Annotated in this window: 58 protein-coding genes, 2 tRNA genes and 1 pseudogene (2 of these 61 only partly in view); 36 read left to right on the forward strand and 25 right to left on the reverse strand. The window is 64.2% G+C overall.

Annotation, left to right across the window (positions count from 1 at the left end; translation table 11 throughout):
* The 5 genes from hisA to ACSMEV_RS01900 form a co-directional block, all read right to left on the reverse strand.
* Positions 1-212 carry the beginning of a 1-(5-phosphoribosyl)-5-[(5-phosphoribosylamino)methylideneamino]imidazole-4-carboxamide isomerase gene (hisA, locus tag ACSMEV_RS01880; RefSeq protein ID WP_459207025.1) on the reverse strand. 526 nt of this gene lie to the left of the window's left edge, so 212 of the gene's 738 nt are visible here — the first part of the coding sequence; it begins with the start codon at positions 210-212; its stop codon lies off the left edge, out of view.
* 95 nt (positions 213-307) lie between these two features.
* Positions 308-568, reverse strand: a complete 261-nt coding sequence (locus tag ACSMEV_RS01885) for a DUF2164 domain-containing protein (RefSeq protein WP_459207026.1) — start codon at positions 566-568, stop codon at positions 308-310.
* The gene (hisH, locus tag ACSMEV_RS01890) at positions 569-1,207 is read right to left on the reverse strand and encodes an imidazole glycerol phosphate synthase subunit HisH (protein WP_459207027.1); all 639 of its coding nucleotides are present in this window, start codon (positions 1,205-1,207) and stop codon (positions 569-571) included. It abuts the gene before it with no gap.
* A complete protein-coding gene (gene hisB, locus ACSMEV_RS01895) occupies positions 1,208-1,801 on the reverse strand; it encodes an imidazoleglycerol-phosphate dehydratase HisB (RefSeq protein ID WP_296266449.1) in 594 nt (197 codons plus the stop codon). It abuts the gene before it with no gap.
* 207 nt (positions 1,802-2,008) lie between these two features.
* Positions 2,009-3,670 carry an OFA family MFS transporter gene (locus ACSMEV_RS01900; RefSeq protein ID WP_459207028.1) on the reverse strand — a complete coding sequence of 554 codons (1,662 nt, stop codon included), beginning with the start codon at positions 3,668-3,670 and terminating at the stop codon, positions 2,009-2,011.
* 362 nt (positions 3,671-4,032) lie between these two features.
* Between ACSMEV_RS01900 and ACSMEV_RS01905 the strand changes: the two genes are divergently transcribed.
* The 6 genes from ACSMEV_RS01905 to ACSMEV_RS01930 all read left to right on the forward strand — a co-directional run bounded on the left by ACSMEV_RS01905 (position 4,033) and on the right by ACSMEV_RS01930 (position 9,401).
* A complete protein-coding gene (locus ACSMEV_RS01905) occupies positions 4,033-6,270 on the forward strand; it encodes an AsmA family protein (RefSeq protein WP_459207029.1) in 2,238 nt (745 codons plus the stop codon).
* Positions 6,267-7,334, forward strand: coding sequence for an A/G-specific adenine glycosylase (gene mutY, locus ACSMEV_RS01910; RefSeq protein ID WP_459207030.1), 1,068 nt, complete (start codon positions 6,267-6,269; stop codon positions 7,332-7,334). Before ACSMEV_RS01905 ends, mutY begins: the two co-directional genes overlap by 4 nt.
* Positions 7,331-7,603, forward strand: coding sequence for an oxidative damage protection protein (locus ACSMEV_RS01915; protein WP_296266455.1), 273 nt, complete (start codon positions 7,331-7,333; stop codon positions 7,601-7,603). Before mutY ends, ACSMEV_RS01915 begins: the two co-directional genes overlap by 4 nt.
* Before the next feature lie 90 nt (positions 7,604-7,693).
* A tRNA-Phe gene (locus tag ACSMEV_RS01920) sits at positions 7,694-7,769 on the forward strand.
* A gap of 158 nt (positions 7,770-7,927) precedes the next feature.
* Positions 7,928-8,896, forward strand: a complete 969-nt coding sequence (gene ppk2, locus ACSMEV_RS01925) for a polyphosphate kinase 2 (RefSeq protein ID WP_459207031.1) — start codon at positions 7,928-7,930, stop codon at positions 8,894-8,896.
* A gap of 61 nt (positions 8,897-8,957) precedes the next feature.
* Positions 8,958-9,401, forward strand: a complete 444-nt coding sequence (locus ACSMEV_RS01930; protein ID WP_296266458.1) for a hypothetical protein — start codon at positions 8,958-8,960, stop codon at positions 9,399-9,401.
* Between the two features lie 84 nt (positions 9,402-9,485).
* Here the strand turns inward: ACSMEV_RS01930 and gabP are convergent, their stop codons facing one another.
* On the reverse strand, positions 9,486-10,874 hold the full coding sequence (gene gabP, locus ACSMEV_RS01935) for a GABA permease (protein WP_459207032.1): 1,389 nt from the start codon (positions 10,872-10,874) through the stop codon (positions 9,486-9,488).
* A 606-nt stretch (positions 10,875-11,480) separates the two neighbouring features.
* Here gabP and ACSMEV_RS01940 point away from each other — a divergent pair.
* The 10 genes from ACSMEV_RS01940 to ACSMEV_RS01985 all read left to right on the forward strand — a co-directional run bounded on the left by ACSMEV_RS01940 (position 11,481) and on the right by ACSMEV_RS01985 (position 19,863).
* On the forward strand, positions 11,481-12,254 hold the full coding sequence (locus tag ACSMEV_RS01940) for an ABC transporter ATP-binding protein (RefSeq protein WP_296266462.1): 774 nt from the start codon (positions 11,481-11,483) through the stop codon (positions 12,252-12,254).
* Positions 12,255-12,265: 11 nt separating this feature from the next.
* Positions 12,266-13,021, forward strand: coding sequence for an ABC transporter substrate-binding protein (locus ACSMEV_RS01945; protein WP_296266464.1), 756 nt, complete (start codon positions 12,266-12,268; stop codon positions 13,019-13,021).
* Between the two features lie 54 nt (positions 13,022-13,075).
* Positions 13,076-13,771, forward strand: a complete 696-nt coding sequence (locus tag ACSMEV_RS01950) for an ABC transporter permease (RefSeq protein ID WP_459207033.1) — start codon at positions 13,076-13,078, stop codon at positions 13,769-13,771.
* Positions 13,768-14,457, forward strand: a complete 690-nt coding sequence (locus ACSMEV_RS01955) for an ABC transporter permease (RefSeq protein WP_296266467.1) — start codon at positions 13,768-13,770, stop codon at positions 14,455-14,457. Before ACSMEV_RS01950 ends, ACSMEV_RS01955 begins: the two co-directional genes overlap by 4 nt.
* Positions 14,458-14,745: 288 nt before the next feature.
* Entirely contained in the window at positions 14,746-15,960 is a 1,215-nt protein-coding gene (locus ACSMEV_RS01960) for a methyltransferase (RefSeq protein ID WP_459207034.1), read from the forward strand.
* A gap of 360 nt (positions 15,961-16,320) precedes the next feature.
* Complete coding sequence (locus ACSMEV_RS01965) at positions 16,321-16,566, forward strand: hypothetical protein (protein WP_459207035.1); 246 nt, start codon at positions 16,321-16,323, stop codon at positions 16,564-16,566.
* A 98-nt stretch (positions 16,567-16,664) separates the two neighbouring features.
* Positions 16,665-16,740, forward strand: a tRNA-Thr gene (locus ACSMEV_RS01970).
* A 109-nt stretch (positions 16,741-16,849) separates the two neighbouring features.
* Positions 16,850-17,461 (forward strand): DUF4145 domain-containing protein, encoded by a 612-nt coding sequence (locus tag ACSMEV_RS01975; RefSeq protein ID WP_459207036.1) that lies wholly within the window; start codon positions 16,850-16,852, stop codon positions 17,459-17,461.
* Between the two features lie 516 nt (positions 17,462-17,977).
* The gene (locus ACSMEV_RS01980; protein WP_459207037.1) at positions 17,978-19,234 is read left to right on the forward strand and encodes an AAA family ATPase; all 1,257 of its coding nucleotides are present in this window, start codon (positions 17,978-17,980) and stop codon (positions 19,232-19,234) included.
* A 2-nt stretch (positions 19,235-19,236) separates the two neighbouring features.
* Positions 19,237-19,863: an RloB family protein gene (locus ACSMEV_RS01985; protein ID WP_459207038.1), complete on the forward strand. Its 627-nt coding sequence runs from the start codon at positions 19,237-19,239 to the stop codon at positions 19,861-19,863.
* Positions 19,864-20,188: 325 nt separating this feature from the next.
* On the opposite strand, the gene ACSMEV_RS01990 is transcribed toward ACSMEV_RS01985, so the two are convergent.
* Positions 20,189-20,491 carry a DUF2442 domain-containing protein gene (locus ACSMEV_RS01990; protein WP_459207039.1) on the reverse strand — a complete coding sequence of 101 codons (303 nt, stop codon included), beginning with the start codon at positions 20,489-20,491 and terminating at the stop codon, positions 20,189-20,191.
* A 662-nt stretch (positions 20,492-21,153) separates the two neighbouring features.
* Between ACSMEV_RS01990 and ACSMEV_RS01995 the strand changes: the two genes are divergently transcribed.
* Positions 21,154-21,405 carry a hypothetical protein gene (locus tag ACSMEV_RS01995; protein WP_459207040.1) on the forward strand — a complete coding sequence of 84 codons (252 nt, stop codon included), beginning with the start codon at positions 21,154-21,156 and terminating at the stop codon, positions 21,403-21,405.
* 14 nt (positions 21,406-21,419) lie between these two features.
* Here ACSMEV_RS01995 and ACSMEV_RS02000 read toward each other — a convergent pair.
* The 7 genes and pseudogenes from ACSMEV_RS02000 to ACSMEV_RS02030 form a co-directional block, all read right to left on the reverse strand.
* A pseudogene (locus ACSMEV_RS02000) lies at positions 21,420-23,840 on the reverse strand (TonB-dependent siderophore receptor).
* A gap of 110 nt (positions 23,841-23,950) precedes the next feature.
* Entirely contained in the window at positions 23,951-24,907 is a 957-nt protein-coding gene (locus ACSMEV_RS02005) for a FecR family protein (RefSeq protein WP_459207041.1), read from the reverse strand.
* Positions 24,908-24,995: 88 nt separating this feature from the next.
* Entirely contained in the window at positions 24,996-25,493 is a 498-nt protein-coding gene (locus ACSMEV_RS02010) for an RNA polymerase sigma factor (RefSeq protein ID WP_296266489.1), read from the reverse strand.
* A 113-nt stretch (positions 25,494-25,606) separates the two neighbouring features.
* On the reverse strand, positions 25,607-26,446 hold the full coding sequence (locus ACSMEV_RS02015) for an alpha/beta hydrolase (RefSeq protein ID WP_459207042.1): 840 nt from the start codon (positions 26,444-26,446) through the stop codon (positions 25,607-25,609).
* A 215-nt stretch (positions 26,447-26,661) separates the two neighbouring features.
* Positions 26,662-26,997: a DUF7716 domain-containing protein gene (locus tag ACSMEV_RS02020; protein ID WP_459207043.1), complete on the reverse strand. Its 336-nt coding sequence runs from the start codon at positions 26,995-26,997 to the stop codon at positions 26,662-26,664.
* Positions 26,998-27,066: 69 nt separating this feature from the next.
* Complete coding sequence (locus ACSMEV_RS02025) at positions 27,067-27,471, reverse strand: hypothetical protein (RefSeq protein ID WP_459207044.1); 405 nt, start codon at positions 27,469-27,471, stop codon at positions 27,067-27,069.
* Positions 27,472-27,524: 53 nt separating this feature from the next.
* The gene (locus tag ACSMEV_RS02030; RefSeq protein WP_459207045.1) at positions 27,525-28,514 is read right to left on the reverse strand and encodes a type IV pilus twitching motility protein PilT; all 990 of its coding nucleotides are present in this window, start codon (positions 28,512-28,514) and stop codon (positions 27,525-27,527) included.
* 64 nt (positions 28,515-28,578) lie between these two features.
* Here ACSMEV_RS02030 and ACSMEV_RS02035 point away from each other — a divergent pair, with 64 nt between their 5' ends.
* The 9 genes from ACSMEV_RS02035 (at position 28,579) to ACSMEV_RS02075 (ending at position 35,181) form a co-directional block, all read left to right on the forward strand.
* A complete protein-coding gene (locus tag ACSMEV_RS02035; protein ID WP_459207046.1) occupies positions 28,579-29,265 on the forward strand; it encodes a YggS family pyridoxal phosphate-dependent enzyme in 687 nt (228 codons plus the stop codon).
* A gap of 38 nt (positions 29,266-29,303) precedes the next feature.
* Entirely contained in the window at positions 29,304-30,122 is an 819-nt protein-coding gene (proC, locus tag ACSMEV_RS02040) for a pyrroline-5-carboxylate reductase (RefSeq protein ID WP_459207047.1), read from the forward strand.
* A 10-nt stretch (positions 30,123-30,132) separates the two neighbouring features.
* Positions 30,133-30,723, forward strand: a complete 591-nt coding sequence (locus tag ACSMEV_RS02045) for a YggT family protein (protein WP_296266501.1) — start codon at positions 30,133-30,135, stop codon at positions 30,721-30,723.
* Between the two features lie 78 nt (positions 30,724-30,801).
* Complete coding sequence (gene metX / locus ACSMEV_RS02050) at positions 30,802-31,941, forward strand: homoserine O-succinyltransferase MetX (RefSeq protein WP_459207048.1); 1,140 nt, start codon at positions 30,802-30,804, stop codon at positions 31,939-31,941.
* 7 nt (positions 31,942-31,948) lie between these two features.
* Positions 31,949-32,569 (forward strand): methionine biosynthesis protein MetW, encoded by a 621-nt coding sequence (gene metW, locus ACSMEV_RS02055; protein WP_296266505.1) that lies wholly within the window; start codon positions 31,949-31,951, stop codon positions 32,567-32,569.
* A 58-nt stretch (positions 32,570-32,627) separates the two neighbouring features.
* On the forward strand, positions 32,628-33,062 hold the full coding sequence (locus ACSMEV_RS02060; RefSeq protein WP_459207049.1) for a DUF4426 domain-containing protein: 435 nt from the start codon (positions 32,628-32,630) through the stop codon (positions 33,060-33,062).
* Positions 33,059-33,655 carry an RdgB/HAM1 family non-canonical purine NTP pyrophosphatase gene (gene rdgB, locus ACSMEV_RS02065; protein WP_459207050.1) on the forward strand — a complete coding sequence of 199 codons (597 nt, stop codon included), beginning with the start codon at positions 33,059-33,061 and terminating at the stop codon, positions 33,653-33,655. Before ACSMEV_RS02060 ends, rdgB begins: the two co-directional genes overlap by 4 nt.
* Positions 33,652-34,845 (forward strand): radical SAM family heme chaperone HemW, encoded by a 1,194-nt coding sequence (hemW, locus tag ACSMEV_RS02070; protein WP_459207051.1) that lies wholly within the window; start codon positions 33,652-33,654, stop codon positions 34,843-34,845. Before rdgB ends, hemW begins: the two co-directional genes overlap by 4 nt.
* Before the next feature lie 9 nt (positions 34,846-34,854).
* Positions 34,855-35,181: a DUF3392 domain-containing protein gene (locus ACSMEV_RS02075; protein WP_459207052.1), complete on the forward strand. Its 327-nt coding sequence runs from the start codon at positions 34,855-34,857 to the stop codon at positions 35,179-35,181.
* 191 nt (positions 35,182-35,372) lie between these two features.
* On the opposite strand, the gene trmB is transcribed toward ACSMEV_RS02075, so the two are convergent.
* From trmB to ACSMEV_RS02095, 4 genes are all read right to left on the reverse strand, one after another.
* A complete protein-coding gene (gene trmB, locus ACSMEV_RS02080; protein ID WP_459207053.1) occupies positions 35,373-36,095 on the reverse strand; it encodes a tRNA (guanosine(46)-N7)-methyltransferase TrmB in 723 nt (240 codons plus the stop codon).
* A 9-nt stretch (positions 36,096-36,104) separates the two neighbouring features.
* Complete coding sequence (locus tag ACSMEV_RS02085; RefSeq protein WP_459207054.1) at positions 36,105-36,899, reverse strand: thiazole synthase; 795 nt, start codon at positions 36,897-36,899, stop codon at positions 36,105-36,107.
* Positions 36,900-36,950: 51 nt separating this feature from the next.
* Positions 36,951-37,151, reverse strand: a complete 201-nt coding sequence (gene thiS / locus ACSMEV_RS02090) for a sulfur carrier protein ThiS (protein WP_296266518.1) — start codon at positions 37,149-37,151, stop codon at positions 36,951-36,953.
* A gap of 102 nt (positions 37,152-37,253) precedes the next feature.
* The gene (locus ACSMEV_RS02095; RefSeq protein WP_459207055.1) at positions 37,254-37,625 is read right to left on the reverse strand and encodes a DUF423 domain-containing protein; all 372 of its coding nucleotides are present in this window, start codon (positions 37,623-37,625) and stop codon (positions 37,254-37,256) included.
* A gap of 64 nt (positions 37,626-37,689) precedes the next feature.
* Here ACSMEV_RS02095 and mtgA point away from each other — a divergent pair, with 64 nt between their 5' ends.
* A complete protein-coding gene (gene mtgA, locus ACSMEV_RS02100) occupies positions 37,690-38,400 on the forward strand; it encodes a monofunctional biosynthetic peptidoglycan transglycosylase (protein ID WP_459207056.1) in 711 nt (236 codons plus the stop codon).
* A gap of 101 nt (positions 38,401-38,501) precedes the next feature.
* Here mtgA and rpoH read toward each other — a convergent pair whose 3' ends face one another.
* From rpoH to ftsY, 4 genes are all read right to left on the reverse strand, one after another.
* The gene (gene rpoH / locus ACSMEV_RS02105; protein ID WP_296266521.1) at positions 38,502-39,356 is read right to left on the reverse strand and encodes an RNA polymerase sigma factor RpoH; all 855 of its coding nucleotides are present in this window, start codon (positions 39,354-39,356) and stop codon (positions 38,502-38,504) included.
* Between the two features lie 124 nt (positions 39,357-39,480).
* The gene (ftsX, locus tag ACSMEV_RS02110; protein ID WP_459207057.1) at positions 39,481-40,503 is read right to left on the reverse strand and encodes a permease-like cell division protein FtsX; all 1,023 of its coding nucleotides are present in this window, start codon (positions 40,501-40,503) and stop codon (positions 39,481-39,483) included.
* On the reverse strand, positions 40,500-41,171 hold the full coding sequence (gene ftsE, locus ACSMEV_RS02115; RefSeq protein WP_296266523.1) for a cell division ATP-binding protein FtsE: 672 nt from the start codon (positions 41,169-41,171) through the stop codon (positions 40,500-40,502). Before ftsE ends, ftsX begins: the two co-directional genes overlap by 4 nt.
* Positions 41,168-42,823 (reverse strand): signal recognition particle-docking protein FtsY, encoded by a 1,656-nt coding sequence (gene ftsY, locus ACSMEV_RS02120; protein WP_459207058.1) that lies wholly within the window; start codon positions 42,821-42,823, stop codon positions 41,168-41,170. The genes ftsE and ftsY overlap by 4 nt, the downstream gene beginning before the upstream one ends.
* Before the next feature lie 231 nt (positions 42,824-43,054).
* On the opposite strand from ftsY, the gene ACSMEV_RS02125 reads away from it, so the two are divergent.
* From ACSMEV_RS02125 to ACSMEV_RS02150, 6 genes are all read left to right on the forward strand, one after another.
* Positions 43,055-44,410 carry a M16 family metallopeptidase gene (locus ACSMEV_RS02125; protein ID WP_459207059.1) on the forward strand — a complete coding sequence of 452 codons (1,356 nt, stop codon included), beginning with the start codon at positions 43,055-43,057 and terminating at the stop codon, positions 44,408-44,410.
* Positions 44,403-45,881 carry a M16 family metallopeptidase gene (locus ACSMEV_RS02130; protein WP_459207060.1) on the forward strand — a complete coding sequence of 493 codons (1,479 nt, stop codon included), beginning with the start codon at positions 44,403-44,405 and terminating at the stop codon, positions 45,879-45,881. Before ACSMEV_RS02125 ends, ACSMEV_RS02130 begins: the two co-directional genes overlap by 8 nt.
* Positions 45,881-46,480, forward strand: coding sequence for a 16S rRNA (guanine(966)-N(2))-methyltransferase RsmD (gene rsmD, locus ACSMEV_RS02135; protein ID WP_459207061.1), 600 nt, complete (start codon positions 45,881-45,883; stop codon positions 46,478-46,480). Before ACSMEV_RS02130 ends, rsmD begins: the two co-directional genes overlap by 1 nt.
* Positions 46,481-46,631: 151 nt before the next feature.
* Positions 46,632-47,945, forward strand: coding sequence for a M16 family metallopeptidase (locus ACSMEV_RS02140; RefSeq protein WP_459207062.1), 1,314 nt, complete (start codon positions 46,632-46,634; stop codon positions 47,943-47,945).
* Positions 47,942-49,345: a M16 family metallopeptidase gene (locus ACSMEV_RS02145; RefSeq protein ID WP_459207063.1), complete on the forward strand. Its 1,404-nt coding sequence runs from the start codon at positions 47,942-47,944 to the stop codon at positions 49,343-49,345. The genes ACSMEV_RS02140 and ACSMEV_RS02145 overlap by 4 nt, the downstream gene beginning before the upstream one ends.
* A gap of 59 nt (positions 49,346-49,404) precedes the next feature.
* Positions 49,405-50,412: a hydrolase gene (locus tag ACSMEV_RS02150; RefSeq protein ID WP_459207064.1), complete on the forward strand. Its 1,008-nt coding sequence runs from the start codon at positions 49,405-49,407 to the stop codon at positions 50,410-50,412.
* 9 nt (positions 50,413-50,421) lie between these two features.
* Here ACSMEV_RS02150 and ACSMEV_RS02155 read toward each other — a convergent pair whose 3' ends face one another.
* Positions 50,422-51,276: a sulfurtransferase gene (locus ACSMEV_RS02155; RefSeq protein ID WP_459207065.1), complete on the reverse strand. Its 855-nt coding sequence runs from the start codon at positions 51,274-51,276 to the stop codon at positions 50,422-50,424.
* A 256-nt stretch (positions 51,277-51,532) separates the two neighbouring features.
* Between ACSMEV_RS02155 and coaD the strand changes: the two genes are divergently transcribed.
* Positions 51,533-52,012, forward strand: coding sequence for a pantetheine-phosphate adenylyltransferase (coaD, locus tag ACSMEV_RS02160; protein ID WP_296266534.1), 480 nt, complete (start codon positions 51,533-51,535; stop codon positions 52,010-52,012).
* 112 nt (positions 52,013-52,124) lie between these two features.
* Positions 52,125-52,376, forward strand: coding sequence for a YfhL family 4Fe-4S dicluster ferredoxin (locus ACSMEV_RS02165; RefSeq protein WP_296266537.1), 252 nt, complete (start codon positions 52,125-52,127; stop codon positions 52,374-52,376).
* 18 nt (positions 52,377-52,394) lie between these two features.
* On the opposite strand, the gene mutM is transcribed toward ACSMEV_RS02165, so the two are convergent.
* The gene (gene mutM / locus ACSMEV_RS02170; RefSeq protein WP_296266538.1) at positions 52,395-53,207 is read right to left on the reverse strand and encodes a bifunctional DNA-formamidopyrimidine glycosylase/DNA-(apurinic or apyrimidinic site) lyase; all 813 of its coding nucleotides are present in this window, start codon (positions 53,205-53,207) and stop codon (positions 52,395-52,397) included.
* 3 nt (positions 53,208-53,210) lie between these two features.
* On the reverse strand, positions 53,211-54,029 hold the full coding sequence (locus ACSMEV_RS02175) for an HDOD domain-containing protein (protein ID WP_459208278.1): 819 nt from the start codon (positions 54,027-54,029) through the stop codon (positions 53,211-53,213).
* Positions 54,030-54,242: 213 nt separating this feature from the next.
* Here ACSMEV_RS02175 and ACSMEV_RS02180 point away from each other — a divergent pair, with 213 nt between their 5' ends.
* Positions 54,243-54,261: the start of a class I SAM-dependent rRNA methyltransferase gene (locus tag ACSMEV_RS02180; RefSeq protein WP_296266540.1), read on the forward strand. Its footprint extends 1,178 nt past the window's final position; the window shows 19 of its 1,197 coding nt (coding positions 1-19); it begins with the start codon at positions 54,243-54,245; its stop codon lies off the right edge, out of view.

The raw sequence follows: 54,261 nt of genomic DNA on the forward strand, positions 1-54,261 counted from the left end.
TTGGCGATGGCGGTGACCACCTCACCGTTGACCGGCTGGCCTTCGAACGCGCCGTTGAGGTCGACCAGGTGCAGGCGCCGGCAGCCGCCGTCGACCCATTTGGCGGCCATGCTCACCGGGTCGTCGGAAAACACCGTGGAATCTTCCATACGGCCCTGGCGCAGGCGCACGCAGGCACCGTCTTTCAAATCGATAGCGGGGATGATCAGCATGTGCGGTCCTTTCGAGCGGCACGTCGCGGCAAGCCGCGAGCGTGCGCGTTGTCTATCAAATCGGTAGTCGGGCGTTCACGCCAAGCGCATGGCGCTCAACGTTTTTCCAGAGCCCATAGGTCGCTTTCGATGCTTTCGAAGCGCTCCTTGAGGTGCAGCTGGATGTCGGCGACAGCCCGGTTGTAGTAATGCGGTGCAATGTCTTTGGCGAACACCTCGAGCACCTCGGCCACTTCGAACGAACCCAGCTCCAGCTCGAAGCGGTCTTCGAGGAAGCGCTTGAGGGTGTCGAGCGCCTCGCGTTCCTCTTCGGGCGCGAGGGTCAGTATGGGGGCCTTGTTGCGCGAGGCCGCCATCTACCAGCGTCCGTCCCAGGCGACGAAGTTCTGCAGCAGTTGCAACCCGTGGGTATGGCTCTTCTCGGGGTGGAACTGCACGGCGAAGCGCGAACCCTCGGCCAGGGCAGCGGCGAAGTCGACGCCATAGTGGCCGCGGCCGACCACCTGCCCAGGCTTGCCGGCTTCTATGTAGTAGCTGTGCACGAAATAGAAGCGCGCGCGGTCGGGAATGTCGTGCCACAGCGGGTGGGCGTTGGCCTGGCTGACTTCGTTCCAGCCCATGTGCGGCACCTTCAGGTGCTCGCCCTGCTCTTCCAGGCCCTTGCCGAAGAAGCGCACCTGGCCGGGGAACAGGCCGATGCAGTCCACGCCGTGGTTTTCTTCGCTGCGGTCGAGCAAGGCCTGCATGCCGACGCAGATGCCGAGGAAGGGGCGGTCCTGGCTGACTTCACGTACCAGGCTGTCGAAGCCCAGGCGGCGAATTTCGGCCATGCAGTCGCGGATCGCGCCGACGCCTGGAAACACCACGCGGTCGGCTTCGCGGATCACGTTCGCGTCACTGGTGACCAGCACCTTGCCGGCGCCGACATGCTCCAGGGCCTTGGCCACCGAGTGCAGGTTGCCCATGCCGTAGTCGATTACCGCTACCGTCTGCATTTACAGGCACCCTTTGGTCGAGGGCATCTGCCCGGCCATGCGCTCGTCCTGCTCCACGGCCATGCGCAGCGCGCGGCCGAAGGCCTTGAACACGGTTTCGATCTGGTGGTGGGTGTTGTGCCCGCGCAGATTGTCGATGTGCAGGGTCACCTGGGCGTGGTTGACGAAGCCCTGGAAGAATTCCTGGAACAGGTCGACGTCGAAGCCGCCCACGCTGGCGCGGGTATAGGGGATGTGCATCTGTAGGCCGGGACGGCCGGAGAAATCGATGACCACGCGCGACAGCGCTTCGTCGAGCGGCACGTAGGCATGGCCGTAGCGGCGGATGCCCTTCTTGTCGCCGACGGCCTTGGCGAAGGCCTGGCCGAGGGTGATGCCGACGTCTTCGACGGTATGGTGGTCGTCGATGTGCAGGTCGCCCTTGCACGCGATGTCCAGGTCGATCAGCCCGTGCCGGGCGATCTGGTCGAGCATGTGTTCAAGGAAAGGCACGCCGATATCGAATCGGGCCGTACCCGTGCCATCCAGGTTGATCGAGGCTTTGACCTGGGTTTCCAGGGTGTTGCGCTCGACGGACGCCATACGTTCAACCATCACCAGCTCCGCAGAATCATTGGGCGAAAAGGGCCACAGTATAGGCGCAGAACGCGCCGGCTTGAAACGCGGATGACATATGGCAAGGCGAAAGTAAGCAGGCTGTGCTTGGGCGGCTCGGCCGCCCGGCACGGATTGAACAGGCCGTCTACGACGGCCGTAGCCCGAAGGCGCCGTGCGGAGCGGCCGAGCGGCCGCTCCGACAGGTCAATGGAACAGGACGGCGGTTTTCTGCAGGGTGATCCACACGCCCCACGCCAGCGGAATCACCACCACGGCCCAGGCCAGCGCCACCAGCGGCGCGCTACCCGGCGCGGCGCGCCATTCCAGCGACTGCGCGCCGTCGGCGCCCTTGTCGTGGCTCAAGGCGCGTTCGGCGGCCAGCTCTGCGTCGGTCATGAAGTACTTCTCGTTGACCGGGCGGATCAGCGCGTTGCAGACGAAGCCCAGCACCAGCAGGCCGGCGAGGATGTACAGGGTCATGTCGTAGGCGGCCGCACGCTCGACGCCCGCCGCCAGCTGCGACTCGCGCAGGTAGGTGATCAGCACCGGCCCCAAGACGCCCGCAGCCGCCCAGGCGGTCAGCAGGCGCCCGTGGATGGCGCCGACCATCTGCGTGCCGAACAGGTCTGCCAGGTACGCCGGCACTGTGGAGAAACCGCCGCCGTACATCGACAGGATGATGCAGAACGCCGCAACGAACAGCGCCACGTTGCCCAGGTGGCCCATGTTCGGCACCAGGCTGTAGAGCGCCACGCCCAGGGCGAAGAAGGCGAAGTAGGTGTTCTTGCGCCCGATGTAGTCGGAGAACGACGCCCAGAAGAAGCGTCCGCCGATGTTGAACAGGCTCAGCAGCCCGGTGAAGCCAGCGGCGATGGCGGCGATCTGCGCCAGTTGCGCGGCGTTCAGCTCACTGAAACTCAGGCCGTTGCCCAGCAGCTTGCCGGCGAACACTTCCTGCAACAGCGGCGAGGCCATGCCGAGGATGCCGATACCGGCCGACACGTTCAGGCACAGCACCAGCCACACCAGGGCGAACTGCGGGGTCTTCCAGGCCACGCTGACATGCACGTGACGGTCGGTGACCATGCCGTTGCCGGCTTTCTTGGCCGGCGCCACCCAGCCTTCGGGTTTCCAGCCGGTCGGCGGTACGCGGTAGGTCAGCGCACCAGCGGTCATGAACACGAAGTAGATCGCCGCCATGACCATGAAGCTCTGCCAGACGCCCACTTCCTGCGCATTGCCGAAGTGGCCCATCAGCGCCGTGGCCAGCGGGGCACCGACCATCGCGCCGCCGCCGAAGCCCATGATCGCCATGCCGGTGGCCATGCCGCGCTTGTCCGGGAACCACTTGATCAAAGTCGAGACCGGGGAGATGTAACCCAGGCCCAGCCCGATACCCCCAATCACGCCCGAACCCAGCCACATCAGCCACAGTTGGTGGGTCTTCACGCCGATCGCCGAGATCAGCATGCCGCCGCACCAGCACAGCGCCGAGACCAGGCCAGCTTTACGCGGCCCTGCGTGTTCCAGCCAGCCGCCGAGCACGGCCGCCGAGCAACCGAGGAAGACGAAGAACAGGGTGTAGATCCAGCTGAGCATCGAGATCGGCCAGTCGCACTCGTTGGTGAACAGCTTGGCGATGAAGCCCATGTCTGGCGAGCAGGCGATCGGCGCGGTGATCCCCAGCGACTGCGACAACGGCAGCCAGAACACCGAGAAGCCGTAGGCCATGCCGATACACAGGTGGATGGCCAGCGCGGCCGGTGGAACCAGCCAGCGGTTGAAACCGGGCCGGGCGATGATCCGCTCCTTGGACAGGAAGCTCGGCGCGTGCGCCGGGGCTCCTGCAGTGGTGCTGCGAGACATAGGTCGTTCCTTTCGTAAGTGGGCTGCGTTCGCCAATTGAATGCCCGGCTCTGGGTGCCTGCATGCAGGGCGGCACCGGCTTTTGAGGGCAACGTCTGCGACATCTCGCCACATCCGCTGCGAACGCGTGGCAAGGGTAGCAGTTAACCTGCGCCGTGAAATCACCTTGCCATCGCCCTTTACCGCCCCAGCGGACGAACGCGCATCCCCTCGTCAGGTCTGCGTCGTGAAAAACCGCACCGCAGTCGCGCCGCCGCTGTCCATCGAACGGGTCGCGGCCGTACCCGATGCCCGAAGACCCTTGCCACGGCGCTATACTCTGCCGCCTCACTTTTCACACACTGAACTACAAGGACTTGCCCATGAAAGCGTTCGGCAAAATCCTGGGATTGGGCCTGCTCGGGTTGCTGCTGATCATCGTGGCGCTGGGTTTTGCCCTGACCCACCTTTTCGATCCCAACGACTATAAAGACGAAATCCGCCAACTGGCCCGGGACAAGGCGCATGTGGAGCTGACGCTCAACGGCGACATCGGCTGGAGCCTGTTCCCCTGGCTGGGCCTGGAACTGCACGACGCCAGCATCGCCACCCTGAACGCCCCCACCACGCCTTTCGCCGACCTGCAGATGCTCGGCCTGTCGGTGCGCGTGTTGCCGCTGCTGACCAAGGAAGTGCAGATGAGCGACGTACGCGTGGAGGGCTTGAACCTGACCCTGAGCCGCGACGCCGACGGCCACGGCAACTGGGAAGACATCGGCAAGCCGCTGCCCACGGCCGGCGGCGACAGCGCCCCAGCATCCACCCCGGCCTCGACCGAATCCGGCGAACCGAGCAACGAACGCCAGGTCAAGCTCGACATCGACAGCCTCACGGTGAACAACGCGCGCGTACAGTACACCGATGCCAAGAGCGGGCAGACCGTCAGCGCCGAGAGCATCCAGTTGAGCACCGGCGCGGTGCATCAGGGCGCGACCATTCCGCTCAAGGCCAGCGGTTTCTTCACCATCGGCCAGCCCAGCCTCAAGGTGCGCGGCGAGCTGACCGGCGACCTGCGCTTCGACCGCCAGGCCAAGCGCTACAACCTCGACGACCTGCGCCTGTCGGGCGAGACCTCGGGCGAGCCGTTGTCGGGCAAAACCCTGGCGTTCGTCGCCCAAGGCCAGGTGCTGGTCGATCTGGCGGCGAACGTCGCCGAATGGACCGGTTTGAAAGTGTCGGCCAACCAACTGCGTGCCCTCGGCGAATTGAGCGCCCGCGACTTGGACACTACGCCGCAGGTCAGCGGCGGGTTGTCCATCGCCCAGTTCGATCTGCGCACCTTCCTCGACGGCATCGGCCATCCGCTGCCCGCCAGCACCGACCCCAGCGCATTCGGCAAGCTGGAGGTGGTCACCCGCGTGCAGGGCAGCCCTACCGGCCTGACGCTGAGCGACCTGAACGTGAAGCTGGACGACAGCACCTTCAGCGGCCAGGTGGCCGTGGAAGACTTCGCCCGCCAGGCCCTGCGCGTGAACCTCAAGGCCGACCGCTTCGACGCCGACCGCTACCTGCCGGCCAAGAGCGACCAGGCCAAGGGCGCCAAGGCCGCGCGCGACGCCCAGGTGCAACAGCAGGAAGCCGGGGCCGTGGCTGGGGCCGGCACGACGCCGTTGCCCGACGCGCCGACCCAGGTGGCCTGGAGCACCGACAAGCTGCTGCCGGTCGACCGCCTGCGTGCCCTCGACCTGCAAGCGGACCTTGCCTTCGGCGCCCTGAGCCTCAACACGCTGCCGATCAAACAGGCGCAGCTCAAAGCCGTTGGCCAAGGCGGCCTGCTGACCGTGCAAAACCTGAGCGGCAACCTCTACAACGGCACCTTCCTCGCCCATGGCAACGTCGACGTGCGCCCGGCCGTGCCGCAGATCGGCTTCGATACGCAGATCACCCGCGTGCCGGTCGAGCACTTCATCAAGGCCCAGCACCCGGACAAGACCCCACCGCTCAAGGGCCTGCTGACCCTGTCGAGCGACCTCACCGCCAGCGGCAACAGCCAGAAGGCGCTGATCGACACTCTCAACGGCAACACCCGCTTCAGCATCGACGACGGCGTCTTGATCGACGCCAACATCGAGCAGCAGCTGTGCCAAGGCATCGCCACCCTCAACCGCAAGCAACTGAGCGGCGAACCACGCGGCAAGGACACGCCGTTCAACACCCTGCGCGGCAGCCTGGTGATGCGCAACGGCGTGGCCAGCAACCCCGACCTGAAAGTCGCCGTACCCGGCCTGACCCTGAACGGCCACGGCGACGTCGACCTGCGTGTGCTGGGCATGGACTACCGCGTCGGCGTGATCGTCGAAGGCGATCAGCGCGCCATGCCCGACCCGGCCTGCCAGGTGAACGAGCGCTACGTGGGTGTGGAGCTGCCGCTGCGCTGCCGTGGCCCGCTGGAGCTCGGCGCCAAGGCCTGCCGCCTGGACCAGGAAGGCCTGGGCAAGGTCGCCGCGCAACTGGCCGGCAACCGCCTCAAGGACAAACTGGATGAAAAACTCGACGAAAAACTGGGAGACAAAGTGAGCCCTGAACTCAAAGACGCGCTCAAGGGGCTGTTCAAGCGATGACCCCTGCGCAGTTCTCCAGCGCCGTGCTGGATTGGTTCGACCGTCACGGCCGGCACGACCTGCCCTGGCAACAGGGCATCAACCCATACCGGGTGTGGGTGTCGGAAATCATGTTGCAGCAGACCCAGGTCAGCACCGTGCTCAACTATTTCCACCGCTTCATGCAGGCCTTGCCCACCGTGCAGGCGCTGGCCGAAGCGCCGGAAGACGAGGTGCTGCACCTGTGGACGGGGCTGGGCTACTACACCCGCGCGCGCAACTTGCAGAAGGCGGCGAAGATCGTCATGGCCGAGCATGGCGGCGAATTTCCGCGCAGCGTCGAGCAACTGACCGAGCTGCCGGGCATCGGCCGCTCCACGGCCGGGGCCATCGCCAGCATCAGCATGAACATCCGCGCGCCGATCCTCGACGGTAACGTCAAGCGTGTGCTGGCCCGCTACACCGCGCAGGGCGGCTACCCCGGCGAACCCAAGGTGGCCAACGCGCTGTGGGCCGCCGCCGAGCGCTTCACGCCGATGACTCGGGTCAACGACTACACCCAGGCGATGATGGATCTGGGCGCCACGCTGTGTACCCGCAGCCGCCCCAGCTGCCTGATCTGCCCGTTGCAACAGGGTTGCGAGGCACACCTGCTGGGCTTGGAGACCCACTACCCCGAACCCAAGCCGCGCAAGGTGCTGCCACAGCGCCGCACAGTGATGCCGCTGCTGGCCAACGCCGAGGGCGCCATCCTGCTCTACCGTCGCCCGTCCACCGGGCTGTGGGGCGGGCTGTGGAGCCTGCCGGAGCTGGACGACCTGGCGCAGCTCGACGACCTCGCCTACCAGCACGGCCTGGACCTGCGCCAACGCCACGCCCTGCCCGGCCTGACCCACACCTTCAGCCACTTCCAGCTGGCCATCGAACCGTGGCTGGTCGAGGCAGAGCAGGCCGTGGGCCACGTGGCCGAGCCCGACTGGCTCTGGTATAACCTCGCCACCCCGCCGCGCCTGGGCCTCGCCGCCCCGGTCAAGACTTTGCTCAAACGCGCAGCCGACCGACTGGCTGCAGGAGATGCCCCATGACTCGCACCGTGACGTGCCGCAAACTCAAGCAGGAACTGCCCGGCCTGGATCGCCCGCCCTTTCCCGGCGCCAAGGGCCAGGATATCTTCGAGCACATCTCCCGGCAGGCCTGGGAAGACTGGCAGAAGCACCAGACCATGCTGATCAACGAGAAACGCCTGAACATGATGAACGGCGAGGACCGCAAATTCCTCCAGACGGAAATGGACAAGTTCTTCGCCGGCGAAGAATACGCCCAGGCCGAAGGCTACGTACCACCGAGCGAATGAGCGAAAAAACCGTAAGCGACGGAATTAATTTAAAAAATTTTCAAAAAGTCGTTGACGCCTCCTCTGAAAACCTTTTTAATTCGCCCCGTCGCCCAGATAGCTCAGTCGGTAGAGCAGAGGATTGAAAATCCTCGTGTCGGCGGTTCGACTCCGTCTCTGGGCACCACCTTCAGCTTCTGGTGGTTCCAACGTCACTCGAAGCGACACAAGAAACCCGCCTAGTGCGGGTTTTTTGTTGTCTCGATTTTCTTGATCGATGTCATATGGCCATCAATCGCACGTCCCTAGACTGTCAGGTCCACCCTGCCCGTACGAGGACCCTACATGAGCGATGAAGCTACCCCCAGCCAATCCCCTCTCCCTGCTACACCGCGCACACGCCGCCCACGCCAGCGCAAGCCCGACGCCACCATCACCCAGGTCAGCCAGCAACCCACCGCCCTGGAAGTCGCCACGGCGCGCAAGGGCAGCAACGAAGACAGCAGCTCTGCGCGCCTGCCCGCCAACTACCCCTACCGCACGCGCCTGCGCCGCGCCGAGTACGAGAAAGCCAAGCACGCCCTGCAGATCGAACTGCTCAAGGTACAGAACTGGGTCAAGGAAACCGGGCAGCGCGTGGTGATCCTGTTCGAGGGCCGTGACGCGGCGGGCAAAGGCGGCACCATCAAGCGCTTCATGGAACACCTCAACCCGCGTGGTGCGCGGATCGTGGCGCTGGAGAAGCCCTCCGGTCAGGAAAAGGGCCAGTGGTACTTCCAGCGCTATATCCAGCACCTGCCCACGGCCGGGGAAATGGTGTTCTTCGACCGCTCCTGGTACAACCGCGCCGGCGTCGAACGGGTAATGGACTTCTGCACCCCGCCGCAGTACCTGGAGTTCATGCGCCAGGCCCCGGAACTGGAACGCATGCTGTGCAACAGCGGCGTGCTGCTGTTCAAGTACTGGTTCTCGGTGAACCGCGAAGAACAGCTGCGCCGCTTCATCTCGCGCCGCGACGACCCGCTCAAGCACTGGAAGCTCTCGCCCATCGACATCAAGTCGCTGGACAAGTGGGACGACTACACCGCCGCCAAGCAGGCCATGTTCTTCCACACCGATACCGCCGATGCGCCCTGGACGGTGGTCAAGTCCGACGACAAGAAGCGCGCGCGGATCAACTGCATCCGCCACTTCCTGCATTCGCTGGACTATCCCGACAAAGACCTCGGCGTGGCCCACGCGCCCGATCCACTGCTGGTCGGCCGCGCCTCGCGGGGCTTCGAAGAGGACGAAACACCGACGACGGCAGGTTGAATCCGCGCAGACGCTGCGCTTCAATACGCGCCCTCACGCCCGCCCCTTAAGGATTCGCCCGATGGCCACCTCCAGCAAACAACAGAAACGCGCCAAGCGCGCCGCCAGCAAGGCCAAGCAGAACCGCATGGTGCGCAGCGGCCAGGCGGTCAAGGCCAGCAGCGGCGACAGCGCCAGCGTCGAGCAGGTGTACACCAAGGCCATGGATTCGGGCAGCTACGATGCGCTGTTCGAGAAGATGAAGGCCGCCCAGCAGGACGGCCTGGTGCCGATGATCTCGGTGTTCCTGGTCGACCCCTTGCTGGCGCTGGTGCTCAAGGGCCACAAGGAAGAGCACGCCACCGACTACATCGTCATGGTCTTCACCGCTTACCGCGACTGGCTGGACGGCACCGATGCCGACACCACCATGGCCTGGCTGGAGAGCGACGAGTTCCAGGCGGCGTATGTGGAAGCCTCGGAAGGGGTGGCGCGCTTGCAGCAACAGCAGAAGCAGTTTGGCTAAGGCCGCCAGGGCCGCCCAACGAAAAGGCCGCGCCCCTCACGGGACGCGGCCTTTGCATTTTCTTTGTGCTCACACGCTGGCGAATCAGCGCTCCATCACTGCCTTGCCCGCCACGCCACGCTTGCGGTGCAGCAGCAACCCCGCCGCCACCACGCCAATGCTCAGCAACGCCGTGGCGATGATCTCGGCGCGGTGGTCCTCACGCAGCGCCATCACCACCAGCACCGCGACGATGAACGCGATGGTCAGCCAGGTCAGGCCAGGAAACAGCCACATCTTGAACTCGATGCGCTCGCCGCGTGCTTCGCGCTGGCTGCGCATGCGCAGTTGCGACACGGCGATCACCAGGTACACCAGCAAGGCGATGGCCCCGGAGCTGGCCAGCAGGAACTCGAACACCTGCGCCGGCGCCACGAAGTTGGCGAATACGGTCAGGAAGGCCGCGGCGGTCGACAGCAGCACGGCCCAGTGCGGCGTACCGGCACGGGTGGTGCGTTGCGCGACGGCCGGGGCGTCGCCGCGCTTGCTCAGCGAGAAGAGCATGCGCGAGGAGGTGTACAGCGCCGAGTTCAGGCAGCTGGTCACGGCGATCAGCACCACGATGTCGACGATCAGCTTGGCGTTCGGCACACCGATGCGGCTGAGCACGGTCTGGTAGGAACCGGTTTCGGCCAGCGCCGGGTCGTTCCACGGCACCAGGGCCACGACCAGGAAGATCGACACCAGGTAGAACAGGCAGATCCGCCAGATCACCGAGTTGGTGGCGCGGGTGATCTGCTTGCCTGGGTCTTTCGATTCGGCCGCCGCGATGGTGACGATCTCGGTACCCATGAACGAGAACATGGTCGTCAGCATGGCCGCGAGCACCGCGCCCAGGCCGTTGGGCATGAAGCCCTGGGTGTCGAACAGATGGCTGACGCCACTGACCTGGCTGTCCGGCACCAGGCCGAACATGGCCACGCAGCCGACGACGATGAAGGCGATGATCGCCAACACCTTGAGCAGGGCGAACCAGAACTCGAACTCGCCGTAGTTCTTCACGCTGAACAGGTTGGTGCCGGTCAGGGCCAGGGTGATCAGCAGCGAGAACATCCACAGCTCGACGGCCGGGAACCAGGCATGCAGGATCGCCGCCGCAGCGTTGGCCTCCAAAGGAATCACCAATACCCAGAACCACCAGTACAGCCAGCCGATGGTGAAGCCGGCCCAGCGGCCGATGGAGCGGTCGGCGTAGGTCGAGAACGACCCGGTGTCGGGCGAGGCGATGGCCATCTCGCCGAGCATGCGCATGACCAGGATCACCAGCGTGCCGGCCGCCGCGTAGGACAGCAGCACCGCAGGGCCTGCCGCTGCGATGGCGTGGCCGGAGCCGACGAACAGACCGGCGCCGATGACGCCGGCGATCGACAGCATGGTCACATGCCGTTGCTTGAGCCCCTGAGCGAGGTCGTTGGAATTGTGCTTACCGCTCATAAAACTACCTTTGTAAGGAGTGGACCAACTCGAACCTGGAGAACGCCAAGCGCTCTGTGCGATTTAGGCGCAGCCGTGTTCGGTTGAGGTGCAAGGGGCAATAAGCGGGCCAACGCACGCATTCGTGCGCCTGCGACATCGTGGAACCTGCGGCCACCCCCGGTTTACCGGGCTTCGGCCATGGAATGACCGAAAGCCCCTCAAATCCACGTAAACCGTTGGGATTACAGAAATACCCACTTACAACTGCACCAAAGGTGCCCCTTGGTAACACCACCGCACCGAAAGGCGGCACAGGGGAGCAACCGCAGGTTGCAACCCTCCGAGCATCCACGATCAGGTATGGGTACCACCCGGTATCAAAGCGCTTCACAGGCCTGGCCAAAACTGGCAACATCGCGCCTTTTTTCGTCGAGGCCGAGCCGTCGGCCGCACCGTGGCGGTCATCCTCGCGACAGTCCGCTGCAACGATGCGACACACTGCCGCGCCGACGCGCTTCGTCCCCCGCACCCTGGTTGGCTGTCACAGCGCCACATGCTAGCGTTGCGCAGGCCCGGAAGGCCGCCAAACAGCTGGGACTGCACCCGAACACATGAGGACCGCACATGGCTCAGGCCACGCCCGCGCTGGAAATCCGCAACCTGCACAAACGCTACGGCGACCAGGAGATTCTCAAGGGCATCTCCTTGACCGCCCGCGACGGCGACGTCATCTCGATTCTTGGCTCGTCCGGCTCCGGCAAGTCGACGCTGCTGCGCTGCATCAACCTGCTGGAGCACCCGCACCAGGGTGAGATCCTCCTGGCCGGCGAATCGCTCAAGCTCAAGGCCGCCAAGAACGGCGACCTGATCGCCGCCGACAACCGCCAGATCAACCGCCTGCGCAGCGAGATCGGCTTCGTCTTCCAGAACTTCAACCTGTGGCCGCACATGTCGGTGCTCGACAACATCACCGAAGCCCCGCGCCGCGTGCTCGGCCAGAGCAAGGCCGAGGCGGTGGAAGCAGCCGAAGCGCTGCTGAACAAGGTCGGCATCTACGACAAGCGCCACAGCTACCCCGCGCAGCTCTCCGGCGGCCAGCAGCAACGCGCCGCGATCGCCCGCACCCTGGCCATGAAGCCCAAGGTCATCCTGTTCGACGAGCCGACTTCGGCGCTCGATCCGGAAATGGTCCAGGAAGTGCTTAGTGTCATTCGCGCATTGGCCGACGAAGGCCGCACCATGCTGCTGGTGACCCACGAAATGAATTTCGCCCGCCAGGTGTCCAGTGAAGTCGTCTTCCTGCACCACGGCCTGGTAGAAGAGCAAGGATCGCCGCAGCAGGTCTTCGAGAACCCGACCTCGGCGCGTTGCAAGCAATTCATGTCCAGCCACCGCTAACGGAGCAACACATGCAGACCTACAAGAAATTCCTCCTGGCCGCTGCCGCCACGCTGGTCTTCTCCGCCAACGCCATGGCCGCGGAAAAACTGCGCATGGGTATCGAAGCGGCCTATCCGCCGTTCAACAACAAGGACGCCAGCGGCAACGTGGTGGGCTTCGACAAGGACATCGGCGACGCCCTGTGCGCCAAGATGAAGGTCGAGTGCTCGGTCGTCACCTCCGACTGGGACGGCATCATCCCCGCCCTGAACGCCAAGAAGTTCGACTTCCTGGTGTCGTCGCTGTCGATCACCGACGAGCGCAAGGTGGCCGTCGACTTCACCGACCCCTACTACTCCAACAAGCTGCAGTTCATCGCCCCCAAAGGCGTCGACTTCAAGACCGACAAAGCCTCGCTCAAGGGCAAGGTGATCGGCACCCAGCGCGCCACCCTGGCCGGCACCTGGCTGGAAGACCACTACGGCAGCGACGTCGAAGTGAAACTCTACGACACCCAGGAAAACGCCTACCTCGACCTGGTCGCCGGGCGCATCGACGGCATCCTGGCCGACAAGTACGTGCAGTACGAGTGGCTCAAGGGCAAGGAAGGCCAAGGCTTCGAGTTCAAAGGCGAGCCGGTGGAAGAAAGCGACAAGATCGGCATCGCCGTGCGCAAGGGCGACGATCGTCTGCGCAACGACCTGAACGCCGCGCTGAAGGAAATCAAGGCCGACGGCACCTACAAGAAGATCAACGACAAGTACTTCCCGTTCAGCATCGAATGATCCTCCCCGACCTGCGCGCCTGAGGGCGCGCGGGTATCTGGAAAGCACCTGCCCATGAATATCGACTTGCACGGATTCGGCCCGGCCCTGCTGGCTGGCATGCTGATGACCGTAAAACTCGCGCTTTGCGCGCTGCTGCTGGGCCTGGTGCTCGGCCTGCTCGGCGCCCTGGCCAAGACCTCCCCCGCCAAGCCCCTGCAATGGCTGGGCGGCGCCTACTCGACCCTGGTCCGCGGCGTACCCGAACTGCTCTGGGTGCTGCTGATCTACTTCGGCACCGTCAACCTGGTCAGCCGTCTGGGCGAAGCCCTGAACATGCCGGGCCTGGAGCTGAGCGCCTTCGCCGCCGGCGTGATCGCCCTGGGCCTGTGCTTCGGCGCCTACGCCACGGAAGTGTTCCGCGGCGCCATCCTGGCCATCCCCAAGGGTCACCGCGAAGCGGGCCTGGCCTTGGGCCTGTCGCGCGGGCGCATCCTCTCGCGCATCATCCTGCCGCAGATGTGGCGCATCGCTCTGCCGGGGCTGGGCAACCTGTTCATGATCCTGATGAAGGACACCGCGCTGGTGTCGGTGATCGGCCTGGAAGAGATCATGCGCCACGCGCAGATCGGCGTGACCGTGACCAAGGAGCCGTTCACCTTCTACATGGTCGCCGCCTGCATGTACCTGGCCTTGACCGTGGTGGCCATGACCGGCATGCATTTCCTGGAAAAACGCGCCGCTCGCGGCTTCATGAGGGCCGGGCAATGAACTGGGATGTGATCATCAAGTACCTGCCGCGCCTGGCCGACGGCGCACTGCTGACCCTGGAGCTGGTGGCCATCGCGGTGGTCGCCGGGTTGATCCTGGCGATTCCCATGGGCATCGCCCGCGCTTCGCACAAACCCTGGCTGCGCGCGCTGCCCTACGGCTACATCTTCTTCTTCCGCGGCACGCCGCTGCTGGTGCAGCTGTTCCTGGTCTACTACGGCCTGGCGCAGTTCGACGCTGTGCGCCACAGCGCCTTGTGGCCGTACCTGCGCGATCCGTTCTGGTGCACCGTGCTGACCATGACCCTGCACACCGCGGCCTACATCGCCGAGATCCTGCGCGGGGCCTTGCAGGCCATCCCACGGGGCGAGGTGGAAGCGGCACGGGCGCTGGGCATGTCCAAGGCCAAGGCCATGTACTACATCCTGCTGCCGCGCGCGGCCCGGATCGGCCTGCCGGCGTACAGCAACGAAGTGATCCTGATGCTCAAGGCCAGCGCGCTGGCCAGTACGGTGACGCTGTTGGAGCTGACCGGCATGGCGCGCACGATCATCGCGCGGACGTACCTGCCGGTGGAGATCTTCTTCGCGGCGGGGGTGTTCTACCTGGTGATCTCGTTCGTGCTGGTGCAGGGGTTCAAGGTGCTGGAGCGGTGGTTGCGGGTGGATGCGTGTCAGGGGCGGTGAGCTGGTCTGCGCCTGGTCCATAGCCTGCGTGGGTCCCTGCCCTTAGCCTCCCGGCAGGCGGCTCACAAGTCCCTTGAGTGGCTCCCCAAATGTTGGGCATCGCTTCACTTTTGGGGCACAACTCACGCCCCCCTGTGGGAGCGGCTTCAGCCGCGATGGGCCGCAAAGCGGCCCTAACCCTGCCAACACCTTCCGCCCCGTCTTACCGCGATATTGTTCATCTGAGCCACACTGTGGCCCATCGCAGTAAGCTGGCACCCCACCGCCCTAGGCCTTTTCAGACACCCCATGACCACCCTCCAAACCCTCCAAGGCCCCCAACTCCTCACCCGCTTCCAAGCCCTGGACCGCTTCCTGGTACGCCACCAAGCACTATGGCGCCCCCGCCCCTTCCACCACCTGCAACTCCCCTGGGAAACCGATCACCCAGCCTTGGCCAACCACCTACGCCAACGCACCCTGGCACAGGCCGAAGCCGCCGAAACTGACCCAGACGCTTCACAACCACCCACCCCATTCCCCCAATGGGCCGACGAAGCCCGCCAACTCTCCCACACCCCCAACCTCCCCGACATCGGCCTCCCCCCCGCCATCCCCCGCCTCGACGTCAACGTCCCCGGCCGCAAATGGCAGCAGATCGAAGCCTTCGGCCGCCGTCTCGACTACCGCATCACGCCGACCCACTGGGTCGACTGGTGCTCCGGCAAAGGCCACCTCGGCCGCCGCCTGCTGCAACCCGGCCAACGCCTGACCTGCCTGGAATACGACCCCGCCCTGGTAGAGGCCGGCCTCGCACTGAGCACCCACCACCGATTGGCGGCCGAGCACCGCCACCAAGACGTCATGGCCCCCGACTGCGCAGCACAACTTTCCGACGAGGCCAGCGTGGTCGCCCTACACGCCTGCGGCGACCTGCACATACGCCTGCTGCACCTGGCCAACGAACGTGGTTGCCCACAGATCGCCATCGCGCCGTGCTGCTACAACCGCATCGCCGGCCAGCGCTACCAGCCGATCTCCGCGCCCGCACAAGCCAGCCCATTGGCCCTGAGCCTCGACGACCTCGCCCTGCCCCTCAGCGAGGCCGTCACCGCCAGCGCGCGCGTACGACGGCAGCGGGATGCGTCCATGAGCCGGCGTTTGGCGTTCGACCTGTTGCAGCGCGAGCAGCGTGGCGTCGACGAGTACCTGCCGACGCCTTCGTTGCCGGTCGAATGGCTGCACAAACCCTTCGCCGAGTACTGCCAGGATTTGGCCGCGCTCAAGGGCGTGGCCCTTACAGGTGGAGCCGATTGGACGGCCTTGGAAGCCGCCGGCTGGCAGCGTCTGGCCCAGGTGCGCAATCTGGAACGGGTGCGCAACCTGTTCCGGCGGCCGCTAGAGCTGTGGCTGGTGTTGGATCGAGCGTTGTTTTTGGAGCAGAACCACTATCGCGTGCGGGTAGGAAATTTCTGTGAGTACGGCCTGACGCCAAGAAACCTGATGGTACTTGCCGAGCGTTAGACACAACCGAGCCTGTGGATAAGTCTGTGCAAAAGCTTGTGATGAAAAATGGCGGATTTATTGCGCGTGTCGATTTTTCGAGTGGCTTGCTAGCGAAAATTTCAGTTTTAGATGAGTAAAATCAGTCACTTGAGCAGCATCGGCTGCTTGCGACCAACGGCACGCGATGTGCGTAACTTTGGCACACCCCTTGTGAATAACAAGGGCAGGCGATACGTCAAAAAAGCCTAAAGATTGGTTGAAATAGTCTGAATACAAAAGAAACGATTACGCGCACAAAATGTCGCGAAGCCCTGCAAAGGCCGGGCAAAACACCGTAAAATCGCCGCCATTCCCGCTATCGTTTGAAGAACCGCCACCGTGACTACTCTCAAAGCCCTCGCGCTCCCCCTGTTCGCCCTTCTGCTCACCGCCTGCGCTGCCCCGGCGCCTCACAACCCCGGCACCTCGGCTGACTGGCCCGTGCCCACCATGCAGCTAGGCGACAAGCGCGGCCTACCGCAAGACTTCGAGCCTTGCCGCAAGCGCGGCTGCGACAACAACAAGCTCTTCTTCAACCCGGCCAAACCCGAGCCAAGCGTCACCAAGCAACGCGCCGACTGGTAAGAAAATTCTCCTTTTCTAACGCGGGGTTAGGTTAATTTCGCCGGAATGCGAGGAAGTGGTTTACACCCGCCCCGCGATGGCTATAATGACGCCCCATTGCCGGTATAGCTCAGCTGGTAGAGCAACTGACTTGTAATCAGTAGGTCCCGGGTTCGATTCCTGGTGCCGGCACCATATAAAACAAAGGCTTGCAGCGAATGCAGGCCTTTTTTTTTGGTCGCTTGCGTAACAAGTGACGTAACAGCGAGGACGTCCTGGCCATCGGGACACAGCGAGGAAATACATGCTGCAGGGAAAGGTATTGCTGCTGGATCGCTGCCCCCACTGCAATGTGGCGGCGCCTCACCTGTTAAATGATATGTCCACAGTTACTGAGGATAGTACTGGACGAATTCGCCGCATCTGGGTTGGTTACTCATGCCAGTCCTGTGGGGGAGTTGTGCTGACAGAGGCCCCGAATCTTGGCGGCGGCTCTACAGTCGTTAGCGAGATATGGCCAAAGCCTCAGTCTGTTGATGAGGCGATTCCTGAGCGAGCGAAGATGTTTCTTGCGCAAGCTATCAGCAGCATTCATGCACCGGCTGGTGCTGCAATGCTTTGCGCCTCCTCAGTAGACGCCATGCTCAAAGAGATCGGCCTCAAGCAAGGCAAGCTGTATGGCCGCATCAAACAGGCGGCTGAGCAGCACCTGATCACGCAAGAAATGGCACATTGGGCCCATGAGGTTCGTCTGGAAGCCAACGATCAGCGGCATGCAGATGAGGAGGCAGAACTCCCTGATACTGCTGATGCGCAACGGATGATTGAGTTTGTCCAGGCATTAGGACAATTCCTTTTCGTACTCCCCAGCCGCGTCCACAGGGGTCGAGAGCAGACCCAAGCCGGTAAGGCCTGAACCATTGGGGCCGATGTATCCGCAGCCTCACCGCCTAGTCATAGCCAAAGTTTTAGGACCATCGCGGTGTATGCGTGTAGCACAATACGCCCCCCTGCGCGTAGCAAACGAAAATTTAGGCTGACCACTCAAAAGCCTGTCAGATTTGTCAGATCGAATTTCTTAGTCTTACGACTGCCTGCCGATGCGGCACATTCTCTTTCACAACCTTTCATTTTTTTACAGCGTGCAGTCGCCGCCGGCCTGCAAGCGCCCAGTAGTCCCAGTAATGGCGCGGCTTGGAGCATGGTTTGCGCTGCCCCCTAGTTTGCACAAATTCACGACGAAAACTGCGTCGGCGGGAGGGGATGAGTGCTCTTTTCCATCTGCTCTTTTTCCTTAAATATGTTTTAAAAAATGACCGAACCCGTCGAGGAGATGAGTGGGTGGAAGCGGCCATCTGCAGAAAATCTGCAGCTATTCTACTTCAAACGCGCTATCGTGTAGCCAAAGCAGCCTTATCTGCGGAGCTTCTGCATGCTAATCGAATTTTCTGTGAGAAATTTCCGATCATTTCGGAATCGCCAGACACTGTCCATGGTCGCTGCATCGCGGCTAGGGAAGAAAGAGAACGTATTCAAACCGAACGTGGAAGGCGAGAACCTACCCAGTCTCCTTAAGGTTGCTGCTGTGTATGGGCCAAATGCATCGGGAAAATCGAGTCTCGTCATGGCAATGGGCGTTGTATCAAATATTATTTCATTAACTGCTTCAGACGACGTCCTTTTGCCTATCCAACCATTCCGCTTTGATCCTGATCTAGAGGACCAGCCGAGCGAATTTGAATACAACTATGTGTCGAAGGGACTACGTTATCAGCTGTGTCTGTCAGTGACCCCTGAGAGGATTATTCATGAATCTCTAACTGCTTATCCTCGCGGCAAGGAAACGCTTTACTATTCTCGTAATTATTCTTCAGAAACAGGTGAAGTATACGAGTTCGGTCCTACATTAGAAGGCGGGCAGGTCGTTCACCAAGCATGGAGACGCCTCACCGCGCCTCGGAGAATGTTTTTGAGTCAAGCTGTTGCTAATAGCAGCGAGGATATGAACCAACTTCGACCCGCGCTTAATTGGTTTGGAAGAGGCAGTATCTGTATCAATCAGGGCTCCATGCGTAACTGGGCAGTCATGGCGCGCTCAATGATCAAAGCTAACGAGGGATACAAAAAATATCTCCAGAACTTTCTTCAAGATATAGACGTTCCCGTGACTGATATCCGATTCGAGTCGAAGAATGATTCCTCTGACAAGCTCGGTCCTGAAAGTGAATTCACCGAACATGTTCGTGCAATCGAACAGGATTCCAGAACGGTTCTAACTCATACAACGGCACTAGGCGATGCCGAGTTTGACTTTAGAGAGGAATCCGGCGGCACGAGGAGCCTAATGGGATTTTGGCTTCCGTGGACCTTACTTGAACAAGAAAACTCAGAGTCTCTGATTGTTGTTGATGAATTAGACAGTAGCCTTCACCCCAAAATAGTTGAGAATTTGGTTCAACGCCATTTAGAAAAAAGCAGTGGCGCACAATTAATTTTTACAACGCATGATACTCATCTAATGAATACCAAGCGCATGCGTAGAGATCAATTCTGGTTGACTGAACGTGATGAAAACGGTGCGACAATAATGTTTTCCGTTCACGATTTCGATGGTCGAGACAGTGAAGACATGGAAAAGCGTTATTTTGAGGGTCGGTATCGAGGCCTCCCGATCCTTAGGAGGCGTTAATCATGGCACGCGATGCTAAATCCTTTAATCGACGCGACCCTCGCTTCAAGCAGATTGCCACTGTACTGATCCTTTGTGAGGACTCAAAGTCCGGAAAAAGTTACTTAGAGGACGCAACTGTTCACTTTCGGTCGAATGCGAAGGTACAAGTAGCGCATTGCGGCTTAACTCATCCCTTAGGTATTGTTGAGGAGGCAGTTTCAAAACAAAAAAACTACGATCGGGTATATTGCGCTATCGATCGCGACACACATGAAAGCTTTGACGATGCTTTACTTCTCGCAAAACGTCATGAGAAGATTCAGGTTATTGCTTCTTATCCGTGCTTCGAGATATGGCTGCTTTTACATTTTGGCTATACCCGGAAACCTTTCATGCGCGCTGGAAAACGGTCTGCCGCTGACTGCGTAAGCTCGGAACTAAAGAAGAAATCTGGAATGGAAGACTATGAAAAATCAGCCAACACTAAGTATTTCAGCCAGTTACTAGGCGAACCATTTGAGATGGCGAGGCTTCAAGCGCCGCGAGTGCTAGCCGACGCCATAAAAAATCAAGAGCTTAATCCGAGTACCGAGATACACTTATTGATAAATGAAATTGAGAAGCTATCTAAACCTAGCCCGAAATGAATATCTGATTTTTCAACTATCTATAAGCGAATTCACAGAGCCCGCCATCTGACGGGTTTTGTGAAAAAAATTGCAAGCTAGACTTAGACGACGATGCATCTCGCGAAGATCAGCGATGGTGGTTGCGGCCTCTTCATCGGTCAAGGCCACCGGATGTGCCTGCCAGACCGCGAGGTCGCACGTGAGCAGATGCCTTGTAATCATTAGGTCCCGGGTTCGACCTCCTGGTGCCATACCGCGATTCGGCGAAGGAGCTCACCAAAAGATGGGCTTTTTGTTTTAGCTGCAAGGCCCGCTTCAGAAACCTCGGTAGCTTGCTCAGAGTTCATCCAATTCCGCCGGCGCCAGTGGATGAAGACAAATTCTCATCCGGCACGATTTGAGTAAGCGCATCCAGCAATAAGGTGTCAGCACCAATCTGAATATCCAACGCCGGCCACTCCACAAACCATCCTCCACTACCCAATACAGCGCCCTCAAACGCTTCTTGCTTAGACAGCAGCGCCAGCCCCGGATACCCCTCAAGCACGTCGCTCATGTTCAAGATAAAATGCTGGCCATTGGTGAAAGTAAGCGAAAGGCTGGCCCCAAGTAGCGGTCGCACAGCCTTTAGACGAGGACGTTTCATCAGTGTCATTTGATCCACTGCTCAAGCAAATCAGTTTAATAAGACGTCTAACACGTCTGATCCGAGGCTAGACCATGCGGGGTGGCTACTATTCTATGCCCCGTCAGGTGCCCGAAGAGATGATGCGTGCCTTACGCCCCTGCCTGCCATGATCCTGATATCGGCTTGCCGTTACCAGCGCACACAAAAAACTGATACTCCCGCGTAGGTCCAATCCTACAAACTATTAAGCCCCATCCCACAACCCCACCCCTTGCACCCACCCCCACCAACCAATAAATTCCCCCAACCGCAGTCAATCCTGCGGTCAGGTGTAGGAACCTGCTGGTAAACTTGGCGCACGCACTAGGCGCCCCATCACCTCGGCTGGCGCTTTTTTCATGCCCGCCGATTCGTGTCATGGCGGCTGTGTGTGGGCAGGCTTCGGCCTGGCCGGGTTCCAAGTTTCCCGGTATTCCTACCCCACACACAGCTGCCACCCAATCCCGTAGGAAGGACGGTCGCAGCTCCTGACAAGAAACTTGGAGCCTCATGCATGCTGACAGGCAGTTTGAGCAAGAACCGCGCATCCGTTCGCCGCCACTGGGTCAGTGTTCCACCCACCCAGCCCTTTGCCATCGGTCAAACGCAAACGCAGTCCACGTTGCACAGGCGGTATGCCCATGGCTGACCGAGATCGTTTCACCAAGCTGCAAACTTACGGATGGACCCTGGAATTATTAGGCGAAACCCTCGTCGACCATGACGACGCTTTGGAATCGGACGATTCACTGAGCCTGAGTTCCAGACACGTAGCTGGCATCCATCACGCAGTGAGGATCATTGGCAGGCTGGTAGGAGAGGAATGCACCAAGCTGCTGGAAGCCGAACGGCTCGACTCCAGCCACGAGAACAGCGCCCTACCTCATGATTGAGCAGTGCCGCCCGCTCAATACTTCCAACTCACCGTCGCCATCAAATTCCGCGGCGCCCCGTAATTCGTAGACCCCGCCGACTGATACAATGAAAGCAGATACTTCCGATCCGTCACATTGTTCACGTTCAACCCCAACGTCCAATGCTCGTCCACCTCATAACTCGCCATCACATCCACCAACGCATACGCCTCCTGGCTCACCCGACTGTTGGTGTCCAGCTCCGTCCCACTCTGCCACTGCACCCGCGTCCCCACCTTGGCCTTGGGCAGCATCGGCAACCGGTAGGTCAAACTCCCGCGCAGCGAATGGGTGGGAATGTACTTACGCGCATGGTCCCCGTCGTCGTTCTCGATATCGACATAGGTGTACCCACCCGACAGATCCAACCCCGTCAGCACTTCACCCGACGCCCCCAACTCCACCCCACGGCTCTTGAAGTTGGTGCCGCGATACAGGTACTGCCCGCCGACGATCTCGCCGGTCAGCTCCGCCACGTTGTCCTGCTCGGTCTTGAACGCCGCGGCCGTCAGCGTCAGGCGTTCGTCCAGCAGCAGGCCCTTCACCCCCACTTCCAGGCTCTTGCCGTCGAGCGGCTCGACCACGCCGCCGCTGGTGCTGCGCACGTACTGCGGTTTGAAGATCTTGGTCCAGCTGGTGTACAGGCTCCACTGCGGGGTCAGGTCGTAGACCAGGCCGGTGTAGGGCGTGACCTTGCCGTGCACGCGGGTGTCGTGGGGCGAGCCGTAGCCTGCGCCGTCGCCGTCGGCGCTGAGCATGCGCGCGCCGGCGATCCAGTGCAGGTCGTCGGCCAGGCTGAAGCGGGCGCCGGCGAACAGGCTCTTTTGCCGGTCGGTGAACAGCTGGGTGTTGATGTCGTCGGTGTAGGTGAAAGGCGGCTGCACGACGTTGCCGGCCAGGACGTCGGCGAGGCTGGCGGAGATGGAGCCGGCCTGGCTGAAGTAGTGGCCGCGCTCGTCGTGGTGGGTGCGGCCGTAGTTGGCACCGACGGTCAGCTCGTGCTCGCGTCCGAGGAATGCGAAAGGCCCGGACAGCTTGGCTTCGCCGGTCACCTGGTTCTCTTTGCTAGTGGTGCGGTTGACGTAGGCGTAGACGCTGTCGGCGGTCGCCGGGATGGCATACAGCATCTTGGTATCGGAATCCTGCTTCATGCCGGTCAGGGTCAGCGTGCTGTTCCAGCCGTTGTCGAACGCGTGGGTCAGCTAGGCGAAGGCCCGCTGGGTGTGCACGTCCCAGTAGGTCCAGGGCTGGCCGACGCTGGAACTGCGGCTGCTGTAGTGGATGCGGTTGCCGGCGTAGTCGGCGATGGGCAAGGCGCCCCAGGTGCTGCCGTTGGAATAGCTGTTCTGCTGGGTGAAGCCCACGGTCAGGGTGTCGGCGTCGGTCAGGTCGAAGGCCAGCAGGCCGGCGGCGACGTTGACTTCGTGGCCGTACTGGTCGAGGTAGGAGTTGCCTTTGTCGTGGGAGGTGACGAAGCGCCCGCGCACGTTGCCGCTGTCGGTCAGCGGGCCGGACAGGTCGAGCGCCAGGCGGCGGTTGTCCCACGAGCCGATGCTCGAGTCGACGCGGGCCTGGAAGGTGTCGGTGGGGCGTTTGCGCACCAGGTTGACGGTGGCCGAGGGGTCGCCAGTGCCGCTCATCAGGCCGTTGGCGCCGTGCAGCACGTCGACCTGTTCGAATTCGGTCAGGTCCTGGTCGCCGACCAGCACGCCGCCGGAGAACGGCAGGCTCATGCCGTCGAACTCGAAGTTCTCGATCTTGAAGCCGCGCGAGGTGAAGGCGGTGCGGTCGGTCTCGAACTGCTCGACGGTGACCGAGGGCGCGTTGCGCAGGGCGTCCTTGACGCTGTTGAGCTTGAAGTCGTCGATCTGCTCGCGGGTCACCACGGTGATGGCCTGCGGGGTTTGCTTGTCGGTCAGGCCCAGGCGCGTGGTGCTGGAAGCAGCTTCGCCGCGGTAGCTGCGGGCGGGAGCGATGCTGCCGTTCAGCTGTTGCTGGATTTGCGTGGGCGCCAGCATGACTTCGTTGCCTGCGCCCGAGGCTTGAGCCGGCACCAGGTACAGGGTGACCGCATCGGTGCGCGAGAAGTTGTAGCCGCTGCCGCGCAGCAACTGGCCCAGGGCCTCTTCGGCCGAGTACTGGCCCACCACCCGTGGGCTGCGCAGGGTGCCGTCTAGATCGCCGTCGAGCATGACGTTCTGCCCCGACTGCTGGCTGAACTGCAACAGCGCCTGGCGCAGCGGTTGCGCCGGGATGTCCAGCGCGAGCTTTTGCGTCGCGGTGGTGGTGGCCGGCGCCGTCGCCCCCTGAGCCTGCAACGTGCCTACGAGCAGGCTGCACGCCAGTGCGGTGCTCAGGGCGCTGCGTTGCCAGCGGCCATCGGTTTTCGAGACAGGGGTGGGTTGCAGGGCCATTGCGGGTGTTCCTCGGAAAAGGCGCGGGATGCGAATACCAATCAGTCAGGCGAAGACGCACGAGCGCGCGGGATTTCTGGAGGCGTGGCGAATTATTTCTGCGTGAACGATCAGGCGGGGTAGATCAGGGTGATCAGGTCGGTGTAGCGCTGGGTGCGGATCGACAGCGCCGTGGTCATGGCGTCGAGCAGTTGCTCGGGCTTGTCGAGGTTGAGGATCAGGCTCACCCGGCGTGCGGCGAGCCGTTCGTCCATGACGAAGATGCGCCCTGGGCGCCAGCGTTGCAGCTGTTCGACCACACTGGCCAGCGGCTTGTCGAAGAACACCAGGCGCCCGCTACGCCAGGCCAGCACCTGCTCCAGCTCGGCGTGCTGGATGGGGCCGGCGTGGTGGCGGGTGAAACGCAAGGACAGCCCTTCGTCCAGATCGGTGCGCTGGTTGGCGGTGATTACGCTGGCCGTCTTGCGGCTGACCGCCAGCAGCGCCGAGGTGCTGTCACATGACAGGCAGAACTCGCCATCGGTCGTCAGCACCTGGCCGTAAGGCGTGGCGACCGCGAATTCGCTGCCGGCACTGGGCTGCACGTTGAAATAGGCTTCGCCTTGCAGCAGTTCAACCGAACGCTTGCCGGACGAGAAATCCACGTTCAATGCGGTATTGCCGGCCAGCTCCACCGTCGAGCCGTCGGGCAGCGCGACGCTGCGCCGCTCGCCCACACCGCTGCGCACGTCGGCGAACGGCGAACCCATCCCGTTGAACCACCAGGCCGAGGTCGAAGCGGTGACCGCTACGGCGCTGGCGGCGATGCCCAGGCCGACGAAGCGCCGGCGCGACAGTGGCGCGGCGGCCTTGGGCACAGATGGGTGCAACTGCGCGGTCGCTGCCCATAGCTGTTCAAGTCGAGCGTAGGCCGCGCGGTGCTGGGGGTCGGCGTCGAGCCAGGCGGCCAGGCGCGCGCGCTCGGCGTCGGTGGGCGCGCCGCCCTGGATCAAGGCGAACCAGCGGCTCGCCTGATGGCTGACGTCATCGGCATGCGGCGGTGGGGCCTGGGGTGGTTCGGCGCTCATAGGAGTGGCAATGGGCTGCGGTGGTCTCGGGCGGCAGAGTGTAATGCAGGGCGGCCGTGTGCGCCTGCCGCTTGGGTCGACGCAACGCTCATTCGGGCATGCCGCTCTTGAGCAGGTCCAGCGCACGGACCATGCGGCTGTAGGCGGTTTGTGCGGGGATGCCCAAGCGTTGGCTGATCTCGGCGTAGGTAAGGCCTTCCACACGCACCAACAGAAACACCTCGCGACACGGGGCCGGCATGCTTTCGATCACGGCATTCAGCGCGGCCAGTTGCTGATGGGCGATGGCGGCCTGTTCGAGGGTCGGGGTGGCCGGTTCGAAGGCAGCCACCGTAGGCTCGTCCAGCGGCTTGCCTTTGCGGTGGGCCTGGCGCCGGGTGTGGTCGATGAACAGGTTGCGTGCGGCGGAGAACAGGTAGGCCCGGAAGTTGCCGATCGGGGTACGGGTCATCTGCTCGGACAGGCGGATGAAGGTGTCCTGGGTCAGGTCGGCGGCGGTTTCCTTGCAGCGCAGGCGGCGGTCCAGATAATCCTGAATCTCGCCACGGTGGGCGAGGTACAACGCCTTGAGATCTGAGCCGGACATGAAAGCGACCTTGGGAGGCAGGGAAGCAGGCGCAGAAAAGTATCACAAAAGAGAATCATTTGCGCTTGTGTTCGAAGGGGTCAGCCGCCCTCTTCCGACGGCTGACGAACCGCTCAATAACGCCGGTTGCCCATCAACTCGCCGAGCACTTGGTTCGGGATGCGGAATGGCACCGAAGCGTGGTCTTCGCCGGCTTCGATACGAAAGCCCGTACGCAGGCCCGTGCCGGATAACGCCTGCAAACGTGCGGACAAGGCACGGGCATCGTCGACCATCTGCACCGAATCGCGTTCGCCCATGACGATGCTCAGGCTGGTATGGGTCAGCGCGAGTTGCCCGGCCAATGCACGTTGGGTGAAAGCGCGCTCGGGCGCCAGCAGGTGTTGGTCGCGCCACCACAGGCTGGGGCTCACCGCCACCACGTGCTGGAACAGCGTAGGCCGGGTGAATAGCGCGTAGAGGCCGAGCATGCCGCCGAACGAATGCCCGACCAGGCTGCGCTGGTCGGGGTCGACCTTGAAGCGCTCGGCCACCTTGGGCATGAGCCGTTGTTCGATGAAGTCGAGGAACAGGTCCTGGCCGCCTTGGGGTGGGGTGTTGCGCTCGGGCGGCGCGGGCGGCGTCAGGTCGAAGGCCCGGCGGGTGAAGTCCAGCGGCGTATCGCTCGGGTAGCCGATGGCCACCAGGATGGCGCCGCGCAATTTGGGCTGCGCACGTTTGGCGGCGTGGAAGGCCGGGAAATAGGCGTTGCCGTCGAGCAGGTAGATCACCGGGTAACCGCCGGTGTAAGGCACCTCGCCTTCGGGCAGGCTGACCATGATGCGGTAGTCGCGGCCGGCGGCGCTTTGCATCTGCCATTGCTCGGTGCCGTCGAGGGTGACGGGGGTGGCGTGGCAGAGCGTGGTGGCGGCGAGCAGGTAGGTGCTTAGCAGTACGAAGAGTTGGCGGATCATGGGTTCAGGTTCTATTCCGATCAGGGGGGGCGCCCGAATGCCCATGGGCTGGGCATGGCTTGCTCGGGTACTGATAAGACGCATCGGAAGGCAAGTTTTCTGAAGGGCTCGCGTAGGCCACTGTCACCTTCTCAGCTACGCAAAGGCCTTTAGGGCTGCCGTGCGGCCCATTGCGAGCGTAGGGAGCGAGGCGTGGGCCGCGCGCGCTCACCCCATCACTCGTCGAGAAACGTGTCGTTGTCCATGTAGAAATTCAGCGCACGCACATAGTCGCCGTGTTCAGCCGCCGGCTTTTGCGCCATCAGCACCATGACCACATCGGCGAACTGCTGCCCGGAATACAGATAATTCAGACCCGCCACCCGGACTGACTCGGGGTACACCTCCTGATCATCGACCACGTCGGGGTAATCGGCGATCAGGTAGACGCCGTGCAGGTCGAGTTCGTCCTGATCTTCCCCGTAGAGGCAGAAATCGTCGCCCAGATCCGGGTCTTGTTTGACGCCCTCGATGATTTCGCCAAGTGTGTGACGGTGGTTCGTCTTTAGCATGTGTCTCGCCCCTGTCGCTCGCTGCATGACCTTTCCATGGCCGAACGCCAAGCGTCGACCCCTTTCCACTCAGACCCGCGCTCGATCGACGCTTGGCAGTACCGCACTGCCCTCGAAAATCGCCTCAAGCGCTTGTCTGATAACGGCCAAGTGCGTCGCTACCGTCTCGGCGTCGCCGACTATGTCCGCCTCGATCGTCGAAGCGCAGAAGTGCGCCACGAACGCCTCCTTCACCTGCACTTGCAAGCGGTTTCCCACAAGCTTCACGGCGCTGATCGCATGGGCCGCTTCGTAGTCCGACTCGCTGGTTTGCAGCCCAATGCCGTCGTCGACCGTGGCATGCTCGTCTTCGTCCAGCCGGGCGATGATCAGAAACCGTTCAGGCGCTGCCGGGTCGTCCCCCAGTGCCAGCACCTGCACCCCATCTTCTTCGTAGTGCTCCACGGTGGTTGCACGAAACGCTGTGGTGGCCATCGGTTTGCGCCGCTCCTCTGAGATTGGAATGTCGAGCCTCGGCAACGATCACCTCATATCTCGCCCCGCTCGCGCAACCGCGCCATCGCCCCCTCCATCGTCACCATCCCCACCCCTGCCCCCATCTGCATCGCCGACTGCACCTGCGCCAGCCGCCCTTCGCGAATCAGATTGCGCACCGCTGGCGTACCGATCAGCACCTCCCTGGCGGCCACCCGCCCACCGCCCTTGCGCTTGACCAGCACCTGCGCCACCACCACCCGCAGCGAGTCGGCGAGCATGGCGCGCACCAGCGCTTTTTCCTCCGCCGCGAACACTTCCACCAGCCGCTCGATGCTGCTCACCGCCGAGCGCGTATGCACGGTGGCCAGCACCAGATGCCCGGTTTCGGCGGCGCGCAGGGCCAGGCGGATGGATTCCAGGTCGCGCAGCTCGCCGAGCATGATCACGTCCGGGTCCTGGCGCAGGGCGCTGCGCAGCGCCTGGGTGAAGCCAGCGCTGTGGCGGCCGACTTCGCGCTGGTTGATCAGGCTGCGCTGGCTGGTGTGGAGGATTTCGATGGGGTCTTCGAGGGTGAGGATGTGCAACGGGCGTTCGCGGTTGAGCTGGTCGATCAATGCGGCGAGGGTGCTGGATTTGCCGCTGCCGGTGGGGCCGCCGACGATCACCAGGCCGTCGCTCAGTGTGGCGACGGCCCGATACACCGCATGCAGGTCGAGCTGATCGAGGCTGGGAATGGTGCTGGCGATCAAGCGCAGGCTGGCGGCGGGGCCGTGGACCTGGCGGAACAGGTTGAGACGGGCGCGGTGGCCGTCCGGCAGATCCAGGGCGAGGTCCAGCTCGTCGCCCTCGCGCCACTGCTGTCGCTGGAGGTCACTGAGCCAGGGATCAATGCTTTGATACAAATCGTTGCAGCCCAGCACGGGCAGATCGAGGCGTTGCAGCTCGCCGTCGATACGCAGCAACGGCGGCTGGCCCGCCGCCAGGTGCAAGTCGGAGGCGCCCGCGCGGGCGGCCTCGGCCAAGTGTGCAGTCACGTCCATGAGACTCCCCAATGGCAACAGAGCAGGTAGAATGCGCCGACCCTCGAGCCGCCGGCGTTGAACCATGTCCACCCTAGCAGACAACCTGAATGCCCTCGAAGCGCGCATCCGCGACGCCGCCCAAGCGGCCGGGCGCGACCCTGCCAGCGTGAAGCTGCTGGCGGTGAGCAAGACCAAACCGGCCAGCGCCATCCGTGAGCTGCACGCCGCCGGCGCCTGCGACATCGGCGAGAACTATTTGCAGGAAGCGCTCGGCAAACAGGCCGAATTGGTCGACCTGCCCTTGACCTGGCACTTCATCGGCCCCATCCAATCGAACAAGACCCGCGCCATCGCGGAACATTTCGATTGGGTACACGCCGTGGACCGCCTGAAGATCGCCCAGCGCCTGTCGGAGCAACGCCCCGCCGGCCGCGAGCCATTGAACATCTGCCTGCAGGTCAACGTCAGCGGCGAAGCCAGCAAGTCCGGTTGCAGCCCGCACGAGCTGCCGGCGCTGGCTGAAGCGGTGAAGGCCTTGCCCGGTGTACGCCTGCGCGGCCTGATGGCGATTCCCGAACCCACCGACGAGCGTGCAGCCCAGGAGCAGGCCTTCGCCAAGCTGCGCGAACTGCTCGAACGGCTCGACCCGGCCCTGGACACGCTGTCCATGGGCATGAGCCACGACCTGGAAGCGGCCATCGCCCAGGGAGCGACCTGGGTCCGCATCGGCACCGCCCTGTTCGGCGCCCGCGACTATGGACCCGTCTGAATCCATGTTTCACTCACCCTTTCCCGCAAGGACCTGACATGAGCAAGACACGTATCGCCTTCATCGGCGCCGGCAACATGGCCGCCAGCCTCATCGGCGGTCTGCGCGCCCAGGGCCTGGACGCCGCGCAGATCCGCGCCAGCGACCCCGGTGCCGACACCCGTACCCGCCTCCAGGCCGAGCATGGCATCGAGGTCTTCGAAGACAACGCCCAGGCCGTGGCCGACACCGACGTGATCGTGCTGGCGGTCAAGCCGCAGGTCATGAAGGCCGTGTGCCAGTCCCTGGCCCCGGCGCTGGGCAAGCACCAGCTGGTCGTCTCCATCGCCGCCGGCATCACCTGCGCGAGCCTGCAAGCCTGGCTGGGCGAAGTGCCGGTGGTGCGCTGCATGCCCAACACGCCGTCGCTGCTGCGCAAAGGCGCCAGCGGCCTGTACGCCACGGCAGAGGTGTCGGCCGAACAACGCGAACAGGCCGAGACCCTGCTGTCGGCCGTCGGCACCGTGCTGTGGGTGGGGCAGGAGCAGCAGATCGATGCCGTGACGGCGGTGTCCGGCAGCGGCCCTGCGTACTTCTTCCTGATGATCGAAGCCATGACCGCCGCCGGCGAAAAGCTCGGCCTGAGCCGTGAGGCGGCCTCGCAACTGACCCTGCAAACCGCCCTGGGCGCTGCGCACATGGCAGCGGCCAGCGAGCACGATGCCGCCGAACTGCGCCGTCGCGTCACCTCCCCGGGCGGCACCACGGCGGCGGCGATCGACGCCTTCCAGAACAATGGTTTCCAAGCGTTGGTCGACAAGGCCCTGGAGGCTGCGGCGCAGCGCTCCGCGGAACTGGCCGAACAACTGGGCAAATGAGGAGCTGTCGATGAATGCACTGTCCGGCGCCGCGATCTTCGTGGTGCAAACCCTGGTCAGCCTGTACCTGGTGATCGTCCTGCTGCGCTTCGTGCTGCAACTGGTCAAGGCCAACTTCTACAACCCGCTGAGCCAGTTCGCGGTGCGCGCCACCCAGCCGCTGCTCAAGCCCATCCGCCGCATCATCCCCAGCATCGGCGGCCTCGACACCTCGTCGCTGCTGCTGGCGGTGGTGTTGCAGGCGCTGCTGATGGCCTTCGTGCTGATGGTCACCTACGGCACCTTCGGCAACGTCCTGCAGCTGTTCCTGTGGGCGCTGCTGGGCGTGGCCTCGCTGTTCCTGAAGATCTTCTGGGTGGCGATGATCGTCATGGTGATCGTCTCGTGGATCGCGCCGAACAGCCACAACCCGGCGGCCGAACTGGCCTACCAGATCGCCGAACCGGTACTGGCGCCCTTCCGCCGCATCGTGCCCAACCTCGGTGGCCTGGACATCTCGCCAATCTTCGCCTTCCTGGCGATCCAGGTACTCCAGTCATTTGTGCTGCCGCCGCTGGCCGCCCAGATCGGCATGCCGCAGGAACTGTTCCGCATGATCTGACCCTCGCAGCCCCCGGCGGCTTGCCGCTGGGGGTGGCGCTCTTTAGACTTACGCCTCATTCACGCGTGAGCAGGGTCGATGTCCATTGCCTTTCCCGAAGACTCCGTCGGTCTGGTAACCCCGCAGGTTGCCCGATTCGACGAGCCGCTGCCGCTGGCCTGTGGCCGCTCCCTGGCCGCGTACGAACTGATCTACGAAACCTACGGCACCCTCAACGCCAGCGCGAGCAACGCGGTGCTGATCTGCCATGCCCTGTCCGGCCATCACCATGCCGCGGGCTACCACAGCCCCAGCGACCGCAAGCCGGGCTGGTGGGACAGCTGCATCGGCCCCGGCAAGCCGATCGACACCAACCGTTTCTTCGTGCTCTGCCTGAACAACCTCGGCGGCTGCAACGGCAGCACCGGCCCCAGCAGCGTGAATCCGCTCACCGGCAAGCCCTATGGCGCCGATTTCCCGGTGCTCACGGTGCAGGACTGGGTGCACAGCCAGGCGCGCCTGGCCGATCGCCTGGGCATCGCGCAATGGGCCGCGGTGGTCGGCGGCAGCCTGGGCGGCATGCAGGCGCTGCAATGGACCATCACCTACCCCGAGCGCATCCGCCATTGCGTCGACATCGCCTCGGCGCCCAAGCTCTCGGCGCAGAACATCGCCTTCAACGAAGTGGCGCGCCAGGCGATCCTCACCGACCCGGAATTCCATGGCGGTTCGTTCCAGGACCAGGGTGTGATCCCCAAGCGCGGGCTGATGCTGGCGCGCATGGTCGGCCACATCACCTACCTGTCGGACGATTCGATGGGCGAGAAATTCGGCCGCGAACTCAAGAGCGACAAGCTCAACTACGACTTCCACAGCGTCGAGTTCCAGGTGGAGAGCTACCTACGCTACCAAGGTGAGGAGTTCTCCGGCCGCTTCGACGCCAACACCTACCTGCTGATGACCAAGGCCCTGGACTACTTCGACCCGGCCGCCGACCATCACGGCGACCTGGCCGCGACCCTGGCCGGGGTCAAGGCCGAGTTCTGCATCATGTCGTTCACCACCGACTGGCGCTTCTCGCCGGCCCGTTCGCGGGAAATGGTCGATGCGCTGATGGCCGCGCGCAAGAACGTCTGCTACCTGGAAATCGACTCGCCCTATGGCCACGATGCCTTCCTCATCCCCACACCGCGCTACATGCAGGGGTTTGCCAACTACATGAACCGCATCGCCATCTGAGGACCGCATGAGAGCCGACCTGGAAATCATCCACGACTGGATCCCCGCCGGCAGCCGCGTGCTCGACCTGGGCTGCGGCAACGGCGAACTGCTGGCCTCGCTGCGCGACCGCAAGCAGGTGCACGGCTACGGCCTGGAAATCGACGCCGACAACATCGCCGCGTGCGTGGCCAAGGGCGTCAACGTCATCGAGCAGGACCTGGACAAAGGCCTGGGCAACTTCGCCAGCAACAGCTTCGACGTGGTGGTCATGACCCAGGCCCTGCAGGCCGTGGAATACCCCGACCGCATCCTCGAAGAGATGCTGCGCGTGGGCCGCCAGTGCATCATCACCTTCCCCAACTTCGGCCACTGGCGCTGCCGCTGGTACCTGGCCACCAAGGGCCGCATGCCGGTGTCGGACTTCATGCCCTACACCTGGTACAACACGCCCAACATCCACTTCTGCACCTTTGCCGACTTCGAGGCGCTGTGTCTGGAGCGCGACGCCAAGGTCATCGACCGTCTGGCGGTCGACCGGCTGCATCGCAATGGGTTGGGGGGTAGGATCTGGCCTAACCTGCTTGGGGAAATCGGTATCTACCGTGTCAGCGGCCCCGGCCTGGACGCCCATCGGGTCGCCGTCTGATCGAGACGCGGTGGCGGTTTCCCCCTCACCGCGCGCTTCCCACTGGAGTGACTGACCCATGCGTCGTCTAGCCGTATTCCTGTTCAGCCTGTGCCTGGCCGTTCCCCTGTTCGCCGCCGATGCCGCCCGCCCCGAACGCAAGCAGGCGTTCGGCGACGTGACGGTGTTCTACAACGCCTTTCCTTCGAGCATGCTGCAAGCGCAAGTGGCCGCCGACACGGGCTTGACCCGCAGCAAGCAGCTCGGCGTGCTGACCGTGGCCGTGCTCAAGGCCGACAAACCCGGCATGGCGGTGGTCAGCGGCACGGTGAAAGACCTCACCGGGCGCAGCGCCCCGCTGTCGTTCCGCCAGACCAGCAGCCAGGGCGCGATCTCCTACGTGGCCCAGTTCAAGGTCGAGCAGGCGCAGCGCATGGTCTTCGACCTCGACATCGAGACCGGCGGCGTCAGCCACTCCCTCAGTTTCAACCAGGACGTATTCCCAGGCGAATGATGAATCTTCAGCAGCTCGTATTGGCCAGCCACAACGCCGGCAAACTCAAAGAACTCCAGGCCATGCTCGGCGAATCGGTGCGCTTGCGCTCGATCGGCGAGTTCAGCCAGGTCGAACCCGAGGAAACCGGGCTGTCGTTCGTCGAGAACGCCATCCTCAAGGCACGCAACGCGGCTCGCATTTCCGGGCTGCCGGCGCTGGCCGACGACTCGGGGCTGGCGGTAGACTTCCTGGGCGGTGCGCCGGGCATCTACTCGGCGCGTTATGCCGACGGCCAGGGCGATGCGGCGAACAACGCCAAGCTGCTCGATGCGCTCAAGGACGTACCGGCCGAGCAGCGCGGCGCGCAGTTCGTCTGTGTGCTGGCGTTGGTGCGCCATGCCGACGACCCGCTGCCGATCCTCTGCGAAGGCTTGTGGCATGGGCGCATCCTGACCCAGGCCAGCGGCGAGCACGGCTTCGGCTACGACCCGCTGTTCTGGGTGCCCGAGCGGGACTGCTCAAGCGCCGAACTCGCACCTTTGGAAAAGAATCAGCTGAGCCACCGCGCCCGTGCCATGGCCTTGCTGCGTCAGCGTCTGGGCCTGGCATGACCGAACAGCCGTCCGCGTCCTTGCTCTACCCAGCCGCGACGGGCATTGCACTGCCCGAACTCCCGCCGCTGGCGTTCTATATCCACATCCCGTGGTGCGTACGCAAATGCCCGTATTGCGACTTCAACTCGCACCAGGCCGGGCCCGAGATACCCGAAGCGGCCTATGTCGATGCGCTGCTGGCCGACCTCGACCAGGAGCTGCCCGCCGTGCAAGGCCGGGCGATCAGCTCGATCTTCTTCGGTGGCGGCACGCCGAGCCTGTTCAGCGCAGCTGCCTTGGGCCGCCTGCTACGCGGCGTGGAACAGCGCATCCCCTTCGCCGCCGACATCGAGATCACCCTGGAAGCCAACCCCGGCACCTTCGAGCAGGACAAGTTCAAGGCCTACCGGCAACAGGGCATCAATCGCCTGTCGATCGGCGTGCAGAGCTTCCAGCCGGAAAAGCTCGAGCGCCTGGGGCGCATCCACAATGGCGACGAAGCGGTGCGCGCCGCAGGTATGGCGCGGAAGGCGGGCTTCGACAACTTCAACCTCGACCTCATGCATGGCCTGCCCGAGCAATCGCTGGACGATGCCCTGGGTGATTTGCGCCAGGCCATCGACCTGGGGCCGACGCACCTGTCGTGGTACCAGCTCACTGTCGAGCCCAACACGGTGTTCTGGAACCAACCGCCGGAGCTGCCCGAAGACGACATCCTCTGGGACATCCAGGAAGCCGGCCAGGCGCTGCTCGCCAGCCAGGGTTTCGCCCAGTACGAGGTGTCGGCCTATGCCCAGCCCGGCAAACCGGCGCGGCACAACCTCAACTACTGGCGCTTCGGCGACTTCATCGGCATCGGCGCTGGCGCCCACGGCAAGCTATCGCTGGCCGACGGGCGTATCGTGCGCACTTGGAAGACCCGCCTGCCGAAGGACTACCTTAACCCCGACAAGCCCTACAAGGCCGGGGAAAAAGTCTTGCCTATCGACGAGCTGCCGTTCGAGTTCCTCATCAACGCCCTGCGCCTGACCCAAGGCGTGGAAGCCGACCTGTTCACCCGCCGTACCGGCCAACCCCTAGCGCAGTTGGCCGACGCCCGTCGCAACGCCGAACAAAAGGGCCTTTTGCGGGTCGAACCGGATCGACTGGCCGCCACGGCGCGCGGCCAACTGTTCCTCAATGACCTGCTGCAATACTTCCTGACCTGAGGCTGATCCATGGACATGGTACTTGACCTACTCGCGACCGTTTCCCGCTGGAGCCGCGGCCATCTCTCCGAGATCTCGCTGGCGTTCGTCGGATGCCTGCTGGTGCTGTTCGGCACCGATATCAAGGCCTGGGCCGAGCAGCGCCTGGGCAGCGTGGCGGGCGCCTTGCGCGTGCCGGCCATGGCCCTGCTGGTGATGATCGGCAGCGGCGCTGCGCTGGTCTACGCAACGCCTTGGGTGATGAAGGGGCTGAGCCAGTTCAACAACTACGCGTTGGCGCCGGTGTTGTTGGTGGTGCTGGCGTTGGTGGGGATCGTGGCGGATCGGCGGGGTTGAGGGCTGACCTTGAGATCATGAGCTGACGCTGAGATAGGCCTGCAAGGTTGCGAAGCGCGCTCTGTACAACTACTGGGCAGTATTTGTATTACGCGGCTGCGGACATGGGCCGGCTTGGCCGGCCATCGCGGCTGATCGGAGCGCTGCGATGGGGCGCGAAGCGGCCCTGGATGGGCCACCTCGCAATCACATCAAGCCAGCTTTTCGAACTTCAAATCCCACACCCCATGCCCCAGCCGCTCGCCGCGGCGTTCGAACTTGGTGATCGGGCGCTCTTCCGGGCGCGGCACGTAGGTGCCGTCGGCCGCCTGGTTGCGGTAGCCAGGCGCGGCGCTCATCACTTCGAGCATGTACTCGGCGTAGGGCTGCCAGTCGGTGGCCATGTGGAACACCCCACCGGGCTTCAACTTGCTGCGCACCAGTTCCGCGAACTCCAGCTGCACGATGCGGCGCTTGTGGTGGCGCGCCTTGTGCCAGGGGTCGGGGAAGAACAGCATCAGGCGGTCAAGGCTGTTGTCGGCCACGCAGCGGTTGAGCACTTCGATGGCGTCGCAGTCGTAGACCCGCAGGTTCTTCAGGCCTTCGGTGAGCACGCCGTTGAGCAGCGCACCGACACCCGGACGGTGCACCTCGACGCCGATGAAATCCTGCTCGGGCGCAGCGGCGGCCATCTCCAGCAAGGAGTGCCCCATGCCGAAACCGATCTCCAGGGTGCGCGGCGCGCTGCGGCCGAACACGTGGTCGTAGTCCACCGGCGCATCGGCCAGCGGCAGGATGAACTGCGGGCCGCCGATGTCGAGGCCGCGTTGCTGGCCTTCGGTCATGCGCCCGGCGCGCATCACGAAACTCTTGATGCGGCGGTGCGGGCGTTGTTCGCCGTCGGCGGGGATCGGCGTTTCTTGCGATTCAGTCATCAGGGGCTCTTACTTGATCAGACCATCCAGCGGCGACGAGGCGCTGGCATAGAGTTTTTTCGGCATGCGCCCGGCGAGGTAAGCCAGGCGACCGGCGACGATGGCGTGCTTCATGGCCTCGGCCATCATCACCGGCTGTTGCGCGTGGGCGATGGCCGAGTTCATCAGCACCGCTTCGCAGCCCATTTCCATGGCGATGGTGGCATCCGAGGCGGTGCCCACACCGGCGTCGACCAGCACGGGCACTTTGGATTCTTCGAGGATGATCTGCAGGTTGTAGGGGTTGCAGATGCCCAGGCCGGTGCCGATCAGGCCGGCCAGCGGCATGACGGCGATGCAGCCGGCTTCGGCCAGCTGGCGGGCGATGATCGGGTCATCGCTGGTGTAGACCATCACGTCGAAACCGTCCTTGACCAGCACTTCGGCGGCCTTGAGGGTTTCGATCACGTTGGGGAACAGGGTCTTCTGGTCGGCCAGCACTTCGAGCTTGACCAGGTTGTGGCCGTCGAGCAGCTCACGGGCCAGGCGGCAGGTGCGAACGGCTTCGACCGCGTCGTAGCAACCGGCGGTATTGGGCAGGATGGTGTAGCGGTCCGGCGGCAGCACGTCGAGCAGGTTCGGCTCGCCGGGGTTCTGGCCGATGTTGGTGCGACGCACGGCAACGGTGACGATCTCGGCGCCCGAGGCCTCGATGGCCTGGCGGGTTTCGTCCAGGTCGCGGTATTTGCCGGTGCCCACCAGCAGACGCGAAGCGAAGGTGCGGCCGGCCAGGGTGAAGGGCTTGTCAGTGCGAAGGTTGCTCATCGGGACTCCTCGGATAAGGTTGCGGGACGTGCGAAGGTGGACAGGCTATGGCTAGCCGCCACCGATGGCGTGGACCACCTCGACCTGGTCGCCTTCGACGAGCAGCGTGCCATCGTGCTGGCTGCGTGGCACGATGTCCTGGTTCAGCTCCACCGCGACGCGGCGCCCGGTCAGTTCGAGACGGGCCAGCAAGGCCGCCACGCTCTCGCCGCTGGGCAATTCGTAAGGTTCACCGTTCAGTTGAATGCGCATGCGCACGGCCACCGTTGTGCTTTGGGGGCCCGCATTCTAGCCCCTGACGGGGTTTTTACCCAAGCCTGATGGGCCGTATTCGGCCCAATGGCGAGCGCTCGGTCAGCCCAGGCGCCAGGCCGCCAGGCCCAGGCACAGCCAGCCGGCCAGGAAGCACGCGCCGCCGATGGGGGTGACAATGCCCAGCTTGCCGATGCCGCTCAGGGTCAGCGCGTAGAGGCTGCCGGAGAACAGCACGATGCCCAGCGCGAACAGCCCACCGGCCCAGCCCACCAGACGGCCAGGCAAGTGCACGGTCAGCACGGCCAGGGCGAGCAAGGCCAGGGCGTGCACCAACTGGTAGCTGACCCCGGTGTGGAAGATGGCCAGGTACTCGGCGCTCAGGCGGTTCTTCAGGCCATGGGCGGCGAAGGCGCCCAAGGCCACGCCGGTGAAACCGAAGAAGGCGGCGAGCATGAGGAAGCTGCGAAGCATGGGACGACTCCTGCGAAGGGGTCTGTATAATGGCCGCTTCCCTCGGTCGGGCCAAGCCATCCTCATGTTGTCATCGATCATCCGCCGCCTTGCGCGGGTCCTGTTGTGGTGTGCCGTCGGCAGCGTCCTGCTGGTACTGGTGTTTCGCTGGGTGCCGCCGCCGGGCACGGCGTTGATGGTCGAACGCAAAGTGCAGTCGTGGTTCGGTGGCGAGGCCATCGACCTGCAGCGCGATTGGCAGCCCTGGGAGGCGATTTCGGACAACCTGAAAGTGGCGGTCATCGCTGGCGAAGACCAGAAGTTCGCCAGCCATTGGGGCTTCGACGTATCGGCCATTCAGGCGGCCATCAGCCACAACGAGCGCGGCGGCAGCGTGCGCGGCGCCAGCACCCTGACCCAGCAAGTGGCCAAGAATCTGTTCCTCTGGCCTGGCCGCAGCTGGCTGCGCAAAGGTCTGGAGGCCTGGTTCACCGGCTGGATGGAGCTGCTGTGGTCCAAGGAGCGCATCCTCGAGGTGTACCTCAACAGCGCCGAATGGGGGCCAGGCGTGTTCGGCGCCCAGGCGGCAGCGCGTTACCACTTCGGCGTCGATGCCAGCCGCTTGACCCGCCAGCAGGCGGCGCAGCTGGCGGCAGTGCTGCCCAGCCCGATCCGCTGGAGTGCCGGCCGCCCCAGCGCCTACGTGGCAGGCCGTGCCAGCTGGATCAACCGGCAGATGAGCCAGTTGGGCGGCGACGAGTACCTCAAGCGCCTGGAAGCGGGCGAACGTTTCTAGGCGCGGCCTGAAAGCCGGGGTAGTCAAACGCCGTAAAACCCACATACGAAAAAGCCGCGGCCCTTGCGGGCAGCGGCTTTTTTGCGAGCGTGGAACGTGGATCAGGCGGCGATCAGGGCCTTGACCTTGTTCATCGCGTTCTTTTCCAACTGGCGGATGCGCTCGGCCGAGACGCTGTACTTGTCGGCCAACTCGTGCAGCGTAGCCTTTTCCTCGGCCAGCCAGCGCTGGTAGAGGATGTCGCGGCTACGGTCGTCCAGACCACTCAGTGCCTGGTGCAGGTTGCTCGACGCGTTGTCGCTCCAGTCGGCGTCTTCCATCTGACGGGCCGGGTCGTAGCGATGGTCTTCCAGATAATGCGCGGGCGACTGGAAAGCGCTGTCGTCGTCGGCCTCGGCGGCCGGATCGAAGGCCATGTCGTGGCCGCTCAGACGGCTTTCCATCTCGCGCACTTCGCGCGGCTCGACGCCCAGGCTTTCGGCGACGCGATGCACTTCGTCGTTGTTCAGCCACGCCAAGCGCTTCTTCTGGCTGCGCAGGTTGAAGAACAGCTTGCGCTGCGCCTTGGTGGTCGCCACCTTGACGATGCGCCAGTTGCGCAGGATGAACTCGTGGATCTCGGCCTTGATCCAGTGCACGGCGAACGAGACCAGGCGCACACCCATTTCCGGGTTGAAACGCTTGACCGCCTTCATCAGGCCGACGTTGCCTTCCTGGATCAGGTCAGCCTGGGCCAGGCCGTAACCGGCATAGCTGCGGGCGATATGGACAACGAAACGCAGGTGGGCCATCACCATCTGGCGGGCGGCCTCGACATCCTGTTGGTAATAGAGACGCTCGCCCAGATCACGCTCCTGCTCGACCGTCAGCAGCGGGATGCTGTTGACCGTGTGCACATAGGCTTCCAGGTTTGCACCCGGTACCAAGGCATACGCAGGTTGCAACGATGTGGTCATTCAAGAACCTCCAACTTTCGAAATTGTGCCTCGTGAGCACTGCCTACATTGACCCGTAAATCCAGGTTCGAGTTCCAAGATGAACGAAATGCAACGTTGGCGATTGTTACTACCATGATGGCGACTAGCGTGGCGCCAGCTCGTTCAAATGGCGAGCCACGGCGATCCACGCACCGATATACCCCAACAGTACAGCACCGATCAAGAGCGAGAGTCCATCCGACCCTGGTACACCTGCGAGGGCGAAATCGCTGCCGTACAAGCCCGAAAGCCCTACCACGGCCTCGTTCAGCCAGCTCAGGCCGAACGCCAGGATGCCCCATGCCAGCAGGCCGGCACCCAGGCCGTAGAGCGCGCCCATGTACAGGAAAGGCCGGCGCACGTAGCTGTCGGTACCGCCCACCAGCTTGATCACCTCGATCTCGATGCGGCGGTTCTCGATATGTAGACGAATGGTGTTACCAATTACTAACAACAAAGCCGAAATCAGCATCACCGCCATCCCGAACACGAAGCGGTCGCCCAACTTGAGGATCGCCGCCAGACGCTCGACCCACAGCAGGTCCAACTGCGCCACCTCGACCCGTGGCAGCTCCGAAAGGCGCTGGCGCAGGGCTTCCAGGGTCGGCTTGTCGACCTCCTCCGGGGTTACCACCACAACGCCGGGCAAGGGGTTTTCCGGCAGTTCGCGGATCGCCTCGCCGAGGCCCGACTGGTGCTTGAACTCCTCTAGTGCCTGATCACGGCTGACGTACTGCGCCTGGGCCACGCCCGGCATGTCGGCAATCTGCTCGCGCAGGGCTTCGCCATCCGCGCTACTGGCGTCCATCTTCAAGTACAGAGAAATCTGCGCCGCGCGCTGCCAGGAGCCGCCGAGCACTTCGACGTTCTTGAGCAGCAGCGACAGGCCCATGGGCATGCTCAGCGCCACCGCCATCACCAGGCAGGTGAAGAAGCTGCCGATCGGCTGCTTGGCCAGGCGACGCAGGCTGTCGGCCAGGCTCGCGCGATGGCTTTCGCCCCAGGCGCGCATGAGGGTGCGCAGGTCCGGGCCGTCGTCGTCGTGTTGGCCGGGTTTTTTCTTCGGCGCCTCGGCGCCTTTGGGCGCGACGCGTTCGGATACTTTACGCGTGGATGTGCTGCTCATTGGCCGGCCTCCCCGTCGCCGATCAGTCGGCCGCGTTGCAGGGTCAGCATGCGGTGGCGCATGCGTGCGATCAGGGCCAGATCGTGACTGGCGATCAGCACCGTGGTGCCGAGGCGATTGATGTCTTCGAACACGCCCATGATCTCCGCCGCCAAGCGCGGGTCGAGGTTACCGGTGGGTTCGTCGGCCAGCAGCAGCGCGGGCTGGTGCACGATGGCGCGGGCGATGCCGACCCGTTGCTGCTGACCGGTGGACAGGTCGGCCGGGAACAGCTCGCCCTTGTCGGACAGCGACACGCGCTCCAGCGCCGAGTCGACGCGTTTGGCGATCTCGGGCTTGGACAGGCCGAGGATCTGCAGCGGCAGGGCGATGTTGTTGAACACGGTGCGGTCGAACAACAACTGGTGGTTCTGGAACACCACGCCGATCTGCCGGCGCAGGAACGGAATCTGCGCGTTGCTGATCTGGCCCAAGTCCTGCCCGGCGAGCAGCAGCTTGCCGCTGGTGGGCCGCTCCATCGCCAGCAGCAGGCGCAGCAAGGTGCTCTTGCCGGCGCCGGAGTGGCCGGTGACGAACAGGAATTCGCCCCGGCGCGCCCGGAAACTCAACTCGTGCAGGCCGATGTGGCCGTTGGGGTAGCGCTTGGCGACCTGTTCGAAGCGAATCATGGAGCGTCCCGTTCGGCGAACAGCGCCTTGACGAAGGGTTCGGCCTCGAAGGTGCGCAGGTCGTCGATCCCTTCGCCGACGCCGATGAAGCGGATCGGCAGGTTGAACTGCTTGGCCAGGGCGAAGATCACCCCACCTTTGGCAGTGCCGTCGAGCTTGGTCAGGGCCAGGCCGGTCAGCTCCACGCTCTGATGGAAGTACTTGGCCTGGCTGATGGCGTTCTGTCCGGTGCCGGCGTCGAGCACCAGCAGCACCTCATGGGGCGCGTCGGCGTCGAGCTTGCCGATGACCCGGCGGACCTTCTTCAACTCTTCCATCAGGTTGTCTTTGGTGTGCAGCCGGCCGGCGGTGTCGGCGATCAACACGTCGGCGCCACGGGCCTTGGCGGCCTGCACGGCGTCGAAGATCACCGAGGCGGAGTCGGCACCGGTGTGCTGGGCGATCACCGGAATGTTGTTGCGCTCGCCCCACACCTGCAACTGCTCGACCGCAGCCGCACGGAAGGTGTCGCCGGCCGCCAGCATGACTTTCTTGCCTTCGAGCTGCAGCTTCTTGGCCAGCTTGCCGATGGTGGTGGTCTTGCCGGCGCCATTCACGCCGACCACCAGAATCACATAGGGCTTGCTCTGTGAGGTCACGGTCAGTGGCTGCTCGACCGGACGCAGCATGGCGGCCAGTTCTTCTTGCAAGGACTTGTACAGGGCGTCGGCATCGGTCAGCTGCTTGCGCGCGACTTTCTGCGTGAGGTTGCGCACGATCACCGAGGTGGCTTCGACACCGACGTCGGCGGTGAGCAGACGGGTTTCGATCTCTTCGAGCAGTTCGTCGTCGATGACCTTCTTGCCCAGGAACAGGCTGGCCATGCCTTCGCCGATGCTGGCGCTGGTCTTGGTCAGGCCTTGCTTGAGGCGAGCGAAGAAGCCGGGTTTGGACGGCTCGGCGGCGGGGATGTCCGGTGCCGGGGCGGGCGGCGCGACAGGGAGCGCGGCTTCGGAGGGCGCAGGCGTCGGAGCGGGTGCAGGTGTTGGCGCGGGCGCTGGAGTCGGTGCAGGTGCGGGCGTCGGCGCAGGCGCTGGGGTCGGTGCTGGTGCGGGCGTCGGCGCAGGCGCTGGGGTCGGTGCTGGTGCGGGCGTCGGCGCAGGCGCTGGGGTCAGTGCTGGTGCGGGCGTCGGCGCAGGCGCTGGAGTCGGTGCTGGTGCAGGCGTCGGCGCAGGCGCTGGAGTCGGTGCTGGTGTGGGCGTCGGCGCAGGCGCTGGGGTCGGTGCTGGTGCAGGCGTCGGCGCAGGCGCTGGGGTCGGTGCTGGTGCAGGCGACGGTGCAGGCGCTGAAGTCGGTGCCAGCGCAGGCGTGTCTTCACGCTCGGGAATCGCAGGCGGCGGCGTAGGTTCCAGATCCGGCACCAGGGCCACCGGCTCTTCGGCCACCGGCAATACCAGGTGGTTGGCAGGCGCCTCGACGCCTGGCGCGACCGCCGGCTCGGGCACGACCGGTGCCTGCTCGGCTTCGGCAGCCAGGGCCTCGGCGGCAGTCGCCTCGACGGCGCTGGGTTCGTCGGCGGCAGGTGCCTGCGGCTTCTTGCGGAACCAGCTGAACAGGCCTTTCTTCTGACCAGCCTCGGCCGGCGCTTTCTTGTCGTCGTTGGAACCAAACATGGAGACGGCTATCTCAAGGCAGCGACGCGCCAGCAGTGGCGCATCAGGAATTCAATAGACGCAGAACAGACTATCTTCGATCCGACTGGTTCATGCGCAACGTTTTGTCTTAAGGGCCCGCTGGCCAGAACGGCGACAGGCATGGTCGCCAGGCGACCGGATCAGTATCCTAGCACCTCCAGGCCCGCCGACGCTAAACCCAAGCGGGCCGCCGAACAGGTTGAACCCCTTATGAATGCTCTAGCCCGCCGCGCTGCCGGCCTGCTGCTCGGCACCCTTTGCCTGCCGCTCGCCGCCTTGGCCGCCGACACCCAGGCCACCCATGAATTCACCCTCGACAACGGCCTGAAAGTGGTCGTGCGCGAAGACCATCGCGCACCCGTGGTGGTGTCGCAGATCTGGTACAAGGTCGGCTCCAGTTACGAGACCCCAGGCCAGACCGGCCTGTCCCACGCCCTCGAGCACATGATGTTCAAAGGCAGCGCCAAGGTCGGCCCCGGCGAAGGTTCGCGCATCCTGCGCGACATCGGCGCCGAAGAGAACGCCTTCACCAGCGACGACTACACCGCGTACTACCAGGTTCTGGCCCGCGACCGCCTGCCGGTCGCGTTCGAGCTCGAAGCCGACCGCATGTCCAGCCTGCGCCTGCCGGCCAACGAGTTCGCCAAGGAAATCGAGGTAATCAAGGAAGAGCGTCGCCTGCGCACCGACGACAAGCCCAACGCCAAGGCCTTCGAGCTGTTCAGCGCCATGGCCTACCCCGCCAGCGGCTATCACACGCCGACCATCGGCTGGATGGCCGACCTGGAGCGCATGAAGGTCGAAGAGCTGCGCCACTGGTACGAATCCTGGTATGCGCCGAACAACGCCACCCTGGTGGTGGTTGGCGATGTCACCGTCGATGAGATCAAGATCCTGTCGCAGAAGTATTTCGGCGCCATTCCCAAGCGCGTCGTGCCACCGGCCAAGCTGCCTCTGGAGCTGGCCGCGCCCGGCCAACGCCAACTCACCGTGCATGTCGCCACGCAACTGCCGAGTCTGATCTACGGCTTCAACGTGCCGGGCCTGGCCACCGCCGAAGACGCCCGCAGCGTACACTCCCTGCGCCTGATCTCGGCCCTGCTCGACGGCGGCTACAGCGCCCGCCTGCCGTCGCGCCTGGAGCGCGGCCAGGAACTGGTGGCCGGCGCCTCGACCGGCTACGACGCCTTCACCCGCGGCGACAGCCTGTTCCTCATTTCGGCCACGCCCAACGTGCAGAAGCAGAAAACCCTCGCCGACGTCGAGAAAGGTCTGTGGGAACAGCTCGACGACCTCAAGAACAACCCGCCCAGCGCCAAGGAACTCGAGCGCGTGCGCGCCCAGGTGATCGCCAGCCTGGTCTACGACCGCGACTCGATCAGCAGCCAGGCCACCACCATCGGCCAGCTGGAAACGGTCGGCCTGTCCTGGAAGCTCATCGACAGCGAACTGGCCGCCCTCGAACGCGTGACGCCCAAGGACATCCAGGACGCCGCCCGCACCTATTTCACCCGCGAACGCCTGAGCGTTGCCCATGTACTGCCCGAGGAGTCCGCCCATGAGTGATCGTCGCGCACCGCGCCAGACCTCGATCGGCGCCGGCCTGATGGCCCTGGCCCTGGCGATGTCCGCCGTGTTGGCCAACCCGGCCCAGGCCGCCGACAATGCCCAAGCCGCCCAACCCGCCCTGCAATCGCTCGCCGAGCTCGACGGCAAGGCGCCCAGCGGCCGCAAGTTGAACGTGCAGGACTGGAAAACCGCCCAAGGCGCACGCGTGCTGTTCGTCGAAGCCCGCGAACTGCCGATGTTCGACCTGCGCGTGACCTTCGCCGCCGGCAGCAGCCAGGACGCCGGCACCCAGGGCCTGGCGGCGCTGACCAACGCCATGCTCAACGAAGGCGTCAAAGGCAAGGACGTCACCGCCATCGCCGAAGGCTTCGAAGACCTCGGCGCCGACTTCAGCGGCGGTTCGTACCGCGACATGGCCGTGGCCAGCCTGCGCAGCCTGAGCGCCAGCGACAAACGCACCCCGGCCCTGGCGCTGTTCGCCGACGTGGTGGGCAAGCCGACCTTCCCCGAAGAGTCGCTCAAGCGGGTCAAGAACCAGCTCCTGGCCAGCTTCGAGTACGAAAAGCAGAACCCTGGCCGCATCGCCGGCAAGGTGCTGTCCAGCAAGCTCTACGGCAGCCACCCCTACGGCACACCTAGCGAAGGCACGGCCGAAAGCATCCCCGGCATCACCCAGGCGCAACTGCGCGCGTTCCACGCCAAGGCCTATACCGCAGGCAATGCCGTGATCGCGCTGGTCGGCGACCTCAGCCGCAGCGAGGCCGAAGCCATCGCCGCCCAGGTCTCGGCCAACCTGCCCAAAGGCCCGGCGTTGCCGGCGCCGGCCCAACCGAGCGAGCCCAAGGCGAGCGCGCAGCACATCGACTTCCCGTCCAAGCAGACCCACCTGATGCTGGCCGAGCTGGGCATCGACCGTAAGGACCCGGACTGGGCCGCGCTGTCGATGGGCAACCAGATCTTCGGCGGCGGCGCCTTCGGTACCCGCCTGATGACCGAAGTACGGGAAAAACGCGGCCTGACCTACGGCGTGTACTCCTCCTTCACTCCGATGCAGGTGCGCGGTCCGTTCACCATCGACCTGCAGACCCGCGCCGAACTCAGCGAAGGCACGCTCAAGCTGGTGCAAGACCTGCTCGGCGACTACCTCAAGACCGGCCCGACGCAGAAGGAACTCGACGACGCCAAGCGCGAACTGGCCGGCAGCTTCCCGCTGTCCACCGCCAGTAACGCCAGCATCGTCGGCCAACTGGGCGCGATCGGCTTCTACGACCTGCCGCTGACCTGGCTGGAAGACTTCATGCAGCAGTCCCAGGCCCTTACCGTCGAGCAGGTCAAGGCGGCGATGAACAAGCACTTGTCGGCCGACAAGCTGGTGATCGTCACCATCGGCCCGAAAGTGCCGCAGAAACCCCTGCCGCCGCCCACCGAAAAACCCGCCGACCAGCCACTGGGCGTACCGGAGCATTGATGCCACGAACCACTTCCCCCTCCCGACCGGCCAGCGCCAGCAAAGGCTCGGGCCAGCTACGTATCATCGCCGGCGAGTGGCGCAGCCGCCGCCTCGCCGTGCCCGATGGCGAAGGCTTGCGCCCTACCCCCGACCGGGTACGCGAGACCCTGTTCAACTGGTTGGCGCCGCACATCGAAGGCGCCCGCGTGCTGGACGCCTTCACCGGTAGCGGCGCGCTGGTGCTCGAAGCGCTGTCGCGCGGCGCCGAAAACGCAGTGGCCCTGGACAGCAACCCCGCCGCCATCGCCAACCTCAAGGACAACCTCGAACTGCTGCGCTGCCCGCGTGGGCAGATCCTGCAAACCGACGCCCTGCGTTACCTGCAAGGCCCGGCCAAGCAACAGTTCGACGTGGTGTTCCTCGATCCGCCCTTCCACCAGGACTTGCTGGCCAACACCTGCGAACTGCTGGAAAGCCAGCAGTGGTTACGCGAACAGGCCTGGATCTACACCGAGAGCGAGGCCGCGCCGTCCACGGTGCAGATGCCGGCTAGCTGGCGTCTGCACCGCGAGAAGAAGACCGGCCAGGTGCATTATGCGCTCTGGCAACGCGGTTGAGCCCCGGCGCAGCATCGGGCGACCGTCGACCCTCCGTCGCACAGGCAGGCGCCCGAACAAGACCTGCCGTGTGATGACTTAATTAACGCTGCCGCCTCCAGCGCATGACCGAAGCTGCTCCCCTTTGACCTACCAAGGAGCACTTCGGCCCATGCCTACTTCCCCGCCCGCCACCCAGCCCGCACAGCCTTCGACCGCCCCGCCCACCCAGCACTTCACCCTCGACAATGGCTTCACGGTAGTGCTGCTCGAAGACCATCGTGCCCCCTTGGTGAGTACGCAACTGTGGTATCACGTCGGTGCCAGTGACGAGCCGCCTGGCCAATCGGGTATGTCCCATGCGCTGGAACACCTGATATTCGAAGGCAGCCGCAAGCTTCCTCAAGGCCAGTACAGCAGCGTACTGGCGCGTCTTGGCGCCGCTCCCCGTGCGTTCACGCTGGACGACGCCACGATGTACGTGGCCACCGTACCGGTGAACCGTTTGGAAATCGTCCTCGAAGCGCAGGCGGACATCATGGCCCACGCGCACCTGAGCGCGCAGGCTTTCAGTGGCGTGCGCACGACCCTGATGAACGAACATCGCCTGCGCGTGGACAGCGTGCCCGACGAACAGGCCAACGCGCAGCACCTGCACCTGGCGCACGGTGACAGCCCCTACGCGCGCTCCCATCACGATGTGTTCGACGACCTGCAATCGCTGACCCTGGAGAGCGTCAAGGCGTGGTATGCACGCCACTACCATCCCAACAACGCCACGCTGGTGGTGGCGGGCGACCTCGAACGGGCAGCGCTGCACGAGCTGGTCGAACGTCATTTCGGGCATCTGCCGAGGGCGTCGCTGGACCGCACCTTACCTTTCCGACATCGCGCAGCCCTGGGCGAGCGCAACCAGACCGTGCGGCTCCCAGGCCTGCGCCCAGGCTTGGCGCTCAGTTTCAACGCACCCAGCCTGGGCAATACGGCCTCGGTGCAGGACGTCCATGCGCTGCAAGTGGCGCTGGCGGTACTGAGCACAGGCGCCAGTTCGCGGTTGTATGCCGCGCTGGTGCGTGAGCAACCGCTCTTGCGCGGAGTGCTCAGCGAGTTCGACCGGCACTTGCGAGGCGACACGCTGCTGACCTTGCGCGCCCTGGTCAGCCCAGGTCAGACCGTACAGAGCGCCAGCGAACGTGTGCTGGCCCTCATCGAAACCCTCAGCGATCAGCCTGTGCCACCCGCAGAGCTGCAACGCGCCAAAACCCAGTTGCTGGCCGAGCGCGTGTTCCGCCATGACTCGCTGCAACAGCGCGCCTACGACGTGGGCCGTCACGTGGTCAGCGGTGCGAGCCTGGCAACGCTGGACCATGAACGCCAGAGCCTCGAAGCCGTCAGCGCCCAAGACCTGCAACGCGTGGCCCGGCACTACCTGAACCGCGACCGCCTGACCTTGACCTACACGCAGCCGGAGGCCATGGCCCAATGAATATCGATCGACCTTCTCCCGCAACCACACAGGCGTCGTCCTGCCCAGCCACCCCAGCCGCCGCCTCGGTCGACTTCGGCGCGCTGGAATCGGCTCAGCGTATCGATCTGGCGCAATTGCCACCGATAGCCAGCACCGTGCATCGCTGGCAAACCGTCAACGGCAGCGGGGTCAGCTTCGTCGAGTCCCGCGAGCTGGACATTCTCGACGTCGTACTGCGCTTCGACGCCGGTAGCCGCCTGGACGGCGATTCGCCCGGCTTGGCTGCAGCCACTTTGTACATGCTCGACCAGGGCGCCGGCGAATACGATGCCCAGGGCCTGGCCACAGCCTTGGAAGACCTCGGCGCCCTGTTCACTCGGCAGGTGCACCCCGACCACGCCATGGTGTCACTGCGCTGCCTGGCTACCGCAGCGGTTCGCGAGCCTGCCCTGCAACTGCTGACCACCCTCCTCGGTCGTCCACGCTTCGCGGTGCCAGCGCTGGACAAGATCAAGACACGCCTGCTCGCCCACCTGAGCCAGCTCGACGACAATCCGGCCAGCGTCGTACAGCGGGCGGTACTGGGTCAGGTGTTCGCCGACCACCCCTACTCGGCTTACGTCAATGGCACCGCCGCCGGTGTACAGGCACTCGAAGCACAGGATCTGCGCGCGTTCCATGGCCGCGCCTACAGCGCCAACAACGTCGAGATCGCTCTGGTCGGCAACCTTTCCCTCGACCAGGCACAGACAGTGGCTGCGGCCCTGAGCGATGCCCTGCCCCAGCACTGGGCCGCCTTGCCACCGCTAGCGCCCACCCCCGCAGAGGCTATCCGCCGCGAATGGCGGACTGCCGGTGCCAGGACCCAGGCGACACTCGCCATGCCCTTGCCGCTGGCGCCGGATGACGCCGACCATGAAGCCGTGCTGCTGGGTTGCGATGTGCTGGGTTCGAGTTTCGACTCGCGCCTGATGCACGAATTGCGCACCCGCCGCAGCCTTACCTACAGCATCCGCGCCACGCCCACCCTGTGGCGGGCCGGCGGTGTGCTGCAAGTTGAGTGGGACATCGCCGCCGAGTACGCCGAAGCATCGCGTCGCCTGGTGCTGGAGTTGATCGACTGCCTGATCGAGCAGGGTCCGAGCCCTGCGGAGCTGGAGCGGGTGCTCAACCTACGCGCCGTACAGCTGTTGCTCCAGGCCGCGCGCAATGACCAGCGCGCCGCCTGGCTGGCCGAACATGGCCAGTTGGGATTGCCCGCCGATTACCTGGCCGAGCACCTCGACCGGCTGGCCGCCGTCACGCCACAACAAGTGGCGCCCGCGCTACGACGCTGGATCGACACAGGACGTATGAGCTTCTTCAGTATCGGACCGCAAGCGGCGCAACAGCGGTTGCCGGATCTGGACGACGCCTAGCCGCACGCAAAGGCGGTGTTTCGTGGCAAGCTGCGCAGGCTTATCCGGAGCCTTTCGACATGCCCACCCGCACCGCCCCTTTCCGCCCCGCCACTGGCTTGACCAACCCGCACCTGCAGACCCTTTGGGGCCCGCTGTGGCGCAAGCTTGCGCCCCTCTCGCGGGAGCGTGAGCGGCTATGGCTGGCCGATGGCGACTTCATTGACCTCGACTGGTATGGCCCGCACCAGGCCGAAGCGCCGCTGGTGCTGGTATTGCACGGTCTGACCGGCTCGTCCGATTCGCCTTACGTCAAAGGGCTGCAAGTGGCCCTCGGCGACCAGGGCTGGGCCAGCGTGGCGGTGAACTGGCGCGGCTGCTCGGGCGAACCGAACCTGTTGCCGCGCAGCTACCACTCCGGCGCCAGCGAAGACCTGGCCGAAATCATTGCCCTGCTGCGTGCCAAGCGCCCGCTGGCGCCGCTGTATGCGGTGGGGTATTCCCTGGGCGGCAACGTGCTGCTCAAGTACCTGGGCGAAAGCGGCAGCGCCAGCCAGTTGCAGGCCGCCGTGGCGGTATCGGTGCCGTTTCGCCTCGACCAATGCGCCGACCGCATGGGCCAGGGGTTTTCCAAGGTGTACCAGGCGCACTTCATGCGCGAGATGCTCGCCTACGTGCAGAACAAGCAGCGCCACCTGCGCGCAGGCGGCCATCACGATGCGGTGCGGACCCTCGACGGCCTGGGTTCGCTGCGCAACCTCAAGACCTTTTGGGAATTCGACGGCAAGGTCACCGCGCCGCTCAACGGCTTTCGCGATGTCCACGACTACTACCGGCGTGCTTCGAGCGGCTTCTATCTGGCGGACAACCGCACGCCGACTTTGATCATCCAGTCCAGCGACGACCCCTTCGTGTTCACCCACAGCCTGCCCGACCCCCAAGCACTGCCGCCGCTGACGCAGTTCGAACTGCATCGGTGCGGCGGGCATGTGGGGTTCGTCGAGGGGAGCCTGCGCAAGCCCAGCTATTACCTGGAGCGACGCATCCCGCAGTGGCTGCTGGAGGCGTTCGAACACCCGCCCCAGTAGCGCTTGGGGTCAGTCGCCCGTGGCGATGGCGCGCTGCGGATCGGTGATCCATTCGCTCCAGGAACCGGCATACAGGCGCCCCAATGGGTAGCCGGCCAGGGCCAGGGCGAACAGGTTGTGGCAGGCCGACACCCCGGAGCCGCAGTAGGCCACCAACTGTTCGGCCGGGCGCTGTTCCAGGGCGCTGGCGAAGCGCGCCCGCAGCTGCTCCACAGGCAGGAAACGCCCCTCGGCGTCGAGGTTGTCGTTGAAGGCCTGGCATTGGGCGCCGGGAATGTGCCCGGCGACCGGATCGATGGGCTCGACCTCGCCACGAAAGCGCGGCAGCGCACGGGCGTCGATCAGGGTCAGGTCGGGGCTGCGCAGGCGTTTGAGCAAGTGTTCGGCGTCGATCACCAGGCTTGGGTCGGGCTCGCCGACGAACGTGCCCTCGCGCTTGGCCGGCGGATCGAGGCTCAGCGGCAGGTGCGCGGCATGCCACGCTTTGAGGCCGCCATCGAGCAGCGCCACACCGTCGCGCTTGCCCAGCCAGGCCAGCAACCACCAGGCCCGCGCTGCGAACAGCCCCGGCCCGTCGTCGTACAGCACCACCTCGCTGTCGACGTCGATGCCCCACTCGCGCAGACGGCCCGACAGCCGAGCGGGGTCAGGCAGCGGATGGCGCCCGGTACGACCCTTGCTTACCGGCCCGCTCAGATCGCGCTCCAAGTCCGCGAACTGTGCGCCGGCGATGTGCCCTTCGGCATAGCTGCGCTGCCCGTAGTCGGCATCGTCCAAGGCAAAACGGCAGTCGAGGATCACCACCTCCGGCGTCTCCAGACGCTCGGCCAACTGCTGCGGGGTGATCAATTGCGCAAGCGGCATGACTAACTCCTTATCGATGACGGGATGGACGTGGGCCGTTGTCATCTTACGGTCATCCGACGGGTGCTGGGTACCCGCACGCAGCGCCGACGCGCGCTTGTCCGACCTGCGTGCGGGCGTGCGATCCGGCCGTCCGACGCGCTGCCGGGCGACGACAACCCAGTCGAGCGTGCCATCGTTGGTCCACGCGACTTGGCCGGGCGCAGTCCCTGCGCTACCATCCGACTCCCTAACGCACTCCTGCCAGGATCAAGCGATGAACCGAGTGTTGTACCCGGGTACTTTCGACCCGATTACCAAGGGCCATGGCGATCTGGTCGAGCGCGCTTCACGGCTGTTCGACCACGTGATCATTGCCGTGGCGGCCAGCCCGAAGAAGAACCCGCTGTTCCCGCTGGAGCAACGCGTGGCGCTGGCCCAGGAGGTGACCGGCCACTTGCCCAACGTCACCGTGCTCGGTTTCTCCACGCTGCTGGCGGCGTTCGCCAAGGAACAGGGCGCCAACGTGCTGTTGCGCGGGCTGCGTGCCGTGTCGGACTTCGAATACGAATTCCAGCTGGCGAACATGAACCGGCAATTGGCCCCGGATGTGGAAAGCCTGTTCCTCACCCCCTCCGAGCGCTATTCGTTCATCTCCTCGACGCTGGTTCGGGAGATCGCCGCGCTGGGCGGCGACATCACCAAGTTCGTGCATCCGGCGGTGGCCGACGCGCTGACCGAGCGCTTCAAGCGCTGACCCGCCGCGCCGCTCGACGCGCCCGCGTGCACTGCGGGCGCGAATACGGCACAATTGCGCCCTTGCTCAGTTAGCTACAGGTCCGGGCGCGATGCCCCCGGTCGGAGTCCCCATGTCCCTGATCATCACCGACGATTGCATCAACTGCGACGTCTGCGAACCCGAGTGCCCGAACGCGGCGATCTCCCAAGGCGAAGAGATCTACGTGATCGACCCCAACCTGTGCACCCAGTGCGTGGGCCATTACGACGAGCCGCAGTGCCAGCAGGTCTGCCCGGTCGACTGCATCCCGCTGGATGAAGCCCACCCGGAAACCGAAGAACAGCTGATGGCCAAGTACCGCCAGATCACCGGCAAGTTCTAGGTCAGGCCGATATCGCGCTCAGCGCTGGCAGCGCAGACAGTACACGCTCGCGCGCTGCCCCAGCTTGACTTCGCGCAGGGTCGTGCCGCACACCTTGCACAGCTCGCCGCCACGCCCGTAGACGAACAGCTCCTGCTGGAAATACCCCGGCTGACCGTCGCCGCCGATGAAATCGCGCAGCGTGGTGCCGCCACGCTCGATGGCCGCGGCCAAGATGCGCTTGATCTCTTCGGCCAGCTTCAAGTACCGCGCCCGGGAAACCCCGCCCGCCTCGCGCCGCGGGTCGATGCCCGCCGCGAACAGCGCCTCGCTCGCATAGATGTTGCCAACCCCCACCACCACGGCGTTATCCATGATGAACGGCTTGACCGCCATCGAACGGCCGCGCGAGAGCTGGTACAGCCGCTCGCCGTCGAACAGGTCGGTCAACGGCTCCGGCCCTAGGCGCAGCAACAGTTCGTGGTTGTGCGGGTCCAGGCTCCAGAGCATGGCGCCGAAACGCCTCGGGTCGGTGTAGCGCAGGATCAGCCCCGATTCCAGCTCGATGTCCACATGCTCGTGCTTGCCCACCGGCGAGCCGCCCTCGACCAGCCGCAGGTTGCCCGACATGCCCAGATGGCTGATCAAGGTGCCGACCTCGGCGTTGATCAACAGGTATTTGGCGCGGCGCTGCACGGTGACGATGCGTTGCCCGGACAGCCGCGTGTCGAGGTCTTCGGGGATCGGCCAACGCAGGCGGCGGTCGCGCACCACCACGCGGCTGACGCGCTGGCCTTCGAGAAATGGCGCAATTCCGCGCCGGGTGGTTTCGACTTCTGGCAGTTCCGGCATGAATCAGTGCCCGCTCGACTCTCGGAGGTTCTGTTTGAGACTGTCGAAGTCGTACTCCGACAGCCCGATGTAGTCCAGCACCAGCGGCGCGATGGCGTTCCATTCATGGTCGACGCTCTGGTTGCCCAGCACGCGATATGAGGCGCAGATGTGTTCGGCCATCTTGAGCACCGCCAGCAGATTCTTCAACTGTGGCTGCGCATTGTGCGACGACTCGTCGCTGAAGATCGCCAAGGCATTGTGGTGGTTGGCGATGGCCATGCTCAGGTGCTCGGGCAGGCGCCAGGAACGTGCAGTGTAGTAGCCGACCACCGAATGGTTGGTGTTGAGCGCACGGTTTTCCGTATCCACCACGCGCCAGCCCTCGTTGGCCTCGGCATAGGCTTCGACCAGCACGTCCATATAGTTGGGGAAGCGCTTGAGCATCAGCGGCACGCCGCAATCGTGGAACAGGCCCAAGGCGTAGGCTTCGTCGACCGCCTGGATGCCGGTGCGCTTGGCCAGAGTCAGGCAGGTGTTGGCCACGTCCTGGGCGGTATCCCAGAAACGGTTGAGGGTGACGATGGTTTCGTCGCTCATCTCGCCCTTGATCGACTGAGCGTTGATCAGGTTGATGATCGAGCGGCTGCCGAGCAGATTCACCGCCTTCTGGATCGAGCCGATCTTGTTGCTCAGACCGAATTGCGTGGAGTTGACCAGCTTGAGCAGGGCCCCGGACAGACCCGGATCCTGGGCGATCAGACGGGCGATGGTGCCCAGGTCCGGGTCCGGCATGTACTGCTCGAACTGCAGGTCGACCAGGATCTGCGGCTGCGGGGGAATGCTGATGCCTTGCAAGGCTTGCTGAATCTGCTCGGGGGTGAGTTCGTGGGACATGTAGGGGCACTCGGTAAGATGCGTCCGATTCTACCTGTAGGCAAAGCAATCGTTGAGTGCAACTTCGCTGGATTAACCATTTGTCACGGCCCGGCCTCGGGGCAGCACCTCGCCCGGCCGACAGGCTATACTCCCGCTCTTTTTTCCCGGAGCGACGTCATGTCCCTGCCCAGCCTTC

This window comes from Pseudomonas sp. MLB6B (assembly GCF_054508135.1).

What these genes read in the sequence shown, in the direction of transcription:
- ACSMEV_RS01945 (WP_296266464.1), top strand. Translation starts at nt 12,266, where the DNA reads ATGCAGACCTACAAGAAATTCCTCCTGGCCGCTGCCGCCACGCTGGTC.
- ACSMEV_RS02095 (WP_459207055.1), bottom strand. Translation starts at nt 37,625, where the DNA reads ATGCTTCGCAGCTTCCTCATGCTCGCCGCCTTCTTCGGTTTCACCGGC.
- ACSMEV_RS02150 (WP_459207064.1), top strand. Translation starts at nt 49,405, where the DNA reads ATGCCCACCCGCACCGCCCCTTTCCGCCCCGCCACTGGCTTGACCAAC.
- metX (WP_459207048.1), top strand. Translation starts at nt 30,802, where the DNA reads ATGTCCATTGCCTTTCCCGAAGACTCCGTCGGTCTGGTAACCCCGCAG.
- ftsX (WP_459207057.1), bottom strand. Translation starts at nt 40,503, where the DNA reads ATGAGCAGCACATCCACGCGTAAAGTATCCGAACGCGTCGCGCCCAAA.
- gabP (WP_459207032.1), bottom strand. Translation starts at nt 10,874, where the DNA reads ATGAGCGGTAAGCACAATTCCAACGACCTCGCTCAGGGGCTCAAGCAA.
- ACSMEV_RS01980 (WP_459207037.1), top strand. Translation starts at nt 17,978, where the DNA reads ATGCTAATCGAATTTTCTGTGAGAAATTTCCGATCATTTCGGAATCGC.
- ACSMEV_RS02060 (WP_459207049.1), top strand. Translation starts at nt 32,628, where the DNA reads ATGCGTCGTCTAGCCGTATTCCTGTTCAGCCTGTGCCTGGCCGTTCCC.
- ACSMEV_RS02010 (WP_296266489.1), bottom strand. Translation starts at nt 25,493, where the DNA reads ATGTCCGGCTCAGATCTCAAGGCGTTGTACCTCGCCCACCGTGGCGAG.
- ftsY (WP_459207058.1), bottom strand. Translation starts at nt 42,823, where the DNA reads ATGTTTGGTTCCAACGACGACAAGAAAGCGCCGGCCGAGGCTGGTCAG.
- mutM (WP_296266538.1), bottom strand. Translation starts at nt 53,207, where the DNA reads ATGCCGGAACTGCCAGAAGTCGAAACCACCCGGCGCGGAATTGCGCCA.
- ACSMEV_RS02035 (WP_459207046.1), top strand. Translation starts at nt 28,579, where the DNA reads ATGTCCACCCTAGCAGACAACCTGAATGCCCTCGAAGCGCGCATCCGC.
- ACSMEV_RS02025 (WP_459207044.1), bottom strand. Translation starts at nt 27,471, where the DNA reads ATGGCCACCACAGCGTTTCGTGCAACCACCGTGGAGCACTACGAAGAA.
- ACSMEV_RS01885 (WP_459207026.1), bottom strand. Translation starts at nt 568, where the DNA reads ATGGCGGCCTCGCGCAACAAGGCCCCCATACTGACCCTCGCGCCCGAA.
- trmB (WP_459207053.1), bottom strand. Translation starts at nt 36,095, where the DNA reads ATGACTGAATCGCAAGAAACGCCGATCCCCGCCGACGGCGAACAACGC.
- thiS (WP_296266518.1), bottom strand. Translation starts at nt 37,151, where the DNA reads ATGCGCATTCAACTGAACGGTGAACCTTACGAATTGCCCAGCGGCGAG.
- hisB (WP_296266449.1), bottom strand. Translation starts at nt 1,801, where the DNA reads ATGGTTGAACGTATGGCGTCCGTCGAGCGCAACACCCTGGAAACCCAG.
- ACSMEV_RS02015 (WP_459207042.1), bottom strand. Translation starts at nt 26,446, where the DNA reads ATGATCCGCCAACTCTTCGTACTGCTAAGCACCTACCTGCTCGCCGCC.
- ACSMEV_RS02155 (WP_459207065.1), bottom strand. Translation starts at nt 51,276, where the DNA reads ATGCCGCTTGCGCAATTGATCACCCCGCAGCAGTTGGCCGAGCGTCTG.
- ACSMEV_RS02020 (WP_459207043.1), bottom strand. Translation starts at nt 26,997, where the DNA reads ATGCTAAAGACGAACCACCGTCACACACTTGGCGAAATCATCGAGGGC.
- ACSMEV_RS01985 (WP_459207038.1), top strand. Translation starts at nt 19,237, where the DNA reads ATGGCACGCGATGCTAAATCCTTTAATCGACGCGACCCTCGCTTCAAG.
- metW (WP_296266505.1), top strand. Translation starts at nt 31,949, where the DNA reads ATGAGAGCCGACCTGGAAATCATCCACGACTGGATCCCCGCCGGCAGC.
- ACSMEV_RS01955 (WP_296266467.1), top strand. Translation starts at nt 13,768, where the DNA reads ATGAACTGGGATGTGATCATCAAGTACCTGCCGCGCCTGGCCGACGGC.
- coaD (WP_296266534.1), top strand. Translation starts at nt 51,533, where the DNA reads ATGAACCGAGTGTTGTACCCGGGTACTTTCGACCCGATTACCAAGGGC.
- ACSMEV_RS01975 (WP_459207036.1), top strand. Translation starts at nt 16,850, where the DNA reads ATGCTGCAGGGAAAGGTATTGCTGCTGGATCGCTGCCCCCACTGCAAT.
- ACSMEV_RS01915 (WP_296266455.1), top strand. Translation starts at nt 7,331, where the DNA reads ATGACTCGCACCGTGACGTGCCGCAAACTCAAGCAGGAACTGCCCGGC.
- ftsE (WP_296266523.1), bottom strand. Translation starts at nt 41,171, where the DNA reads ATGATTCGCTTCGAACAGGTCGCCAAGCGCTACCCCAACGGCCACATC.
- rdgB (WP_459207050.1), top strand. Translation starts at nt 33,059, where the DNA reads ATGATGAATCTTCAGCAGCTCGTATTGGCCAGCCACAACGCCGGCAAA.
- ACSMEV_RS01900 (WP_459207028.1), bottom strand. Translation starts at nt 3,670, where the DNA reads ATGTCTCGCAGCACCACTGCAGGAGCCCCGGCGCACGCGCCGAGCTTC.
- ACSMEV_RS02005 (WP_459207041.1), bottom strand. Translation starts at nt 24,907, where the DNA reads ATGAGCGCCGAACCACCCCAGGCCCCACCGCCGCATGCCGATGACGTC.
- ACSMEV_RS02140 (WP_459207062.1), top strand. Translation starts at nt 46,632, where the DNA reads ATGCCTACTTCCCCGCCCGCCACCCAGCCCGCACAGCCTTCGACCGCC.
- ACSMEV_RS01960 (WP_459207034.1), top strand. Translation starts at nt 14,746, where the DNA reads ATGACCACCCTCCAAACCCTCCAAGGCCCCCAACTCCTCACCCGCTTC.
- ACSMEV_RS01950 (WP_459207033.1), top strand. Translation starts at nt 13,076, where the DNA reads ATGAATATCGACTTGCACGGATTCGGCCCGGCCCTGCTGGCTGGCATG.
- rsmD (WP_459207061.1), top strand. Translation starts at nt 45,881, where the DNA reads ATGCCACGAACCACTTCCCCCTCCCGACCGGCCAGCGCCAGCAAAGGC.
- ACSMEV_RS02130 (WP_459207060.1), top strand. Translation starts at nt 44,403, where the DNA reads ATGAGTGATCGTCGCGCACCGCGCCAGACCTCGATCGGCGCCGGCCTG.
- ACSMEV_RS02045 (WP_296266501.1), top strand. Translation starts at nt 30,133, where the DNA reads ATGAATGCACTGTCCGGCGCCGCGATCTTCGTGGTGCAAACCCTGGTC.
- mutY (WP_459207030.1), top strand. Translation starts at nt 6,267, where the DNA reads ATGACCCCTGCGCAGTTCTCCAGCGCCGTGCTGGATTGGTTCGACCGT.
- ACSMEV_RS01905 (WP_459207029.1), top strand. Translation starts at nt 4,033, where the DNA reads ATGAAAGCGTTCGGCAAAATCCTGGGATTGGGCCTGCTCGGGTTGCTG.
- ACSMEV_RS02085 (WP_459207054.1), bottom strand. Translation starts at nt 36,899, where the DNA reads ATGAGCAACCTTCGCACTGACAAGCCCTTCACCCTGGCCGGCCGCACC.
- ACSMEV_RS01930 (WP_296266458.1), top strand. Translation starts at nt 8,958, where the DNA reads ATGGCCACCTCCAGCAAACAACAGAAACGCGCCAAGCGCGCCGCCAGC.
- hisH (WP_459207027.1), bottom strand. Translation starts at nt 1,207, where the DNA reads ATGCAGACGGTAGCGGTAATCGACTACGGCATGGGCAACCTGCACTCG.
- ACSMEV_RS01995 (WP_459207040.1), top strand. Translation starts at nt 21,154, where the DNA reads ATGGCTGACCGAGATCGTTTCACCAAGCTGCAAACTTACGGATGGACC.
- ACSMEV_RS02125 (WP_459207059.1), top strand. Translation starts at nt 43,055, where the DNA reads ATGAATGCTCTAGCCCGCCGCGCTGCCGGCCTGCTGCTCGGCACCCTT.
- mtgA (WP_459207056.1), top strand. Translation starts at nt 37,690, where the DNA reads ATGTTGTCATCGATCATCCGCCGCCTTGCGCGGGTCCTGTTGTGGTGT.
- ACSMEV_RS02030 (WP_459207045.1), bottom strand. Translation starts at nt 28,514, where the DNA reads ATGGACGTGACTGCACACTTGGCCGAGGCCGCCCGCGCGGGCGCCTCC.
- hemW (WP_459207051.1), top strand. Translation starts at nt 33,652, where the DNA reads ATGACCGAACAGCCGTCCGCGTCCTTGCTCTACCCAGCCGCGACGGGC.
- ACSMEV_RS02165 (WP_296266537.1), top strand. Translation starts at nt 52,125, where the DNA reads ATGTCCCTGATCATCACCGACGATTGCATCAACTGCGACGTCTGCGAA.
- ACSMEV_RS01990 (WP_459207039.1), bottom strand. Translation starts at nt 20,491, where the DNA reads ATGAAACGTCCTCGTCTAAAGGCTGTGCGACCGCTACTTGGGGCCAGC.
- proC (WP_459207047.1), top strand. Translation starts at nt 29,304, where the DNA reads ATGAGCAAGACACGTATCGCCTTCATCGGCGCCGGCAACATGGCCGCC.
- ACSMEV_RS02145 (WP_459207063.1), top strand. Translation starts at nt 47,942, where the DNA reads ATGAATATCGATCGACCTTCTCCCGCAACCACACAGGCGTCGTCCTGC.
- rpoH (WP_296266521.1), bottom strand. Translation starts at nt 39,356, where the DNA reads ATGACCACATCGTTGCAACCTGCGTATGCCTTGGTACCGGGTGCAAAC.
- ACSMEV_RS01940 (WP_296266462.1), top strand. Translation starts at nt 11,481, where the DNA reads ATGGCTCAGGCCACGCCCGCGCTGGAAATCCGCAACCTGCACAAACGC.
- ppk2 (WP_459207031.1), top strand. Translation starts at nt 7,928, where the DNA reads ATGAGCGATGAAGCTACCCCCAGCCAATCCCCTCTCCCTGCTACACCG.
- ACSMEV_RS02075 (WP_459207052.1), top strand. Translation starts at nt 34,855, where the DNA reads ATGGACATGGTACTTGACCTACTCGCGACCGTTTCCCGCTGGAGCCGC.